Source organism: Paenibacillus marchantiophytorum, assembly GCF_014640555.1.
GTDB classification, from domain to species: domain Bacteria; phylum Bacillota; class Bacilli; order Paenibacillales; family NBRC-103111; genus Paenibacillus_E; species Paenibacillus_E marchantiophytorum.
Genome location: NZ_BMHE01000010.1, coordinates 115344 through 173014, shown reverse-complemented (window position 1 = coordinate 173014; position 57671 = coordinate 115344). Strand labels below are relative to the sequence as shown.

38 protein-coding genes and 2 pseudogenes (2 of these 40 cut by a window edge) are annotated in these 57671 nt (G+C 45.3%); 12 read left to right on the top strand and 28 right to left on the bottom strand.

Going from position 1 to position 57671, the window contains the following annotated elements; genetic code table 11:
• Both IEY34_RS12850 and IEY34_RS12845 read right to left on the bottom strand, forming a co-directional pair.
• On the bottom strand, nt 1-206 hold the 5' end (the start) of the coding sequence (locus IEY34_RS12850) for an ABC transporter permease (RefSeq protein ID WP_189012056.1). Its footprint begins 1441 nt before the window's first position; 206 of the gene's 1647 nt are visible here — the first part of the coding sequence; its start codon is at nt 204-206; the stop codon falls past the left edge of the window.
• 85 nt (nt 207-291) lie between these two features.
• Complete coding sequence (locus IEY34_RS12845; RefSeq protein ID WP_189012054.1) at nt 292-1350, bottom strand: ABC transporter substrate-binding protein; 1059 nt, start codon at nt 1348-1350, stop codon at nt 292-294.
• A 319-nt stretch (nt 1351-1669) separates the two neighbouring features.
• Between IEY34_RS12845 and IEY34_RS37280 the strand changes: the two genes are divergently transcribed.
• The gene (locus IEY34_RS37280; RefSeq protein ID WP_308423012.1) at nt 1670-2380 is read left to right on the top strand and encodes a GntR family transcriptional regulator; all 711 of its coding nucleotides are present in this window, start codon (nt 1670-1672) and stop codon (nt 2378-2380) included.
• A gap of 145 nt (nt 2381-2525) precedes the next feature.
• On the opposite strand, the gene IEY34_RS12835 is transcribed toward IEY34_RS37280, so the two are convergent.
• The 20 genes from IEY34_RS12835 to IEY34_RS12745 form a co-directional block, all read right to left on the bottom strand.
• The gene (locus tag IEY34_RS12835; protein WP_189012050.1) at nt 2526-3947 is read right to left on the bottom strand and encodes a response regulator transcription factor; all 1422 of its coding nucleotides are present in this window, start codon (nt 3945-3947) and stop codon (nt 2526-2528) included.
• Nucleotides 3944-5671, bottom strand: coding sequence for a sensor histidine kinase (locus IEY34_RS12830; protein ID WP_189012048.1), 1728 nt, complete (start codon nt 5669-5671; stop codon nt 3944-3946). The genes IEY34_RS12835 and IEY34_RS12830 overlap by 4 nt, the downstream gene beginning before the upstream one ends.
• Nucleotides 5672-5784: 113 nt before the next feature.
• Nucleotides 5785-8037: a glycoside hydrolase family 95 protein gene (locus IEY34_RS12825; protein WP_189012046.1), complete on the bottom strand. Its 2253-nt coding sequence runs from the start codon at nt 8035-8037 to the stop codon at nt 5785-5787.
• A 21-nt stretch (nt 8038-8058) separates the two neighbouring features.
• On the bottom strand, nt 8059-9606 hold the full coding sequence (locus IEY34_RS12820; RefSeq protein WP_189012044.1) for a type 2 periplasmic-binding domain-containing protein: 1548 nt from the start codon (nt 9604-9606) through the stop codon (nt 8059-8061).
• A 102-nt stretch (nt 9607-9708) separates the two neighbouring features.
• Entirely contained in the window at nt 9709-10569 is an 861-nt protein-coding gene (locus IEY34_RS12815) for a carbohydrate ABC transporter permease (protein WP_189012034.1), read from the bottom strand.
• Nucleotides 10563-11492 carry an ABC transporter permease gene (locus tag IEY34_RS12810; protein ID WP_229757622.1) on the bottom strand — a complete coding sequence of 310 codons (930 nt, stop codon included), beginning with the start codon at nt 11490-11492 and terminating at the stop codon, nt 10563-10565. Before IEY34_RS12810 ends, IEY34_RS12815 begins: the two co-directional genes overlap by 7 nt.
• A 331-nt stretch (nt 11493-11823) precedes the next feature.
• Nucleotides 11824-13593 (bottom strand): S-layer homology domain-containing protein, encoded by a 1770-nt coding sequence (locus IEY34_RS12805; RefSeq protein ID WP_189012030.1) that lies wholly within the window; start codon nt 13591-13593, stop codon nt 11824-11826.
• Between the two features lie 116 nt (nt 13594-13709).
• Nucleotides 13710-17639 carry an Ig-like domain-containing protein gene (locus tag IEY34_RS12800; protein WP_189012028.1) on the bottom strand — a complete coding sequence of 1310 codons (3930 nt, stop codon included), beginning with the start codon at nt 17637-17639 and terminating at the stop codon, nt 13710-13712.
• A gap of 206 nt (nt 17640-17845) precedes the next feature.
• Nucleotides 17846-21895 (bottom strand): Ig-like domain-containing protein, encoded by a 4050-nt coding sequence (locus IEY34_RS12795; protein WP_189012026.1) that lies wholly within the window; start codon nt 21893-21895, stop codon nt 17846-17848.
• A 177-nt stretch (nt 21896-22072) separates the two neighbouring features.
• On the bottom strand, nt 22073-25795 hold the full coding sequence (locus IEY34_RS12790; protein ID WP_189012024.1) for an Ig-like domain-containing protein: 3723 nt from the start codon (nt 25793-25795) through the stop codon (nt 22073-22075).
• A gap of 90 nt (nt 25796-25885) precedes the next feature.
• Entirely contained in the window at nt 25886-26938 is a 1053-nt protein-coding gene (locus IEY34_RS12785; protein ID WP_189012022.1) for a peptidylprolyl isomerase, read from the bottom strand.
• A 506-nt stretch (nt 26939-27444) separates the two neighbouring features.
• A complete protein-coding gene (locus IEY34_RS12780) occupies nt 27445-28605 on the bottom strand; it encodes an alpha-L-fucosidase (protein WP_229757621.1) in 1161 nt (386 codons plus the stop codon).
• A 36-nt stretch (nt 28606-28641) separates the two neighbouring features.
• On the bottom strand, nt 28642-28764 hold the full coding sequence (locus IEY34_RS36750) for an alpha-L-fucosidase (protein ID WP_229757620.1): 123 nt from the start codon (nt 28762-28764) through the stop codon (nt 28642-28644).
• Between the two features lie 129 nt (nt 28765-28893).
• Nucleotides 28894-30360 (bottom strand): sialate O-acetylesterase, encoded by a 1467-nt coding sequence (locus IEY34_RS12775; RefSeq protein WP_189012020.1) that lies wholly within the window; start codon nt 30358-30360, stop codon nt 28894-28896.
• 345 nt (nt 30361-30705) lie between these two features.
• The gene (locus tag IEY34_RS12770; protein WP_189012018.1) at nt 30706-31488 is read right to left on the bottom strand and encodes a glycoside hydrolase family 36 protein; all 783 of its coding nucleotides are present in this window, start codon (nt 31486-31488) and stop codon (nt 30706-30708) included.
• A gap of 422 nt (nt 31489-31910) precedes the next feature.
• Complete coding sequence (locus IEY34_RS12765; protein WP_189012016.1) at nt 31911-34220, bottom strand: FAD-dependent oxidoreductase; 2310 nt, start codon at nt 34218-34220, stop codon at nt 31911-31913.
• Nucleotides 34221-34619: 399 nt separating this feature from the next.
• Nucleotides 34620-35618, bottom strand: coding sequence for an alpha/beta fold hydrolase (locus tag IEY34_RS12760; protein ID WP_229757619.1), 999 nt, complete (start codon nt 35616-35618; stop codon nt 34620-34622).
• Nucleotides 35611-36174, bottom strand: coding sequence for an NADPH-dependent FMN reductase (locus tag IEY34_RS12755; RefSeq protein ID WP_189012014.1), 564 nt, complete (start codon nt 36172-36174; stop codon nt 35611-35613). The genes IEY34_RS12760 and IEY34_RS12755 overlap by 8 nt, the downstream gene beginning before the upstream one ends.
• A 161-nt stretch (nt 36175-36335) precedes the next feature.
• Nucleotides 36336-36560, bottom strand: a complete 225-nt coding sequence (locus IEY34_RS12750) for a DUF896 domain-containing protein (protein WP_189012012.1) — start codon at nt 36558-36560, stop codon at nt 36336-36338.
• Nucleotides 36561-36808: 248 nt separating this feature from the next.
• Entirely contained in the window at nt 36809-37204 is a 396-nt protein-coding gene (locus tag IEY34_RS12745; protein ID WP_189012010.1) for a MarR family winged helix-turn-helix transcriptional regulator, read from the bottom strand.
• Between the two features lie 76 nt (nt 37205-37280).
• Here IEY34_RS12745 and IEY34_RS12740 point away from each other — a divergent pair.
• The 11 genes and pseudogenes from IEY34_RS12740 to IEY34_RS12690 all read left to right on the top strand — a co-directional run bounded on the left by IEY34_RS12740 (nt 37281) and on the right by IEY34_RS12690 (nt 50198).
• Nucleotides 37281-38014 (top strand): annotated as a pseudogene (locus IEY34_RS12740) (SDR family oxidoreductase).
• A 14-nt stretch (nt 38015-38028) separates the two neighbouring features.
• Nucleotides 38029-38574, top strand: a pseudogene (locus IEY34_RS12735) (MFS transporter); the annotation flags it as partial.
• A 401-nt stretch (nt 38575-38975) separates the two neighbouring features.
• Entirely contained in the window at nt 38976-39245 is a 270-nt protein-coding gene (locus IEY34_RS12730; protein ID WP_189012008.1) for an HPr family phosphocarrier protein, read from the top strand.
• Between the two features lie 13 nt (nt 39246-39258).
• Nucleotides 39259-41346, top strand: a complete 2088-nt coding sequence (locus tag IEY34_RS12725) for a BglG family transcription antiterminator (RefSeq protein ID WP_189012006.1) — start codon at nt 39259-39261, stop codon at nt 41344-41346.
• A 44-nt stretch (nt 41347-41390) separates the two neighbouring features.
• Nucleotides 41391-41636 carry a PTS sugar transporter subunit IIB gene (locus tag IEY34_RS12720; protein WP_229757627.1) on the top strand — a complete coding sequence of 82 codons (246 nt, stop codon included), beginning with the start codon at nt 41391-41393 and terminating at the stop codon, nt 41634-41636.
• 35 nt (nt 41637-41671) lie between these two features.
• Complete coding sequence (gene ulaA / locus IEY34_RS12715; protein ID WP_189012002.1) at nt 41672-42949, top strand: PTS ascorbate transporter subunit IIC; 1278 nt, start codon at nt 41672-41674, stop codon at nt 42947-42949.
• A 260-nt stretch (nt 42950-43209) separates the two neighbouring features.
• The gene (locus IEY34_RS12710; protein ID WP_189012128.1) at nt 43210-44901 is read left to right on the top strand and encodes an alkaline phosphatase; all 1692 of its coding nucleotides are present in this window, start codon (nt 43210-43212) and stop codon (nt 44899-44901) included.
• Nucleotides 44902-45123: 222 nt separating this feature from the next.
• Nucleotides 45124-46200: an ABC transporter substrate-binding protein gene (locus IEY34_RS12705; RefSeq protein ID WP_189012000.1), complete on the top strand. Its 1077-nt coding sequence runs from the start codon at nt 45124-45126 to the stop codon at nt 46198-46200.
• Between the two features lie 59 nt (nt 46201-46259).
• Complete coding sequence (locus IEY34_RS12700; RefSeq protein WP_189011998.1) at nt 46260-47939, top strand: ABC transporter permease; 1680 nt, start codon at nt 46260-46262, stop codon at nt 47937-47939.
• Nucleotides 47940-47961: 22 nt separating this feature from the next.
• A complete protein-coding gene (locus tag IEY34_RS12695) occupies nt 47962-49035 on the top strand; it encodes an ABC transporter ATP-binding protein (protein WP_189011996.1) in 1074 nt (357 codons plus the stop codon).
• Nucleotides 49036-49172: 137 nt separating this feature from the next.
• Nucleotides 49173-50198: an ABC transporter substrate-binding protein gene (locus tag IEY34_RS12690; RefSeq protein WP_189011994.1), complete on the top strand. Its 1026-nt coding sequence runs from the start codon at nt 49173-49175 to the stop codon at nt 50196-50198.
• A gap of 956 nt (nt 50199-51154) precedes the next feature.
• Here IEY34_RS12690 and IEY34_RS12685 read toward each other — a convergent pair.
• The 6 genes from IEY34_RS12685 to IEY34_RS12660 all read right to left on the bottom strand — a co-directional run.
• Nucleotides 51155-51517, bottom strand: coding sequence for a hypothetical protein (locus IEY34_RS12685; protein ID WP_189011992.1), 363 nt, complete (start codon nt 51515-51517; stop codon nt 51155-51157).
• A gap of 117 nt (nt 51518-51634) precedes the next feature.
• On the bottom strand, nt 51635-54358 hold the full coding sequence (locus IEY34_RS12680) for a carbohydrate-binding protein (RefSeq protein WP_189011990.1): 2724 nt from the start codon (nt 54356-54358) through the stop codon (nt 51635-51637).
• 407 nt (nt 54359-54765) lie between these two features.
• Complete coding sequence (locus tag IEY34_RS12675; protein WP_189011988.1) at nt 54766-54981, bottom strand: hypothetical protein; 216 nt, start codon at nt 54979-54981, stop codon at nt 54766-54768.
• Nucleotides 54982-55002: 21 nt separating this feature from the next.
• Entirely contained in the window at nt 55003-56394 is a 1392-nt protein-coding gene (locus tag IEY34_RS12670) for an ABC transporter substrate-binding protein (RefSeq protein WP_229757618.1), read from the bottom strand.
• A gap of 34 nt (nt 56395-56428) precedes the next feature.
• Nucleotides 56429-57256, bottom strand: a complete 828-nt coding sequence (locus IEY34_RS12665) for a carbohydrate ABC transporter permease (RefSeq protein ID WP_189011986.1) — start codon at nt 57254-57256, stop codon at nt 56429-56431.
• Nucleotides 57253-57671, bottom strand: the end of a protein-coding gene (locus IEY34_RS12660) for a carbohydrate ABC transporter permease (protein ID WP_308423011.1). The gene runs 478 nt beyond the window's last position; only the last 419 of its 897 coding nucleotides appear in the window; the start codon falls outside the window, past its right edge — the gene reads right to left on this strand; the stop codon is at nt 57253-57255. The genes IEY34_RS12665 and IEY34_RS12660 overlap by 4 nt, the downstream gene beginning before the upstream one ends.

Below are 57671 nucleotides of genomic sequence, written 5' to 3'. Positions count from 1 at the left end.
CTATTCAAGGCGGCATGATACCATCGCGAGTATGTAAAAATCTTCAAATAATCTTCAAACCGAGTGAAGCTTATCACTTTCATAATGGGCCAAACGACAAACAAGCACGTAATCAGAATAATCGCTGCCACACCCAAAGCTAAGACAGGTTCATTTTTTAACCTCTTCATTTCAGCCCAGGTATTCTTGACAGTAGTTGAAATCAATTGTTTCCACACCTTTCGGTTAGATGCATGCACCTCCCTAGCCCATTCACAGCAAGGGAGGTGATCAAACAGTCCTTTAAAGCAGTTATTTACCTGTCATTTCCGTAAATTTCTTCACAACGTCCGCTTTCATCTGAGCGGCCTTGACTCTGTCATAATTCGCAAGTTTGACATCTTCGATCTTGATCATGCCTTCCGGTGGTGCTACATCTTTTCTTACTGAATAGCGATTGGACATTTTCGTATTCATTTCCCCGATCGGCTTAGTTAACAGCCAGTCTTCGAATTTTTTAGCATTTTCCGTATTTGCCCCACCTTTCACAATACCCACGCCGCCAATTTCGAATGCCGTTTGGTCTGGAACGATGACTTTAATGGGATACCCTTTCTGAGCTGACTTGACGATATCATGTGCCCAGGACATAGCCGCTACGAATTCGCCTGTAGCCGTAAGTGTAATGCCATCCCCTGCAGCAGGTGTGTAGTGATGAACATTGGTATTCAACTTTTTCAAATAGTCCCAACCCTTCTCATCTCCCAACCGGAACAACTGGTCAGCAACGAAGATATAACCGCCGCCTGCCGTTGCAGGATTGGACGTAAGGAATAGGCCTTTATAAGCAGGGTCAAGCAAGTCATCCCATGTTGTTGGCTCTTTAACGCCTTTCGGTGCAAGCTCTTTTTGGAATCTGTCTTTGTTCAGAACGATACCAAGTACGCCCATATACCACCCTTGCCAGTAGCCCTTCGGATCATTAAATCGCGACTCAAGATCTTTGGCGTTAGGGGACGTATAGTTTTCGAGCAAACCTTGCTGAGCCAGCGGCTCATAGAACTCAACCGATCCACCCACGAAAATATCCGCTTTAGGATTAGCCTTTTCAGCTTGAATGCGCGTACTAGCCTCTCCAGCGCCGCTTAAACGTAAATATTCAATTTCAATGCCCGTATCTTCTTTAAACTTCTTTTGAATTTGCACGATATCATCTTCATTTAACGCCGCGTAAACAACCAATTTCTTCGACGCTGGGGCTGTCGTTGCTTTGGCAGGCTCGCTGCTTGCCGAACTAGTTGGTGCAGGTGTCGACGAAGTACCTTGCGTATTGGCGCTAGTCCCACACGCTGTTAAAACAGTGGTCAACATAAAAGTAGCCGTCAATAACAAACTTAGTGAACGTGCTTTTGGTTTCTAAAACATATCCATCCTCCTAGATGATCTCTCTTTTTTCTTCCTTCATCGCTGTTCATCATGCTGTCTGACATCTAAAATTATAGGTAAGATAACTCACCTAAGTCAATCGTTCCAATGTTAAATAATTGTGTAGGTAAAATTCTTTTAAACCCTTATGTATATACGTTTACTTGTTTTTAAAATAATAAATATGTGATACACTGTTGTTGTCAGACAGCACCGGAATACGAACATGGTTTTGAAAACAATGATAGAGAGGAATCAGCGAAATTTGGAGAAAAAGTTGCTTTATCTCAGAGTCAAAGAAGAGATTGAAAAAAGTATATCCCAAGGGGAGCTGAAGCCAGGGGAAAAGCTTCCTTCCGAGCCTGAACTCGCGAAGAAATTCGAGGTGAGCCGGCCCACGCTCCGTGAGGCACTCAAAATGCTTCAGCGGGAGAAGGTGCTCATCAGTAAAAATGGCGTTGGAACCTATGTCAACAATCGGTCCGATTTCATTATTAACCCACTGAGCAAACTGCAAAGCGTAGGTCAAATGATCAAAAATGAGGGCTACACGGAAAGTGAATTAGACATCAAAATCTATACGCGCGAGCCAGAGGATGATTGGAAAAAACAGCTTCAAATTGATGAAAAAGTTGTCATTTTGGAGCGTTCGCGAACAGCCGATGGCAACAAAGTCGTCTTTTATTATAATATTTTCCCGCAAAGTCTGGTCGCAGGTCATTTCGAGGGGGAATTTTCTGGGGCCATCTTTGACTTTCTTAAGAGCAAGATGGGCATCCATATTGCCTACGCAATTACAGAAATCTGTGCATTAAGCAGCTCCAAGGAAATGGATCAGAATGCAGTGAAGGTGCTAGGCAATGAGGAGATCATTTTATTAAAACAACTCCATTTCGACGAAAACGATAGGCCGGTCTTCTATTCCCTGGACTATTTGAAAAATAGTGTGTTTAAATTGTTTATCAAGCGTGAGTAGAATGGCTCCAAATCGTATAAGCCTATGCGATCCGAAATTCGGTCTCGCATAGGCTTGTGCTAGCTTATATACGCCATTAGCAACAGTAAGAGTAGATATAAGAGTGAATCTCTTTTTAAGCTATGTAGCATACTGTTTTGCTTCTTCATCTTAATTGACGGTATTGATTTGGCGTCATGTTGACGAACCTCTTAAATATTTTTATGAAATAATTGTCATTCTCGAATCCTACTCGTTCACCAACCTCGGTGATGGACAGCATGGTATCTTTCAAAAGCCGCTTGGCTTGCTCCACCCTGTATAGTTGGATATAGTTGATAATGGTTGTACCTTTTTTCTTCTTGAATAATGCACTTACATAATGAGGATCATACGACACGTACTCCGCCAAGCTTTTAACCGTGATTTCCTCGCTGTAATTAAGATGAATATAATCTATTATTCTATTTACATCTCGATTCGATGTATATGCTACAGATGCTGCCCGCTTTAAAGTCAAACAGTTTTCCAACGTCTCGTCCAACTTTCGTAACAATTCAGCATGGCTTGATGCTTTATAGACGATTTCTTGGTCTACTGAAGCTTCTGGAAATTGTTTCTGATACATGCCTATAATGACTAGTCCCGCTTTTTTTACATGATGGTAGTCGGTCCGTGACCTCGCATAAAGTCCCCATCTATCAGCAAGAACTCTGCGAAATTCACTCCACTTGCCATGATCCAGCAGAAGAAGCAGTGCCTTCTCTTCCTCCCAACGAAGATCAGTAAGCCTACTATCCGGTTCGATATATGGAATCTCTCCTGCATACCATGCCTCGAGCAGAGCTCCTCTCAATTTTCTCCATGCCTGCCCCCACTCCATGGTTGGTACAAGACTGCTGCTAACCAAATTTGGGTAGTTCGTTGCACTTGCTATCTGAATAGGTGCCGGGTGCCAGTAAAACCTGCTCTCCTGAAACTCATCCATAAATCGATGAACCTCAACGTCAGCAGCAGCATCAGGGAATTCAGCTTGTCTGGAAGCGCTCGCCCAAATTTGCACGTAAGGATAAACCCGCTCAAAATCAAGATCTAACGACCTGTCTGTCACTTCTTTACCGTTTACGATATTCATCCAGACCTTCTGATACACAGATTGGACAACTGCTCTATTTTCCTGCTGCTTGATTTTATTGTACTGCTCTTTCTCGTCCAGTTCGACACGTAGTTTCACAAGTTTCTGCTCCAACTCCGGAATACTCATGGACAGCTTTAATATATAGCCCGAAGCACCAAATTCAATCGCTTGGCGCGCGTACTCAAAATCATTCATGCAGGTTAGCATAATAAATTTGGAGTCCACCCCTTCTTCACGCGCTCGTTTTAAAAGTTCCGTCCCGTTCATCTCCGGCATCATGATGTCGGTAATAACAATGTCAGGTCTTTGAGAAAGAAGCATTTGAAGCGCTTCACGCCCGTTGCCACTCTCACCAATTACTTGGTAACCGATAGCTTCCCAGTTCACTTGCTTTAGCAATGTACGTCTTACAAAAGGCTCATCCTCGACCAGAAGTACCGTTCTCATCATAGACCTTCTCCTCGATAAGGGTTGGAAATTAATAGTGGAAATTCAATTCTAACAAGCATCCCTGGTTGAAGCGGAACGAGCTCAAGCTTTCCTTCTTGACGAAACAACAATTCCAAACGTTCCTTCAAGTTAGCCAGACCAATTCCTTTTCGCTTCCTGTCATTACGATTTAAGGATGAATCTGGATTCAAACCATTATCCGCAACCTCCACGACGAGCTTGTTCTCTCTGCAGAAAATAGAAATTTGAATAAGCCCCCCACTGCTCCTGTACATCATGCCATGCAAGATGGCGTTTTCTACTAATGGCTGCAACGTCAATTGAGGAACAAGCACGTAGTCCAACTGCGTTTCCACCTCTAGTTGAATGGCAAACATATCTTCATAACGTATAGATTGAATATAGATATAAGCATGAAGTAATTCCAACTCGTCTTTGAGGAAAATGAGCTCCTTCTCTGAACAGAGGCTTTGTTCTAGGAGTTTCCCCAGTGCCACGCAAACTTCAGTAATTTCTTTTTGATCTTTATCCATTGCCTGAAACTTAATCATATTTAACGTATTTAATAAAAAGTGAGGGTTCATTTGGGCTACGAGCATCTGGAAACGAACGGCTTCTTTCTGACGCTCTTCCACTCTAAGACGCTGAATCAACGATCGAATATCTTTGACCAGGTTGTTAAACGTCCTGACCAATTCAAGCGATTCTCCTACATATTTATGCTCGGGAAGCAGCGTATTAAAGTTTTTACGAACCATCTCACTCATTTTCATCTGAAGAACTTGCAGTGGTCTAGTCATAGCTGAGGAAATTACAAACGTCATCACAATAAAAATGAGAACGAATACGCCGAAAGTGGCAAAGATTGAACGTTTAATTGCGCTAATATCCCCTATATAGGATTCCATGGAGACCATACTAATCATGGTCCATTGCAGGCTAGGGATTGGAGTGGAATTGATAATTTTCATATCCTTCGATCTATGCATAGAGGAATCGGATCGTATAATATTATTATTTATAGTTGGAGGGAGCTGCATGCCCTGGTTTGTTTGAACCACAACAACGCCCGATGAATCCATAATGAAAGCTTCTCCTTGTATCAGTAAGTTTTTAGTAGAACGCTGGAGCCAGGTCTCCACATCAAAGGTTAGCCGAATTCTAGCATACGGGTCACCGGACTGCGTTTGAAGTATGGCGTACAGGGAGAGGGTACCTCCTCTAAAGCCAATTGAATTCATTTTCCATGTGGATAGCGTGCCTTTCTCCTCAAGGTTAGCGAAAACAGACGGCATATCCAAATCCTGCTCCTGTTGGAGATTTGTCAAAGGGAATTTGAAAGATTTCCCCTTCATATCCTGCAAAGTATAACTGACAAACTCATTCTGCGGCACCAGTTTGCTGCTGCTTGCAGCAATCCGCCCCATAATTTTCTCATCTCGTTCTGGGTTCGAATCAGCCAAAGTTAACAACCCCGTCATCTCCTCATCCTTCTCGAACTCCAAATAACGTTGAAGCATGGCAAAGCGTATATCCTCCAAATTACTTTTCAACAGATTAACCTGCGTCTGATTCTGTTTCTGTAGTCGGTTTATAATCGTATTTTCCATTTTGTTGTAATTGTAAATTTGCAGAAATGTAAACGGTGTCACAATGAGCAATAGAAAGGCAAAGAATAGCCGATATTTCAATTTGTTAGGTATCCATTTTTTTAGGCGAAACACTGCGCATCACTCCTTCCTCATCTCATCTATATAGTATCATACAATTTATCCTGATAAAGAAAACTAAGCCTGCCAGTTTTTGTACTGACAAGCTTAGTTTCCACTCTTGAATTTCAAATCAAAACGTTTGTCCTATAGGTATAACAACCTTGCTCATTCAGTTGAAACTCTACCAAGTCATTACCTGATCGCAGCTTTCCGCGCTTACCAGACTCTCCATAGAAGTCAGCGTGAATCAATCTGCCTCCCTGCTCCCACCTTAGATCAACAGTATAACCGCCTTGGGCTCTTAGTCCTCTCACATAACCACTTTCCCAAACATCCGGAAGCGCGGGGAGCAAATCAATACAGCCTTCGAACTCACTTTGAAGGAGCATCTCCGCAATCCCTGCGGTCAGCCCGAAGTTGCCATCAATTTGAAATGGAGGATGAACGTTGAACAAATTATCAAATGTCAACTCTTCCAGCGTCCCTCGTATCAGCTTATACGCACGATTACCATCCTGAAGCCGACTCCACAGATTCACTTTCCATGCCCTGCTCCACCCCGTTCCTTGATCACCTCGGCAATTCAAAACAACCTTGGCACCTTCAGCCAGCTCGGGCGTTCGAGTTGGTGAGATCAGAGAAGCAGGATGTAGTCCGAATAACTGTGAAACATGACGATGCTGATCCTCCGGGTCGTCCCAGTCGTGTTCCCACTCTTGGATTTGCCCATAACGCCCCAGACGAACCGGAGCCACCTTCGGCAAAGCACGTTCCAACTCCGCTCTGAATTCGTCATGGATGCCAAGAATATCGCAAGCTTTCAAACAGTTGCGAAACAAGCTCTCCACAATCCGATGATCCATCTCGCAGCCGTCGCTTACCGTACAGATCTGTCCGTTAACAACAAACTCATTCTCAGGTGAAGTGGAGGGCGAGGAAACCAATTGCCCTTCTTCGTTCTCCGTCAAATAGTCGAGGTAAAACTCTGCGCTTTCCTTCATGATCGGATATGCGGTTTCAACCAAGTACGCACGATCCAGGTTGAAGCAGTATACCTGCCAAACATCTTCGCATAACCAACCTGCACCGCCGATAAAAAGTCCGTTTACAGCGGCAGCATATGGCTGAGTAAAGCCCCAGATGTCAGATTTCTTGGCTGTAAACCAGCCACTGGCATTGAAAAATGCCTTCGCGGATAGCCTGCCGCTTGGCCGCAAGCGGTCAATGAAATCGATCATAGGGGCATGACACTCAGTAAGATTCGTCGATTCGGCATGCCAATAATTCATATTGAAATTAATGTTGTAACAGAACATCGAGCCCCACATCGGGTTGTTGCTATTGTTCCATATCCCTTGCAGGTTTGCGGGCAAGTTGCCAGGACGTGAACTGCTTATCAGTAAGTAACGACCGTATTGAAAAAGAAGCGATTCAAGCCCGACATCGTACTCGCCCTCTCGATACCGTCGCAAACGCTCGTCCGTTGGTAAGTGGTTGTTGTCCAGCCCATCAATCTTTAACTCGACCCTTTTATACAGTTGTTGATAATCTATTACGTGAGCTCCAAGCAGATCATGGAACGATTTCTCTCCAGCTTGATCTAGAAAAGACCGATTAAATGACGTATAATCCTTGCCGCGGAATGACTCCCGACTTGCATCGTAATCCGTTGCAGCGCTGAGCAGCAGCATGACTTCGTCAGCTTCACGAATCAATAAAGCGTCATTAATCGCCTCGATTGTGCCTCCCTTAGTCGCAACACGAATCTGTGCTTCATACGCCAGATTCGTCATGCTCCCGTTCATGGTTATTCGAGATTCTGCCTGATCGTAAGAAATTATCGCTCCTGCCTGCGCACTCACCAAATGTACTTTCATGTTCAAGGCATTCGGCTTGCTGCAGCGAAAACGCATGACCATGACATTATCCGGGCAACTGGAGAAATATTCACGATAAAACTCCTGCTCCTCACACCGATAGCTAACGCGAGCAAGCGCCTCATCAAGATCAAGCTCCCTGAGATAATCGGTTACTTTCCCTTCAGGATGTTCCATCTCTACGAGAACTTCGCCAAAATTTTGGTACATCCCAAAATCACTTTCATCCCCATAAGACGCTGGCTTCAAAAACTCTCTTTCCGCATGCCTATAAGCCGCCACATACTGTTTAAGCTTTAAATATTCCCTAATTTGATTAAGTTCCTGATAAGGGGCGCCTTCTATTCGAGCAGGCCGCCCCGTAAAGAGCGTCTCTTCATTAAACTGAATACGTTCACGTTCAATCCCGCCGAATACCATCCCCCCTAATCTCCCGTTGCCAATGGGAAGAGCATGCTCTTCCCATAACTCAGCGGGCTGTTGATACCAGATTTTGTCCATCTTACTACCTCCATTGATCATTTATTTCAAGATACCTTTTTCCTTCAATTGCTTGTTTGCCTGATCTAAAAGCGACGTATACTTAAATGTTTTTTCCAATGTTTGAATGAATTTGTCATAATCATCTAAACTTGATTTTCCGTATTCGAACTTCAAAAATTCTTCTTCAATATAACGCCGAACGTCAGCTGCCTGGAAACCCTCTGGCAGATCTATGAATCCGTTTAAAATGCTAATACGGGGAAGTTCAACACTTTTCTTTATCACATCTGCAGATGCCGGGAATTTAGTAGCCAAATATTGCTGTTCTGGACGGCCAACGAATTGGTAGATCCATGAATACGATGTCTCTGTTGCTTTATCCGTTAATGTAATTTTATCGCCATCCTGTGTGAAGTGCCGATCTTTAACGCCAAACTGTACTAAATTCGAGCCTTCTCCTTTGGAGGTGTAGCTTAGCAATTTAAAGATCGCGTCCAGCTTCTCAGGGCTTTTGGCAAGCGTTGCTGGCAATGTAACATATTGGGAGGCTGCTCCAGCATCAACAATACCGACTTGTCCACCAAGTGGACTCTTTAAATTTTCAATGAGTACCCATTCCGCATTCGGATTGGCCGCTTTGATTTTAGCAAGCGTATCCACACGCGCAAGAGTAGTCCAATTGTTATATATAATCCCGGCTTTACCCTGGTATGCTTTCGTCGTCGCATCAGCCGGTTTGGCGCTTGTCGCATCAGGATCTACAACATTGGCAGCGATTAGCTTCTGAATATAGGCAAGCGCTTGTTTTGTATTGGGATCATAGAGCGAATTGATCAATTTCCCATCCCTTAAATAAAAGCCCCCTGGCAGAGGAATGTTCGGTCCACCTGCTGTAGCAGAGTTTACTGTGCCGAATAACGTAAATATGCCATTGAATACCGTGCTGGCATCACCCGTAATACCATACGTATCTTTTTTTCCATTCCCATCAGGATCGTTCTCAGTGAACGCTTTCGCTACGTTAAATAACTCATCTGGGGTTGTAGGCTGCTTCAGCCCCAGCTTGTCCAACCAATCCTTGCGAATCCAGTAGGCTTCGACAAAGAGATTTGGTTTCAGTGCAAAGCCGAACTGCTTCCCATTAACCACACTTTTCTTGAAATTCTCCTCACCAAGCACAGACTTAACATCCTTCAGCTTGTCTAAATAAGGAGCCAAATCCAAGAGCAATCCGTTTTTGGCAAATTCCTGATACTGAACCTTCTCTAGGTACATTAGGTCAGGCAGCGAATTCGATGCAGCTCTAACGTTCATTTGAGCCTTATAATCATCGGCATTCATTCCGGAACTTACCTTTAGATTAAGGCCGAGCTTCTCATCCAACGTTTTCTTTAGAAAATCATCTTCGGGAATCTTCACCCCCCAGCCGTTAATTGAGGTTTCAATGGCAACTGGCCCCGTTGACTTGGTGGCAGTATCGCTCACTGCCGGTGTCGGGGAAGTCGCTGGGGACTTGCTCGTGCAACCGGTTAACACACTACTAAACAAAAGGACAGATAGGACAGAAAGCTTAACATTTCTTTTCAAAGTTACCCCTTCTTTCTTGTTCATATTACTTACACTATTAAATTATCAATTTCAGTTTGCAACTGGAAGGAACAAAAATGTGATCTTCATAGAACAAAAAGGTTATCCTTTCAACGAGCCCATGAGCATCCCTTTCATAAAATGCTTCTGAATGAACGGATATACAGCAATAATTGGTGCACTCGATACAACAACGGCAGCCATATTAAGTGTCATTGTCGGCACAACGACTTCTGTATTCGCATTAGCAAGAGAAGAGGCACTAATAATATTTCGAACAATCACTTGAAGCGGATACAGCTTGGCATCGGTTATATACATAATGGCACTGAAGAACAGGTTCCACTGAGTGACCGCATAAAATAAACCGATGGTTAACAGTGAAGGAACGGAAAGTGGAAGAACGATTTGCCAAAGCACGCGATTCTCTTTTGCACCGTCTATTCTAGCGGATTCAAAAATCTCCTCTGGAATAGATTCCATGAAACTCTTCATGAGCAAAATATTAAAAGCCGTCATAGCATTGGGAATCATCATAGCCCATACCGTATTCAGTAAGCCCAAATTTTGAACAACGAAATAGGTGGGGATTATCCCCCCATTGAACAACATGGTAAACACCACATACAGGAGAAAAAAAGATCGAAGCTTCAGTTTCTTCCGGCTAAGCGGATAAGCCATGAGTACAGTAAGAAAGGTAGAAATTAAGGTACCGCCAACCGTGATAATGAGACTGGTACGGAATGATCTCGGTATCGCATCATCGTTGAATAACGTTTTGTATGCCTCAAAATCAATTTTTGTTGGAAATATCATGTAGCCGCCATGCTTAAGCACTTCCGTGTACGGTGTGAGAGATACAGAAATGACATACAAGAGCGGGAACAGAAATACCACGCTCAAGATCAATATTGCTGCATAAATGAATAGATCGATCATCCTGTCCGCATGTCCTCTTACCATATGCTCCCCTCCCATCGTTTGGCGCATTGATTCGCGATAAGAATAAGTACAAAACCAATGACGGACTTGAATAGTCCAACTGCTGTTGCAACACTGAAATTCATCTGTTCAAGACCTACCCGAAACACCCAGGTATCAATAATGTCTGCTACATCATATACTTTAACATTATACATAATATAGATTTGCTCGAAACCTGCATCCATAATCGTACCTAGCTTAAGCAGCAGCATCAAAATAATGATATTGCGAATGGACGGCAAGGTGACATGCCAGACTAAGCGCAGCCGACTTGCGCCATCGATCTTGGCAGCCTCGAAAAGTGTTGGATCAATGGCGGACATGGCCGCCAAATAAATAATAGCCCCCCACCCTAAGTCTTTCCAAATATCTGAAGCAATAAGTACGCTTCTAAACCATTCAGTTGAGCTTAGAAATGGGATTTTCCTGTCTAGCAGAGATTGCAGCCAATCGTTGAACAAACCGGAGCTTTCGGAAAGCAGCGCCATGCAGATACCATAAATAATTACCCATGATAAGAAATGAGGCATATAGCTAATCGTTTGCATCCACCGTTTCAACACGACATTGCGGCACTCATACAATAAAATAGCAAAGAGGATTGCAGGGATCATTCCGAAAATCAATTTGTACATACTTATCAAAAGAGTGTTAGAGAGTAATTGCGTAAAATAGGGCGATTCGTAAAAATAAGCAAAATGCTTATACCATGGGTTTGCCCAAGGGCTGTCAACAATTCCCTTCAAAATTTGATAATCCTTGAATGCAATTGAGGCACCATACATGGGGATGTACTTAAATATAAAGAACCAGGCTAGCCCTGGCAGCAACATGACGTACCACGACTTGGTCTGCCAAATCTCTCGTATCCAACTCTGGAAGCTGTTTAGTTTTCGTGCCATTGTTTCCATTCCTTCCTGATATGTTGAATTTTTTCTCTACCTCCACTATACCCAGTGCAACGGAGGGCAACAATGAACGAAAGGATGCACTTCATAGAACAAATTCATGCTCATAGACTGGATCAAAGTGCCCTAATATGAATCATGCACGCGTTCTCGTCCAGCTCGAGGTCATCTACCCATTCGTACTTTTCGTTGCCAAAAGCACAAAGAAGCCTACCCGCCGCATGCGGGTAAGCTCCTTCAGATTGCAAAATGCATCGCTTCTTTCAATTTCCTTAATGTCGCAAACGACTATTCTAAGATTTTCTGCTTCCGTTCTACTAAGATTCTAATTGATCAATTTCGCATACTGCAGTACTCGCTTGATAATGACAGCCGCTTCCGCGCGAGTCGCTACGTATTGCGGAGCAAACTCGGTTTCCGTTTTGCCTTGAATCAATCCTTTAGCAGCTGCTTCGGCTATCGCTTCTCGCGCATAATCAGAAATCCGGTTTTGATCAGCGAAAGAAACATTCCTTGCAGCTTCGGATTTCTTATCTCCTTGAACGAGAGCGATCGCTTTCATCATCATCACGACCATCTGCTCTCTTGTAATCTGTGCATCGGGATTGAACTTGCCTTCTCCCACACCTTGAACTAAACCGTACTTCGCCGCAGTATTGACTTCCGAAGCATACCACTCGGTGGCAGCAACATCGGCAAATGCGTTCAGACCGGCTTCCGCCGACAACCCCAGTCCTCTTACGAGCAAGGCTGCAAATTGCGCGCGGGTGACTTGCATGTCAGGCGTATACATATAATCCGATGTTCCGGCAATAATCAATTTCGAAGCTAATTGCTCCACATCTTGCTGCGCCCAGTGACCGGCCATATCGTCAAACGTTTTCTTGTTATGAACGATAGCGTACATACTGTTCGAATTTCGGGTGATCTTCACTTCGGTTTTGCCATTTGTTACGGTAAACACAGACGGCACGAATTCCATTTCTCCCGTAACCGGGTCGTAAACAACCGCCGTCGCAGCCGCCGGATCCGCAATTGCTTCATCTACAAACATGAAGCGTGTCACAAAGCTGCTGCCAAAGCTATGAATTTCCTCTTCCTTATCTTTGATCTTCAGAATCACTTTATAGTCGATAATATCACTTAATCTCTCCATGCCTGTACCCGAAATGGATTGGTCGAATTGCGTCTCATGCTGCGATTTGGCCTTATCCAAACGAACGATCAGCGTCGCACCTTCCCTACCAGCCATACTCGCGAACTGCTCTTGGGTTAGAATGGACATTGGAAGATCATAGGTGCCTAAATGGCTTCGTACAGTTAATACCGTATCTTTAAGATTTTTCAAGCTGTTGTACAACGTTGGCAGCGGCAGCTGCAGAGCATTCAAGTCGCTCTCGCCTGGAATCTCAAAGTAAAGAGCCGTGCCGCCGCTCTTTGTTTGAAGATCTGTTAATTTCTGCGCCAAACGTTCGCTGTCGATGACCGCGGTTACGGATGTTTGACCATTCGGAGCAAGTTCAATCCGAAGCTCGGTTTCTTTTGGAATATAGAGGTTCGATTCTTCCTTCATACCGCCTGTGCCTGTGCCTGTGCCTGTGCCAGGACCTGTGGTTCCGTTAATCTGAACGGCAGCTTGCGCATTCACTTGCCAAACAGAGGCCGATAATTGTGAAGTCACTGTCTTCATCTGTTTCAAGGTTACGTTAGCTTGTCCGCTCTGCTTAGCCTTGAAAATCAGTGTACATATAGCTAGATCTCCATTTTCACCCGTTGTATTTCCCATTTTCGTATAGGCAAATGTGACTTGATTCCCCGAATCTTGTAAGATTTTATACCCTTCGAATGAGCCCTTCGATTTAGTTTCATTGAATTCCAGCCGATCGACATCATAGGTTAGGACAGCCTCGTAACCGTATAAATCCGTCACATTTTTACCATAAATCGTAACAACAACATTTCCATCAACATTCACTTGAGAAGCACTCAGCTTGGCCGTAAATGTTGGGACTCCAGCCCCTAAAGCGATGCTTGTTGGAAGCACGGCGATTAAGAGCATCATGACACATAAAAACAACCCTGTTTTGCGAATCACGGGGTACACTCCTTTTTGAGAATCATAAGAATATGGAAAGAGAAAGGATTTCCCCTTTCTCTTTCCTTTCAACCTTTTTGTTATTGCAAGATCAACTTGGCGATACCTACTAGCAACTATTCCAAGATTTTCTGAGCAATGAACGTAAGATCCTCGATATCAATTTTACCATCGTGATTGACATCCGCTGCTTTCACTTGCGCCCAATCGGCACTCGCTGTATTTTTGCCATAATGGGCAGCGACCATGGACAAATCTCCGATGCTTACTTTGCCGTCCAGATTAATGTCGCCCGGAACGGCAGGCGGATTCGTCCGCACTTCAATGCTCTTGACAGCCGCTGTCGCCGCACTCTCGTTGCCGTTGCTTTCGCCGAGCAGGGCGCTCGTGACCGCTACGTTGCCCACAGTCGATTGTTGGATGTTTTTGGCTTTGAAAATCAGTTCAATTAATGGTGTATCGCCGGTGACCGCCCCCGCTGTCCCTGCGCTAGCAAGAATCAAGCGCAGAGCGCCTGGCGTACTCGCTACCGTTTTTACGATATTGACGCTATTCTTTACTGAGTTAGCCGAAACGAATTCGAACAAGTTTGCGTCATAGCTCATTGCAATATCTTGCGCATAAACCGCAGTGGAAACACTGTTAATGCCAAGGGTAACATGCAAGTCCTGTCCAATCTGAACGGTGGTAGGACCCGTCAATGCCATGGCAGGCTGCCCTCCTTGGTTGGCAGGCACGACCGTTACGATACATTGCGCTGTGGCAATGCCGTCCGCGAGTGTAACCGTAATCACGGCCGTTCCGGCAGCAAGCGGCGTTACCTCGCCATTGCCGTTGACCGTCGCCACCTGCGAATTGGAAGATGTCCACACAGGTGTATACGTGGAGTTCGTTACCGTGGCATTCAGCTTTACAGCTGCATGTCCCGCCGTCATCGACAGTGCTGTTTGGTCTATCGTAATGCCCGGAATCGTTGTCGGGTCGACGACTAGCGGGCTCACGATAACGTCGTCATACAAATTGGTGCTTTTGTAAGTCAGCAGACCGACCAAGCCCGAAGTGAAGCTGGTGTCTGTAGCGGAGCATATCGTGATAAAGCCGCTGCCGCTGTCCAACTGCAAGCTTAAGGCACTACCGTTCAGTACAGCTCGTATGCTGTATTCCGAATTCAGATCGTACGAAAATGGTGCGCTTCTCTTCAATACTGTCCAGCCGCCCGGTGTCCTTTTCCAAATATTCCACGTTCCTGACGATGCGCTGTAACCGAATCTGTAGAAATTGTTGTTATCGGTGTAGCGGGCCATAAGAGAGACGGATCCGTCTGAGGCCATGCTGGACGATTTCACTTTGGCCTGCAAGCTAATATCTGACACGGCTTGACCGAAAGTTGCCTGAGATTCACTTGTAAGATTGCTGGCTTGATAACGCGGCGATCCGTCATTGATAATCGACCAGTTCGAAGCCGAGTCTACCACGTTCCAACCTGCCGGGTCTCCGTCGTTAAAATTGTCACTAAACAATGGTAAAACAACTGTAACTGGCGATGTAGCTGTTATACCCAAGTACGTAGCGGTGATGTTGGCCGAGCCAGTGGAAATTCCAGTTACAACACCGGTTGTAGCGTTAACCTGAGCAACATTAGGCTTCGACGAGGCATACGTAACGCCGCTACTCAAGGTCCTTGTCGTGTTGTCGGAGTAATTAGCATAGACATTCGTGTTCAGGGTTGTACCCACTGCAACGACGTAGTTCGCCGGGTTGAAGCTGATGCTACTCGTCGGAGGAGGAGGAGTAACCGTCACGGCAGCTGCAGATGTTATCCCTTGGTATGTAGCTGTGATGTTTGCCGAACCGACAGAAATCCCCGTTATAACACCCGTTTCCGCATGAACCGCTGCCACGTCGGGATTCGACGAATAATAAGTAACTCCTCTCGTCACGGCAGCTGTCGTGTTGTCGAAAAAGGTTGCACCGACAACCGGGTTCACGGTCGAACCAACTGCAACACTGTAGCTGGTCGGGTTGAAGCCGATATTCGTAACAAGGTTCCCGTCTGCAACATTGATATTGTCAAACTGTGCATGGTTCCAACCGCTGCCCAAGCCCGCCATTCCACTTTCACGCCTGCTGTCGGTTACCGAAGCGATTTGATTATTGTCAACATATGCTTTTATAGTGGTTCCTCTAAAGGAAAGCTTTAAATTATGCCATGTATTCGCAGAAAATCCAGTAACTGTTCCTGATCGCAGAACGATATCGCTGCTCCTTTCATAGTTATACGGACTTCCATAGCAAAGCTTCCACTCTCCATTATTGTTAATGCTCAGCCGATAGCCATGATAGTCCTTGAAATTTCCACCCGGTAAAGCTGTGCCCACTCTGCCGGATATATAGACCGCACCAGAATCCTCTATAAGTGTATCGGCGCTATAATCATAGTTCTGCCAATTCAAATCTCCGAATTCGGTAAATGTACTTGGATTATCAAGAGCCCCCCAGCTATTCCATTGAATTTGTGGCTTTAGAATGACCTGGCGCAAGGCCTTTCCAGTTACGCTGCCATATCTGTTGCTGGTCTCAAAAGCTCCTTCGATATCGTACAAATACTTGGGTGTTTTACCTACATCATAGCTTTCAAAATTGTCAGTATAGTTGTTGCCAAACGAACGATTGGCAGGTATTGGATTGACAGCAACACCCTTCATTTGACCCGTCGTTGTTGTCAACGAATAGATTGAATTTGGCTCAAGATTAATAGAATACGATCCTCCGCTTGCTAGAATATCACTTTGCTGTATAAACTGCGCACTGCTGTTTGATTTCCATACATGAACCTCCCCGGTAGAAAGCCCTCCAGAAAGGTTAAAAGTCATGGATTCAGGTGAACCACCTGTTGTAAGTACAATACTATAATCGCTGCTGTTAGGTTTTTTGAAGGTCACATAGGAGGTTTTTCCCGATGTGACACCGCAGCCGCTGTCAAGATATTGCCATCCAGGTTGTGCAAATTGGGTTGTATGCGCTGCTGCCCAAATAGCCGGCTGTGCAATATAATAGCCTGACCACGGAGTATTGGCCTCCATGATACCCGAATGTGCCCAATTTGCATTATTGTATTGCGAGCTAATTGCGTGCCAAACAGATGTCTTTGTAATCTTAGCTTGAATATAGTTGAGATTCATTTCCTTTGCCAGGTCAAATGCACCCTTCCAATCCCCTATTCCGGTCCAGCCTTCGCTTTCCCAAATCGGAAGTCCGCTATTCTGAGCATTGCTTGTGGAAGAACTATTGACATAGTGGTATCCAATCGCTGCAACAGCATTTTTTAATGCCGGATCGTTGATGATTTGATTCGCAAAAGCCCAATTCGTGCCTAATATATCGGGTGCTGCGATCTTGACGTGGGAAAGACCATTGTTATCTAGCGTAGGCCTTAATATATTTACAATATAGTCTCTAGCCTGCTGCGATGTCCCATTAGGATGTTCGTTTTGATTACCGCCTATATAATCCATATCATAGCCCCAAATATTCTTTAACCCCTTTATATAGCTGACAAGATAATCCGCATTGTCCTGAGACCACATATTTCCATTTCCTACCCAGCCCGGCGCCCCCCATTGCAATCCAGAAAGCTTTATATTGGGGTTCCTCTTTTTTGCTTCGTTAATAAGCCAGGTTTCATATCCCCGTGTCATATTCGGGTTGGCATTTTCGGCTCTTGTCCTTGCATGACTGGGCTCAGTTCCGCTGGTTGAGTTGATATCTCCACCAATTTCTACTTTGAGTTCTTGATAAGAGGCTCCAAAATTGGGTTTGAAAAGATAGTCCAAAATATCGCTGCGATATGGCTCCGGATAGTCAATGAGCAGCTTGGTGTTGCCTCCACCGCCGCTGATCACACCCTCACCATCAAAAATTCTTCCCGAACCGGTTCCGTTAATATTGACACTTGTGGCTGCATCAGCCCTAGAGCTGACATTTAACGATATAACAAACATAGTTATACAAAAAATAAACACTAAACTATTAAATTTTCTATTCATATATTTCCTCCTCAGATAAAATTAGCCTTTCGCATTCACCAAGACTTATGACACAAGGGTTTCCTCGTACCATCAATTGCGCTTTCCGCCACTTGCCGTTCCCAGCCCGATTGCGACTCGGACTGGGAACGCGCCAGAGAGAAGTATTTTAACGGCTACCCTCTCTACATGATTTCAGCGGCTGATTCTAGATGACCTAAACAGCGCTATTCCAAGATTTTCTGAGCAATGAACGTAAGATCCTCTATATCAATTTTACCATCGTGATTGACATCCGCTCCTTTCACTTGCGCCCAATCGGCGCTCGCTGTATTTTTACCATAATGGGCAGCGACCATGGACAAATCTCCGATGCTTACTTTGCCATCCAGATTAATGTCGCCCGGAATGGCAGGCGGAGGTATCCGCACTTCAATGCTCTTGACAGCTGTTGCCGCCGCAATCTCGCTGCCATTGCTCTGGCCAAGTTTAGCGTTCGTGACCGTTACATGGCCTGTAGCCGATTGTTGACTATTTTTGGCTTTGAAAATCAGCTCAATCAGCGGCGTGTCTCCGGTGACCGCCCCCGCTGTCCCTGTGCTTGCAAGAATGAAGCGCAGAGCGCCTGGCGTACTCGCAACCATTTTTACGATATTGACGCCACTCTTCACTGAGTTAGCTGAAACGAATTCGAACAAGTTTGCGTCATAGCTCATTGCAATATCTTGCGCGTAAACCGCAGTAGAAACACTGTTAATGCCAAGGGTAACATGCACGTCCTGTCCAATCTGAACGGAGGAAGGACCCGTTAATACCATGGCGGGTTGCCCTCCTTGGTTGGCGGGCACGACCGTTACGATACATTGCGCTGTGGCAGTGCCGTCCGCGAGTGTAACCGTAATCACGGCCGTTCCGGCAGCAAGCGGCGTTACCTCTCCATTGCCGTTGACCGTCGCCACCGTCGGATTAGACGATGTCCACACAGGTGCATATGTGGAGTTCGTTACCGTGGCATTCAGCTTTACAGCTGCATGTCCCGCCGTCAGTGACAGCGCTGTCTGGTCTATCGTAATGCCCGGAATTGTCGGGTTGACGAATAGCGGGCTCACAATAACGTCGTCGAATGAACTGGCGCTCTTGTACACTTGCAGACCGATCTGGCCCGAGGCGATGCTATTGTCTGTAACCGCGAGTAGCGTGATAAAGCCGCTTCCGCTGTCCACCTGTAAGCTTATGTTGTTACCTTTTAGCACGGCTCGTACGTTATATTCCGTATTTGCACTATACGAAAATGCTTCGCTTTGCCCCAATAATGTTAAGGAACCGGGTTGTTTTTTCCAAATAAGCCACTTTTCATACGCATCGTTATAGCTGAATCTGTAGAAATTGTTAAGGTCCTTGTAGCGGGCTATTAGAGAAACCGACCCGCCCGGAGATATATTGGAAGCTTTCACCCTAGCCTGTAAGCTAAAATCCGACCAATCTTGTCCGGCACTTACTATGGTCTCGGAAGAATTGCTGAGCTGATAACGAGGAGTTCCGTCATTGACAATCGACGTGCTCGAAGTCGAACCTGCTACCACATTCCAACCGGCCGCGTCTCCGTCGTTAAAATTGTCGCTAAACAATGGCTGAGCAACCGTAGCAGGCGCTGTAGCTGTTTTCCCCATATACGTAGCGGTGATGTTGGCTGAGCCAGCGGAAATTCCCGTTACAACTCCTGTTGTAGCGTTAACTTGAGCAACAGCAGGCTTCGACGAGACATACGTAACGCCGCTACTCAGAGTGCTCGTCGTGTTGTCCGAGTAATTGCCATAAACAATCGTGTTCACCGTTGTACCCACTGCAACGACGTAGTTCGCCGGGTTAAAGCTGATGCTAACCGGTGTCGGCGGAGGCGTAACCGTCACGGCAGCTGTAGCTGTTTTTCCTTGGTACGTAGCGGTGATGTTGGCCGAACCGACAGAAATTCCCTTTATAACACCCGTTTCTGCATTCACCTCAGCAACACCTGGATTCGACGAGGAATACGCAACGCCTCCTGTCAAGGCAGTCGTCGTGTTGTCGAAGAGGGTTGCATCTACAACCGGATTCACGGTCGAATCTGTTATAACGCTGTAGCTTGTCGGGTTGAAGCCGATATTTTTGACAACAGGGCTTACGATAACGTCGTCAAACGTATTGGTACTCTTGTAAGTAAGAAGACCAATCATGCCTGTAGTTAAGCTATTGTCTACAACTGAACATACCGTAACAAAGCCGCTTCCGCTGTCCAGCTGCAAGCTTAAATTGTTGCCATTCAGCACAGCTCGTATCGTGTATTCCGTATTCAGACTGTACGAGAAAGGCGCGCTTTTCACCAATACTGTGTAAGCGACGGAACTCTTCTTCCAAATATTCCACGTGCCTGTTGATTGGCTGTAACCGAATCTGTAGAAATTATTAAGATCCTTGTAGCGGGCTATTAGAGAGACAGATCCGCCCGCAGCAATGACGGAAGACTTCACTCTGGCCTGCAAGTTCATATTTGACCAATCTTGCCCGGAAGTTATCATGGCGTCGCCGCCAGGGGCGCTGCCCTGATAACGAGGCGTTCCGTCATTCACAATCGTCCAGTTCGCAGCCGGGCCTACTGCCGTAGTCCAACCTGCCGCGTTTCCATCGTTAAAGTCATCACTAAACAACGTCATTGCTGAAGGTGCTGGTGCAGGCACAGAATACGTAATGCCGGCTCCGTTATATGCACCGCGGTTTGGCGCAGCCGACGCGGATACAGGGTTGCCCCAGTAGTCTTTGCCGCCGTTATTCGCCATCAATACGCCGGAATTCAATGCCGGGGAGCCCCCTTTCAGCAAGTAGCCGTCCACTGTATACCGATCCAGCGCCTTTCCGGGATTAGCCAATAACGGATCAGAGGTTAACTTGTGCGGGTCGGATGGTTCGGTTGCAGGATGGTTGCCGTAAAACAGATTGTAGTCAAACTTCGTATTAGTGCCGCCTGAGAATTTATATCCGCCGGAACCGTGATTGACAATGATGTTGTTAGAATACGCGGTATTGTCCGGAAAGCCGCTCCAATCGCCATGGAGAATCATTTTTGTACTTAACCCAGGCCTTGCATAAATCGTATTGTTATAAACTTTTGCATTTTGCACGGGCCCCAGGACGGAAATGACACGCTCCAGATCGTTCTGGCTAATGTTGTACCGGACTATGCCGTTAGTATTGGTTTTGGATCCATCGGTGCAGATCAGAACAAAGCCGCCTTTATTATCATGGCTGTAATTGTATTGGATAATGGTGCCGTCCTGAGCAAAGTCGATATCGAAACCTTGCCCGTCATTCGTATTTTGCGTCGCATAAGCTTCGTTATATTGGATAATGGTATTGTCTGCGTTCCATGCCCAGATTCCTGCGTTGAACAATCCCAAATCGTTCGTATTGGCATGACTGTTGACATTGTATTCGATCAAGGCATTCACCGTGTTGGTGACAAGAATCCCGTCTCCGAACGTTAAATGAACAGCATTATTTCTTACGATTACGTTCGTCCAGGCAGCGAAGACTCCGTTGCCATTCGTGACGCCGGCACGTTTGCGCCATGTCGAATAAGTGACAATACCTGTTCGAGAAACATCCTCAACGCGGTTGCCTTCGATCAGCACATCGTTAAATATCGTCGACACTGAGCTACCTAAAGCACGAACGGCGATGCCTCCCAAATATTTATTTAGCCCGTCGTACCCGCCTCGCACCTCATGCACGTAGTTGTTCAAGATTTTGATAGAGTTCAACGTGCCGAAGTCGGTAGCCTCTACCAGGATACCGGCAATGCCGTTCACCATTGTGTCGCTTTTGTTCGTGACCTCCAGATTTTGAATGACCATGTACTGCTGATTATGCAAGTATACCGCTCCTCCGACAAAACCGTCACCTTGAATCAGAGGTTTGCTTCCCGTACCGTATTGATCGATCGTAATGGGATTGCCTTCAGTCCCCGACCCTTTGGGGTACAGTTGACCTGTCCATACGCCTCCCGCTTTCAATAAAATTCGATCACCCGGCATAAACACCATATTATTGACTTTGCTCAAGCTTTGCCAAGCGGTTGCGTGGCTCAGACCGTCGTTGCTGTCCGAACCGTTGACTGCGTCCACGTAGTAAGCATTACCAGTACCAGCTGCATGTGCCACTTCGAAATTCCCGCCAAAAACAGCAACAAACAGCATGATGAAAATTAAAGCAGGACTACACCATTTCTTTGTGGATATAATCATTAAAAATACCTCCCCAAGTCTTGATTACTCCTTCGTCGCAGTACAAGTTCCCTCTAAAACTGTTTAAAACGCAAATTAATGATAAGATGAGGTCATTTCTAGAATAGCAAGCGCTTTCAATCGAAACAAAAGGCAACAAACAAATGCAATTTTGAGTCGTCTTTGTTGTTTCTTACATCAATATACGATTACGTCGTCATACGTATTGGTGCTTTTGTAAGATAGCAGACCGACCAGGCCCGAGGTGAAGCTGGCATCTGAAGCGGAGCATACCGTGGTAAAGCCGCTTCCGCTGTCCACCTGCAAGCTTAATCCGCTGCCGTTCAGCACTGCTCTTACGGTATATTCCGTATTCAGACTATAGGAAAAGGTTGCGCTAGTCGCTAAAACGGTATAGACGCCGGATTGCTGTTTCCAAATCGTCCACTTTTTTGACGTGTCGCTGTAACCGAATCTGTAGAAATTATTGAGGTCCGTGTAGCGGGCGATGAGAGAAACCGAGCCGTCCGATACCATGCTGGACGATTTCACCTTGGCTTGCAAGCTTATATTGGACCAATTTTGTCCGGTAGTTACCATGGAGCTGCCGGTAGCATTGTTGGCCTGATAACGCGGCGTTCCGTCGCTTATAATCATCCAATTCGCGGCTGAGCCTAATGTTGTATTCCAACCTGCCGCATCCCCATCATTGAAATTGTCACTTAGTAATGTACCCGAACTGAGCGGGCTTACGATTACGTCGTCAAACGTGCTGGTGTTTTTGTAAGTTTGTAAACCGACCCGACCTGAGGCGAAGCTACTGTCAGTAACGGAACACACAGTGATAAATCCGCTTCCGCTGTCCACCTGCAAACTTAAGTCGCTGCCGTTCAGCACAGCTCGTACGGTGTAATCCGTATTCAGATCGTACATAAAAGATTCGCTTTTCGTCAAAATCGTCCAGGTGCCGGATTGCATTTTCCAAATAAGCCACTTCGCCGACGCTTCGTTGTAAGCGAATTTGTAGTAATTGTTGTTGTCCGTATAGCGGGCTACAAGAGAAATGGATCCGTTCGAAGATATCGCGGAAGACTTCACCTTGGCTTGCAAGCTGATATCGGACCAATTTTGTCCGGTAATTGTCAAGGCATCGTTGGAAGAAGAGACGCCCTGATAACGCGATGTTCCGTCATTGACAATCGTCCAATTGGCAGCCGAACCATTTGCCACACTCCAACCTGATGCATCTCCATCGTTAAAGTTGTCGTTTATTAAGGGCAACGTAACGGTAACCGCAGCGGTTGCTGTCTTTCCCTGGTACGTAGCAGTGATGTTCGACGAACCGACAGCAATCCCCGTGACCACACCGGTTGCCGCATTAACGGTAGCAATATTGGAATTCGACGAGGAATACGCAACGCCGCTGGTCAAGACAGCCGTCCTGTTGTCGGAGTCGGTTGCATAAACGACTGGACTCTCCGTCGAACCAACGGCAACGCTGTAACCGGTGTGGTTAAAGCTAATGCTGGACGGAGGAGTGACAGTAACCGTAGTTGTAGCTGTTTGACCCTCGTACGTAGCGGTGATAATCGCCGAGCCGGCGGAAACCCCCACGACAACCCCTGTTGCGGTATCAACCTTAGCAACATTAGGATTCGAGGATGAATACGCAACGCCACTAGTCAAGACAATCTTCGTGTTGTCTGGCAGGGTTGCCTCAACAACCGAGTTTTTCGTCAAACCGGCTGCGACGCTATAGCTTGTCGGGTTGAAGCCGATCCCCGTGACAATAGGGCTGACAATTACGTCGTCATACGTATTGGTGCTTTTGTAAGTTAGCAGACCGACCAGGCCGGAGGTTAAGCCCGCGTCTGTTGTGGAGCATACCGTGACAAAGCCGCTTCCGCTGTCCACCTGCAAGCTTAAGGCGCTGCCGTTCAGCAAGGCCCGAACGTTGTATTCCGTGTTCAGACTATACGAAAAGGTTGCGCTAGTCGCTAGAACGGTATTGACGCCGGATTGCTTTTTCCAAATCGTCCACTTTTTTGACGTGTCGCTGTAACCGAATCTGTAGAAATTGTTAAGGTCCGTGTAGCGGGCTACAAGAGATACCGATCCGCCCGATAACAGGCTGGACGACTTCACTCTGGCCTGCAAGCTCATATTGGACCAGGCTTGTCCGGAAGTTGTCATGGAGTCGCCGGAAGATGAGCTGGCCTGGTAACGCGGCGTTCCGTCATTAACAATCGTCCAATTAGCGGCCGAGCCTAGTACCGCGTTCCAACCAGCCCCGTTTCCATCGTTGAAATTGTCGCTGAACCATGTCAATTTCAGCGGTGTTGGCGTTGGCACGGCATACGTTATGCCGGGTCCGTTGTAGGCGCCGCGGTTCGGCGCAGCCGATGCGGATACGCTGTTGCCCCAGTAGTCTTTGCCGCCGTTATTGGCCATTAATAATCCGGAACTCAATGCCGGAGAGCCTGCTTTCAGCAAATAACCGTCTACGGTATCTCTGTTCAAAGCTTTTCCCGGATTCGCCAGTAGCGGATCAGACGTTAATTTGTGCGGATCGGCGGGCTCGGTTGCCGGATGATTGCCGTAAAACAAATTGTAGTCGAACGTATTATTGGTGTTGGATGTAAGTCTATAACCGCCGGAGCCGTAATTAACAATAATGTTATTATAATAGGCCGTATTGTCTGGAATGCCACCCCAATAGCTGTGATGGAAAATTCTCGTGTTTAATCCGGGTCGTACGTATATCGTATTATTATAAATTTTTGAATTATCCACCGTACCTGTGACGTGAATGACGCGCTCCAAATCGTTTTGGCTGATGTTGTACCTCGCAATGCCATTGGTGCTTGTTCTGCCCCGGCTCCCGTCGGAAGCAAACAGTAAGAATCCGCCTTCGTTATCGTGGCTGTAGTTGTATTGGATAATGGTACCGTCCTGGGCGTAGTCAATATCGAAACCTTGCCCGTCATTCGTATTTTGCGTCGCAAAGGCTTCGTTATATTGAATAATGGTGCCATCGGAGTTCCAAGCCCAAATTCCGGCGTTAGCCAGACCTAAATCATTGGAATTGGCATAACTGTTTACATTGTATTCGATTAAAGCATTCACGGCGGTAGTCACCAGAATTCCGTCTCCGAACGTTAAATGAACCGCGTTATTTCTGACGACAACGTTCGTCCAGGCCGAGTAGGCGCCAGAGCCGGTAGTAGCGCCGGGACGGATGCGCCATAATGAATGCGTAACAATACCCGAGCGGGAAACGTCCTCAACCCGGTTGCCTTCGATCAACACATCGTTGAATCTGGTCGATACCGAGGTGCCCATCGCGCGAACGGCGATACCTCCCAAATATTTATTTTGCCCTTCGTACCCACCGCGCACCTCATGCACGTAGTTATTCAAGATTTTGATGGAGTTCAACGTGCCGAAGTCGGTAGCATCTACCAAAATACCGGCAATGCCGTCAACCATTGTGTCGCTTTTGTTCGTGACCTCCAGATTCTGAATGACCATGTATTCCTGGTTATTCAAATAAACCGCGCCACCGATCAGACCGCCCCCTTGAATAAGCGGTTTGCTTCCAGTACCGTACTGATCGATCGTAATAGGATTGCCGGCACTCCCCGACCCTTTGGGGTACAATTGGCCTGTCCATACGCCTCCCGCTTTCAATAAAATCCGATCGCCCGGCATAAACACCGTGCTGTTGACTTTGCTCAAGCTTTGCCAAGCGGCTGCGCTGCTCAGACCGTTGTTGCTGTCCGAACCGTTGACTGCGTCCACGTAGTAAGCATTACCATTACCTGCTGCACGTGCTACTTCGAAATTCCCGCCAAAAACAGCAACAAACAGCATGATGAAAATCAAAGCAGGACTAAACCATTTCTTTGTGGATCTGATCATTAGAAATACCTCCCCAAGTATTAGTTACTCCTTCATCACAGTACAGCTTCCCCCGGAAATCCTGTTTATTTGTCGCAATATTCAAACTATTTAAAACTCAAATTGATCATAAGATGAGGTCAGTTCTACCTTGGCCGCCTTCGCTTTGTCACTAACCCATTGATTCAATTTTTGTTCGATGATGGCAGATCTTACGGCATCTCGTACTTCTTCCAGCGGTTTATCCCCTCCATGGATTCGTTCCGTCAGTTGAATAATTTGCAAAGAATCGCGTTCCTCCCAAATATCGCTAACATCACCTTCGCTTAAACCCTGTAGAAGTTTTAAAAAGCCTTCGTCATCGATTCCAGGTTCCATAATTTTGCGGGGATTAAACGATCCCTTCTCTACTTCTCCGGAGACATTGTAGGCTTGTGCCACCAGCTCAAACGCTTTGCCTTTACTAATCTCCTCCTTAGCATTCTGTGCTTTCTTGTACGCTTCTTTCCGATCATCGAGAGGGAGCGTAATTTTGTAAAAGCTGTACATGTCGGGCTGATGAAACATGGTAGCAGCGTTTGCTTCATAATAGGCTTGAAACTCCCCGTCGTTTGGACTCCAAGCCGAATCGACAGAGAGCTTTTGCATGATTTGCAGCTTTAAATTCGACATCCAATACGCATAATAAGCAGCTTCTTCGTATTGAACCGGTCCGTAAATAGGCTCTTTGTTTTTGACCGCTTCAGCTCTGCGAGTATTTTCCTTTTGAAACTGAACTGCAAAATCGGAATAATCAATTTTATCAACCAAATCATTTTCTTTGGCCAATAACTGAATAACCTTCGCCACTGTCGCTTCCTTTAATACTGTTTGCTTCAAATACTCCTGTGGAGTCCCTCCTTCTCCGTAGCTTGTGTTCCAGAAGTCTTTGCCATACTGCGCTCCGTATTTCTCCACAAAGGTCTGAATGACGCCGGAACGCAATTTTTGTGCAAACAAACGGAATTCGCCTACTTGGAGAGGAGCGCCGTTCACCGTTGCAATAGGGATAGTTGGATTGCCAGATGCAGGAGGTGTATGGGCTCCGCACCCTGTAACTGGAAAGATTCCACATATACAGAGCAGGAAGAATAATTGCCGAAAATGGGCAGAAAGGGACTTCATCGGATGTATCTCTCCTTCCATTTGCATGATACTGGTTTGATGTGAGTAGCAATGCATTTGGCAACTGCAATTGCCAAATTTCTCAAGCATTCCGAAATTAGTAAGCGCTTTCTAAATTCAAAATAAAAAATAAACCAATTAATAAAATTACTTTCACTGTTTCACTGTGACATTAACCATACCTGAGATCCCTCCCCTCCAAAGCAATAAATTGCTCTTTTATTCTAACTCCACTATACGCAGTACAAAAAAAGGCAACAATGAACAAAAGGGTGCAATTAATAGAATAAATTCATACTCTTATTGGTTGATAAGCTTGGTACCACCTTTTAACTAAGCAGGGTATTTTCTATGAAATTTTGGTGATTTTCTTAAACCTTATGCAAACCAAAAAAATGTAGTTCGGCATCCGTCAACCTATACTAAGTTTTGTGTACAGGCATGAGAAAACCTCCGTCAAAGTAGCTGCTTATTCTTCGACAGAGGTTTCATTTCAGGATAATTGTTTATTCCTCCAGTTCAATGGCAAGAACAGTAACATACTCGGTGGGCTTATGAGCAGGCAGGCTAACCGTCAGTACGCCAAACGGCTGCTCGAACGGCACTTCTCCAACACCGAGCAGCCGCACCGATTTGACTTTATGGGATTCCGTCAGCGTCCGGACTACAGCTCTGTTATCATCCGGCCACCGCATCTGGAAAGCATATAATGTATTTCCACGCTTGGTGAATCGGAAATCGGACGCTGTCCATGCCACTTGATCTTCCTCGAAGTGCTTAATGACCACGCTTGACGGTCCCTCTCCGAATACATGGAACGGTCGCGTGCCGTACACGGCTTCCCCGCTTATTTTGATCCATTTGGCCAATTCCTTCAGAATGTACGTACATTCATCATCCAGCGTACCGTCCGGCTTCTGCGGAATGTTAAGAAGGAGATTGCCGTTCTTGGAAATAATATCAACGAAAATTTCAATGACATGTCGAGGTTTCTTGTATTCTTTCCGAACATTATAAAACCATTCTCCGACGCAAGTATCCGTTTGCCACGGGTCCGGTTTAATACCAGACTCCTGGCTTCGTTCGATATCCAGAACCCCGAGCGAGTAAACATCCCGTCTCCGATCCTTCTGGTTATATACGGCACGATTGACCCCGTTGTTAGACTTCGCACTCGTATTGTATAGATGCGCAACCGCATGAAGACCGGCTTCGTATTTACCTCGCGATACAACTTCCCCCTGGCCATTTTGGGCGAACGGCACTCCCCCATCCGTATAAAGCAGATCTGGCTCGTAAAGATCTATTAATTCCTTAATAGTATCGAACCATCGTTGGTGCCACCAAGGATTTGAACTGTACCAGGGAGCCGCATCCCAAATAGTGGCATTCGGATTGTAGTGTTCCTGATTAGGCAAGTAAAAATCTTCAAACTCCGGGTCATTTCCATCATAGGGAACACCTGCGAACGGCCCTTCCTTGTCGCAGCCTTTGTTAACCGCAAACCAATTGAACGTCGGACCCCTATGTTCGGTAACGCCGAAAGGCAACCCTCTCTTTACTGCGGCAGCCTTCCACAGCTGTACGAGATCCTTGTAGCCGAATTGCGAAGGGTGACCGTAATGCCGTGTGTGATAAAGATTCGTCTCCGATCCTTGAATATACATACCACGGGCATACCAATCCCCGTACATGGGAACGGATTACGGTCCCCAGTGAGACCAAATCCCCAGTTTAGCGTCTCTATACCAGTCCGGACATTCAAAATTATGCAACGATTCGAAAGTCGGTTCGAAAGGTCCTTTTGTAATGTTAGTCTTAAGCATTGTTTTACCCCCTATTTTGAAAGAGATTTAAAGCCATCCGCAGCAAATGACAAGCTGAAGTTCATTACTTTACGTTTTTTTACCATAACCGTGGTGTTTAGCCTCCCCATTCTCAACTTTATGAGTAATTTATTCGTTATAGGCAATCGCTTTCGCTAAAGCCGCCAGCCTCTCGGCAACGGGTCTTTTATCGGTAGGATGAAGATCGTAAATATCCCCCAAATCCGAGCAAACCGCCAACCCCACATTTGAGAGGCTTTCGGATACTAGTCTTTGTGCTTTTCTGACATTCTCAAATCGTTCCCATACATCGTACTGGGGAAGTTGCACAAGGAGAAAGGGAAACTCGTATCCCCATTTTTTTCTCCAATCTTGAATCATCGCTGCGAGTTTTATAGAATAATTTAGATCAGTCTCATTACTTTCCCCTTGATACCAGACTACGCCTTTGACATTGCAATTTGTAAATGGAGCTATCACCCCATAATAGTAATTACAAGGGATAAAGCTTCCTTTGATTTGTTCATCGCTGCCAAAAGCATCTTCACTCATCCAATATTCGATCTTGGTGCCTCCTACAGAGCTTAAAATGATACCCACAGGGACATCGATGAGTTTATACAACTCGTTGCCAAATATATAGGCGATTGCTGAAAAATCTGCTGCAGAGCTATATGATGCTTGACACCATCTTGCGTTTTGAACATCTTCCCTTGACGTATCATTCAACAACATATCGTGCTTGAACAATCTGAGATTCGGTACATCGGCCCCCAAAAGTTCGTTCATGGAATTATCGATTCTCACTGTAGCCAACTCCATATTGGATTGACCCGAGCATAACCAAACCTCGCCAACAAGCACATTCTTCACTTTAATTTCCTCAGAACCGGCCGATATTTTTATATTGAATGGTTTTCCCGCTTCTAAAGGGGGAAATTCTACTTCCCACTTCCCGTTTATTACCGGAGTGCGTTTATTATAGTTGTCTAAGGAAATGTGAACCTCTGATAATTCTTTTGCCTCTCCCCATATTCTAATAGGCATTCTTCTCTGAATAACCATGTTATCTGAAAATATAGCCGGAATCCAAAGTTTGTCTGTATGCTTATCTCTTGCAACAACAGGGGTATGATCAATAAACTCTTCGAAGTTCAATCCGAATCCTTCTTGCTCAACAATCTGCGTCATTTGAACAGATGCTCCGTCCGCAGATAAAACCTCAAATTTCATTTCAGCCGCCCGGATGTTATTCCCTTTTTGTATGTTATATAGTTTGATATATTCTTCTCCTTGACCATCTAAAAGGAATGTCCCTAGTTCCGCCCAATGGGGCTCCTTGTCCGTAAAATCAACTTGTATTACTTCTTTTTTAATGCTACTGATTTCGTAAGTATGGATCCCCGTTCCTTTAACAATAAATGCCCATATTCTCACATTCGCTTTACACCTTATTTGCGGCCTCCAAATCGCAAATGAGTTATCATCGGAAACTGAGTATAGGGTTCGTTTAACCGCACTATCGCCTGTGTAGTTGGTTACAACCCATTTGCCAATAGCCTCGAAGCTTCCCTGTAAATCAATTTTCATGTCCATAACCGTTCCTCCGCGTCATCAATATACTTATGAGTGCCATTGATGTTAAGCCCTCCATTACTTACGCATGTTTATAATTCGGGTATGTTCTGACCAAGCACACTTCGTACCTCTTTATTCAAAAGGGGAGTAACTCGTCCAGAATTGGATAATTTTTCATTAAATTTCCCTTATGAATTTGTTCGATTGTAATATGTGGAAATTTTCCGCTGTGACGCCTTGATCGTTCTGCCGTCCGATTTTTCCACCTGCAATAAGCTAACATATGTCTAAAGAAACATGTGACTCAAATCTACAATATTTCGATTACAAAAAGTTTCGCTTAATGCTGTCGTAACTGGACGCTTATTTTTTCTGAATGAACGCCCAGATTCCTCCAGAGCAAAGAATATGGGTCGCATGGAACAAGAACTCATCATCTGTCAATACCGATTTCAACTTTACCAATCGCCCGTCAGGAGTGATTTGCTTGTGCCTATCGTTGTTTTCAAGCAAAAGACAATCCGGGTCGTTGACCCATAATTTATTGTGCTGCCAGTTCCGCCAGAAGCATTCATTGGCTACTTTCTTAAAATTCCCCCACGATCTTAAAGTGTCATCTGTGGTTCTCATGCCGTGAACTATGCCCAAGGAAGGCCACATCGGAGCGTTGCAGCCGAGCAAGAAGCTGTCGGCTCCTGCTCCGAGGAGCATGGCCTTCATTCCTTCACGATATGCTTCAACGCGGGTTGTATTAAGCTGGTAGTACGTACCGCCATGCAGCGCGCCCCACATGTTAGCATCCAGCTTGAAGTAGCGGCAGCCCCACTCATCCCTCATTGTCTTGAATACATGCGTCAAATAATCCTGAGCTCCCGGATGGGTACCATCCAGCATGTACCACGGAGAGCAGCGCCAGCCACCGAATGAAACAACATCCGACGAGAGCGGGTTCCCCCTCTCGTTCTTAATAAACCAATCTGGATGATTCTTGAATAAGCTCGATTCTTTTTCCGCTATAAAAGGGGCTACCCAAATGGCAGGCTCAAACCCTTTTTGTTTGATAGATTGACACAGTGCTTTCATGTCCTTGAACGCTGCGCCGGGAATAACCAATCTCCCATATAAGCCTGATAGCCATCGTCGCATTGAACATATTTCAATTCCGGATAATGGACGGACATCTCATCAACTGTAGCTATAATATCTTCTTCCCGAACAGCGGGTCCGTAGCAATACCAGGAGCACCATCCCGTCGGCGTTTCCTCTACCGGCAAACGCGGATGATTAGCGGAAATTTCCACGCAACAAGTACAATTTCAAATTTTCCCTTGCCGAATCGGAATTCGCCGTTGAAACGGTGACATGAACTAAATGCCATTAGTACATGATCGGCATCCATTGGCGAGAGAAAAGCCAGATTGTATACGGTTTGGAAGCTTCCGCCTGTGGAATCTTGTAATGATCCCGATCGCTATAATGTGTTATAGATTCCTTATTCTACCTCTACTTTCACTTGTATGATCCCGATCTCTTAATCCCTTTACTGTGCCATTTACTTGATAACCGTATCACGCGTAACATCTTACTTCGTAAATCGCAGCTGAAGGATCCCCATTGGTCGCATCGATCACAACTCGCAGTTTGGAGGTAAGAACACTTTCGTCAAGCTGATGACGAACATGTCGTTGATAATTGCCTTTCACGCTGATTATATCCTGCCACTCGTCACCGACATAGGCCTGTACTCGGTAATCTTTGGCGCATTGCGGATCACGGTAGAAAGGACCATAAGCATGATATTCCCGAATCAAATGGCCTGGGAAAGTAATTTCAACCGTTCTAATGAACTGCGCTTTCTCCCAAGCAAGTTGAACCCATTGAGATAAAGGCAGCGCAGGGTCTGATTTCCATAAGTTCGTATATTGATACGGTCGTGTCACACCACTAATTACGTTTAATGCACTGAACACAGACTGTGCTGGCGATATGAGATAACTCATCGTTACACCACGATCAACCCGACGCATCCGGCCTTTGCCCATTTCAAAAGCAGCTACGTGGCCAGAAATAATGGTGCCAGCTTCATGCCAAGTGATATGAGGACGGGCATCCAACTCCAATCTGACATAGCTTTGAGCTTTTAATCCGTCTTGGGGACCCAGGTTTGCTTTCCACTTCACCCATTGACATCCACCTGGCGGAACAGTGAGTAAGGCAGAGCTAATGAATCCATTTTCAGGTTCCATCCGATAATCCCAGATATGATCGACGTTCACTAGCGCTGCACGTATTTGTTGAGGCTCATCCGAATGATTCGTCAAGCAAACAGATAACGATTCGATTTCCGGGGATGCAATAGCAATCCATTGCCCACGCCGATTTCTTAAAGGCTCTTTGGGGTCTGTTTCGGGTTCGTTCCATTCCAATAGTCTTGGCAGTCGATCTTGTGTTTCTGGACCTGCACCATTCAGCAGCATTTCGCTGCTCGCAGTAATAACGGCTTGACGTGCAATATCTCCTGGGTGTTCGTTGACAACATTCGGTAAAAAACAACCGTCGCGTAACAAGTTCTGCTGTACCTCTTTTATCACTTTTGTCGGCACTTCTTTAATAGAAAGTCCGTTCTTTAAAGCAATTGCAGCGGAAGTACCAGCCGCCTGACCCATTAGTGCCGTTGTCGCCATGACGCGAACCGTACCTAATGCGGCATGTGTAACGCTCACGTTACGACCTGCCATCATTAGATTATCCAAGTCTTTCGCGATTAAAATGCGAAGCGGAATGCCATAAGGTCCACAATAGCTTTTAATTGCATAGTCACTTGTCTCGTTATAGCCTTCAGCGCTGGCTGGTTCACTTGTTGGCGCCAGCAATCCACCTGGTGTGTGCAGATCAAGAAACCAACCGCCATAGGCGATTTCGTCTTCAAACACAGTTCTATTTATCGGATCGTGCTCCGTCATGAAATATTCGCCCATAATACGGCGGCTTTCACGTTTACCTGGTACTTGACCCACCCAGTCGAGAGCATAATTGGCTGCTAGTTCCTTCGTTTTCGGATCCTTATTTTTGATCCAGTCCCAAATCCCCAATGTATGTCGGGTCAGTTCGTGACGAATATCCTCGGAATCATAAATCGTATGCCAAGGCACCCCGATCTCAATCCACCAGTATCCACCTCGGATATCATACGTATGTCTGCCTTGATCATAGAAAAAGCTTGGATCTTCATGTTGTACTGCCCAATCCGGAGCTTCGAATGGTACGGGACGACCCATATTCACCGTTTTAAAATGGATTGAGTTCCCCATCGTATCTCCACTTGCTGTTTCGGGAGCATGCGGTTCACCAAACTCATCGCGACCCTCGGAACCCATACGCCATTCACAGCCAGCCCAATCCGCCACAACACCGTCACCCGTGCAATCTATAAAAATGTCACCTGAAACTTCAATTTCCGTTTCTGCATTAGCGACACGGACAAGTAATGATTTAATTTTTTTGTCACCATCTTTAATAACGGCTTGAACCGAAGTGTTTAAGTGAAATGACAGATTAGGCGTTTTCATGGCCATATCATACATGGTTAAATCCCAAACGCTATTCGTCCATCCGTTCTCGAAAATCTCTTCGTGATTTCGTGCTCTTTCCTCGATAAGCAACTCAGAAAGAATACCTGTTTCTCTAGCGTACGCATGGAAATTAGCTGCTCCATGAGGGGTAACGCGTACTTCGGATGAGCTATTCCCTCCAAAAACAGGCCTATCCTGAATCAAGCATGTTTGCGCACCATGACGAGCAGCAGCAACAGCTGCACAAAAGCCAGCAAGTCCTCCACCAGCCACGACGACTTGATATTTTTCTGATGTCTTCTTCAATGCTTCCTCTCCATTCAAAGATATTTGTTGAAGAAATTATAGCGTCCTGCTTACACACCTACTATAGCCCCTCAGTATTTCGTCAACAATTAACAAAACATTGTATTTAATAGAACAAATTCATACAAAAAAATCCATGATGATTTATCATGGAGGTAGCGTCAAGAACTTTGTGTAAGATAAGGTCTCGCCCCGAAGGATCCTCGGGCTGTAATCAGCAGGTACGTCATGAATACTTGGCGCTTGAGCGCCCTTATATCCCCTAAGAAGAAATCGAGCGGGAACTGACTGAAGAATAAGTAAAAACCAGTCAAAAACACGAGAATACAGTGTTTGACTGGTTTTTATCACTATAGTTCTCCGAAATGAACAGCACTTTTAGCTGGGCGTTTATGCTACTTATAATTCATTCTCTACTGTTTTCAAAAAAGAAAGCACAGCAACATTCATCTGCTCCAACCCCGGCTGTTCAATCGGAAAATGACCAGCACCCTCTAAAACTACATATTCTTTTTTACATTTTATACTGTCAAAAAACGGTTTACTGAAGCTATAAGGAGTCATAGGGTCTAATTGAGGATGAACGAGTAATACCGGACAAACATCAAAATTCTCGGGTTTTATTACCGGTTTCATATTTAAGAACGTTCTTAATAAGCGTAGAGGAATTTTCGTGCCTGCTGCATGAGCATCGTTCATAATGAGTTTGGTCATTTCGACGTTATTCGTAATCAATTTCATCCGAGATACCTTATTAACAGAGATATGCAAGGAATCTAATAAAAAAGGAAATTTGTCCATAAAAAATTTTCCTAACCGACTAATGAGTTTGTTAGGAGCTAACTGATCACGAACTTTCGAATTACTCGTATCAACAAATGTCGTTGCAACTAACCCTTTGACTCGCTTACTCTGTACAGCGGCGTGATAAGCTAACATCCCTCCTATACTGGTACCTAGCAAGATAATAGGTTTGCCGTCCTGTTTCAATTCCTGATCGATCAATTCAACTAGTATGTCAATCCAAAGCTGATAATCTAATGATTTTACCGAATTTGTATAACTTAAACCATAAGGCGGTAGATCCGGCGACACGACTTCATAACCGCATTTTTGCAGCATTCGTGCATAAGGAGCCAACAATCTGCCATTGCCACCAGCACCATGAATGAAAACAATTTTTAATTTTGCATGCGGAACAGGCATACGATCTAGATGAATATGAACATTGTTCCAAGTCATCCATTCTTCTGTTGGTAAAAGGTTTTCATTTATCTGCATTTCTTCAGGAAAAAATTTCTGATATTGTTTCCAGTAGATCACCGATTGATTATATGTTGAAGATTTATTCATGAATTTGCAGTTCATAATAGCCTCCATATTAACCTTACTACTCATTAAGCCGTTCTACCTGGTGAATCCATTGCAAAAATGATTGAACATAACGCTGCAAATATTTGCGAGTCGTATCATCCGTGAGCTTACGAGTATTTGAATCAATCTTATCCGTGATTTGAGAAATATACATTTTTTGAGCCGGCATCACATAGGACTGGGTGGCATCCAACGTTTGCCTGATTTGCTGCTGCGAAAGAATCGTCCCTTTTGCACCAGGTGTTGCGCCTATCACACCTGCAGGCTTATGAATTAAGACGGCTGTTCTGGTAGGTGTCGATGCCCAGTCCAGTGCATTTTTTAGTACTCCTGGTATGCCTGAGTTGTATTCCGGGCTAACAATGAGAATGCCTTCCGTCTTTTGAATCGCCTCGCGATAATGCTTAACTGGATCTGGCCCTTCTTCATGATCCAAATCCGCGTTGTAGAGGGGAAGATTAGCAATCGATATGTATTCATATTCCGCGGAATCTACAAGTTCTGGAATCGAATTCGCAATCATTTGATTAAAAGAGCTCTCCCTCAAACTTCCTACAATAATCCCTATTCTTTTTGACATCAGCCAACCTCCAGAATTCATTCTCATATAATCATACATACTTTCCTTACTATGCGTGGAAAAAAATTAGTTTAGGTGCCACTGCTATTAACCTCGCTGGTTACCAACCGGCAAAACTGTCTTAATTTATATAATCTTAAATTTAAGATATACAACAAAAATTATTGATTATTAGCTGCTTTTTTATCAATAAGCCTTTTAGGCGTAACATCGTTCCCAAATTCATCCATAACAGACACGTTCAGAAGCGTTGTTAATAGTTGCCCGCGTAAAATCTGTAAATACTGCGTCCGAAGCGCTGCTTGTTCCGCTTTCTCAGTATCAGATAGACCTGAACTGCGCTCAATTCTGCTCAATTCATTAATACGATTCAAAATTGGAATCATTCTCATTACCTCCTTAAAGTCGTCTGCCTAATATCTTAAAATCATTTATCTTAATTTAAAGATACATGATTTTAAGATAACTGTCAATAGCTTGTATTCAATCTAAAAGCAATTAAAATAAGTTTAGCGAAGCTAAAAATGAGTGTAACTCAGGACTTGTAAGGTCCTAGAGAGCACTCGTTTCTCATTAATATGTGTCCAATAACTTTATTTCACAGCGGAATTTGTATTCAAGTTCTCAACAATGACTACAGATTTTGATTAATCTTCGTCAAAAGTTGTTGAAGAACTTGCTGATCTTCTTCGTTGAGATTCTGAACGATCTTCTCTTCTACCCGTTGGAAGGATAGTTCGAAGTCATTGATCAAGGCAAGGCCCTTGGGCAGAACATAGATGTTCTTCTGCCGTTCGTTATGAGCGGGAATCTTCCGTTCGATATATCCCTTCTTCTCAAGTCCCTGAAGCATGCTTGTGATGCTTGCTCCGCGCACATGGAAACGTTCGGAGAGATCTTTCTGAATAAGGCCTTGTTCCTGATGTTCATGGATGAAGGCTATTAATTTTCCTTGCTGAGAATTCAAGCCCAGTTCTTTAATGCTCTCATCGGCTTGTTTCTTTAATTTAAGTCCGATAAGCTGCAGCATTTCCAGAAACGAGGTGTCGGGGTTGGTATCTATGCTGGACTCCTCCTGTCTAACGATTAAATTTCTAATTGTAACAATTGCCCAACTTAATTACACACCAATACACAAGAAAGTTGGAGGAATTGGACGTGGCATTGCCGAGCGGTTATCGGAATTAGGGGCCAAGGTGGTCATCAATTATTCGAATAGCGCAGAGGATGCGTTAGCTTTGGTGGATACGATCTTGAGCAATGGAAGCAAAGCGTTGGCGGTTCGCGCCGATCTCAGCAGAATAAATGAGATTGAGGAGATGTTCACCAAGACGATGGCTGAGTTCGGCCAAGTGGATATTCTGATTAACAATGCGGCGGTAATCACGAACAACCCTCTGTCCGAGGTGACTGAGAAGGAGTTCGAGCATCAATTCTCGGTTAACGTCAAAGGGGTCTTCTTTGCTTATCAGCAAGCATGGAAGCATATGGAAAGCAACGGGAGAATTGTGAATATCTCTACAGCAGGGACGAAACTAACCTTCCCTGATATGAGTGTCTATGCGAGCACCAAGGGTGCGGTTGAACACCTTACTCGTCAGTTAGCCAAGGAATTCGGTTCCAAACAAATTACCGTCAATGCAGTAGCACCTGGCCCGATACAAACCGACCAATTCTTCGTTGGCAAGTCAGAAGAAGAAATTGAGTTCATGAAGGGCATGAACTCCCCTTAGCCGCACGGGTACTCCTGTGGATATCGCCAATGCCATTGAATACCTAGTGAGCGATAAAGCCGATTGGATCCGGTCAGACCATCCATGTTAACGGAGGAATGAATTGAATCATCGAAACCTTATGATGACGTCCTTGCTCGTCTGCGGCTTCGTCGGCATGTTCAGTGAAACGGCGCTGAATATCGCCATCAGCCATCTGATGGAGGTCTTCCACATATCGGCCTCTGCCGCGCAATGGCTAACGACAGGCTACCTTCTGACGCTCGGCATCCTTATGCCGATGACCGGATTGTTGCTGCAGTGGTTCACCTCCAGGCAGTTGTTCATCATCTCGCTTGTGAGTTCGATAGCCGGCACTTTGATCGCGGCGATGGCGTTCGGTTTCGAAATGTTATTGGCAGCCCGTGTTCTGCAAGCAATCGGCATGAGCCTGCTTCTTCCGCTCTTATTCAATATGATCCTTGTCGCTTATCCGCCAGAGAAGCGAGGCGCGGCGATGGGCTCCGTCGGCCTCGTCATCATGTTCGCGCCTGCCATCGCCCCGTCCTTATCCGGGCTGCTGATTGAATACTTGTCCTGGCGTTACCTATTTTGGTTTTCCTTGCCGTTACTAGGGATAGGATTGTTAATAGGACTGAGGTACTTAGAAAATGTAACGAAGCGTACGAGTGGCCTTTAATGTCAGCTATTTCAATCCTGACATTAACTTTCTTAGCTTCTGCAACCACAGACTCTAAAGCATTAACTAAGTTTACAATATTAACAATGCTGCTCTTGAATACATCTTTCAATTTAATTGTTACCTGTCATTCCTTCGACGCTAACCTCATTGAAGGATACTTATTCCTTTTTAAGAATACAAAATATATCAAATTAAAAAGACGAAGTATTTTTACCCTTTTGAGTAAATTCTTTACTTCGTCAATGTCGGGGCAGAGGAACCAGGATTTGGTGCAACAATTAATTGTACTACACCCATTGAGATATTTGTTCTGTGTCTATTTGCTTTACAACGCAACATTACATGCTACAATATTGGCAGCACAAATGACGTAAAGAGGAGAACTTATGCATGAATTAATTGTCACACTTAATCATCCGCTTGGCATGCACGCCAGACCTATTGCTGTATGGGTTAGCTTAGCAAAAACATTCGCCAGTGATATATCCGTCACAACCGGAGGACTCACTGCGGACGGCAAAAGCGCACTGCAACTGCTTACACTTGCCGCCAAATATAAAGACGAACTCCACATTCGGACTTCCGGTCCCGACGAAATCGAGGCGCTTGCTACGCTTGTTGCACTTATACGGAACCATTTTCCACAAAACGAATAATCGGAGGCAACCCATGTTATCCGCACGACAACAAAGCATCCTAGCACGGCTGCTTGATGAAGTAGCTAGCGTCACACTGGAAGCGCTTACGATGGCATACAGCATCTCACCGCGGACAGTTCGACACGATCTGCTGCAAATTGAGGATTGGCTGCAAGGTCTCGGTATCGGATTGGAACGGAACCGCGGACAGGACATACGTCTTAGGCTAACTGACGAGCAACGGGCTGGACTGCTTGCACGGCTGAATACACGGCCAGAATATTTGGACTCAGAGCGTCGACAGCGCTGGCTGTTGAAGCAGCTACTCGAGGCCTCATGCCTAAAAACCGACAGCGTCTTGGACGAGCTCCGCATCAGCAAGAGCACACTCCTGTCCGATTTGGCTGAGCTGAGTCCTTGGCTAGCCAAGCGTGAACTTTTACTCATCCGTGAGCGCGGCTGGATCAAGGTGAGGGGCAGCGAACACTACACAAGAGTCGCATATTTGGAGTTGCTACGTGAAGAAATTACGGATGAGAGGCTGCTCCTCGTCGTGCTAGGGGACAGGCAGGAACGGATTGGCACCCAGCCGTGGAATTCGTGGTTTTCTTCGAAAGATGCCCATTTCTTGTTTGACATTGTAAGGGCACTTGAAAAAAGCATGGAGGTGGAATTTTCCGACGCCAGCTATTCAGCATTGATTTTACACTTGTTGATGGCGATGGAAAGGCTCAAGGCAGGCCACTTAATCCGAATGAATGAGGAACTGTTCCATGAACTTGGAGCAACGGAGGAATTCCAAACAGCGCAGACTCTGGTGGTACCAGAGCTGGAGCGATATTTTGCTGTCAGCGTGCCCCCCGAGGAAATCGGATATATCACCCAGCACATTCTCGGCGCACAAAAGGAACGCGAACAAGCAAGTAGCGATTCGCTATATGTAAAGCTTGCTAAGCAGATCGTCATTGAGGTTGAAAGGACGCTCGGGTATCCGCTTCTGTTGGCCGATCGGGTCGTACACGGGCTCTCCATACATTTAAAACCTGCGATGTACAGAGCCAAGTTCGGACTACAGACACAAAATCCACTGTTAGAGCAGTTGGAAGCCGAATTCGGTCCGTTGGTTGACACGATTGAACAGGTCGTCCAAGAAGTCATTCAACCGCATGGAATTGCATTCGACCGAAATGAAGTTGGTTACATCGCACTGCACGTCTCAAGCGGTCTAAACCAAACGCTATTGCCTAGACGCAAGCAGATAGCGATCGTCTGCAGCTCTGGACTCGGCACTTCAGCCATTTTGCAGCGACGGATGGAATCGCTCTTTCCAAGTGTAGAGATCATCGGACGCTTCTCGTACAAAGAGATGAGAACGATCTCTTTTACCGATACGGATGCCATTCTTTCAACAATTGACATTGCTCAGCAGCTCCCTGTTCCACTGCTCAAAGTATCCCCGTTATTGACGTCGATCGATCAGGAGAATATCAGTCTGTTGCTCGGAATCTCCCCCTTAACACGACCGATGGAAGCCGAAACAATGCAGAAGATAAACGAGATTCTTCGTATTACTGAGCGGCATGCCGAAATCAAAAACAAGAGCGAGCTGCTGAAAGAACTGCTTTATATGCTTCAGGGCAGAAGCGACTCCAATGAACAACTGCTGCTAACAGATTTGCTTCCTGTCAACTCTATCCTGTTGCAGCAAGAAGCCGCAAATTGGGAGGAAGCCATCCAGTTCAGCAGCAAGCTGCTTCGCGAACGTGGTCTTACGGGACTTCAGTACGAGGAGAAGCTAACCAAAATGATTCGCGAGGGAAAGCACCATTTTGTCATTGGCGAAGGGATAGCCTTCCCTCACGCTTCTTCGCAGGACGGCGTTTTCGGAACAGGCTTCTCTTTGGTCACGCTGCATTCTCCAATTGCACTAGGACCTGGCGGCCAACCTGTCTGGCTCCTGATTACACTTGCTGCTTCCGATAAATCACGGCATATGATGGCATTATCAACCCTTTTGGACGCACTGAACGATCCCGATTGGATGATGTTCTTGAAGATAACAAAAGATCGGAACGATGTATGGAGTCGGCTGTTCCGAAAGGAGGCGGTCTTGCCATAAAAAAAATTTTGATCGTGTGTTCGAGCGGGTTGGGTACCAGCTTGATGATTCGCATCAATCTACAGTCGTTGTTAAGAGAACTCGGTGTGGATGCGGATATTGAGCATACCGATGTTTCCTCGCTTGGTAGCTGTGATATCCATCTAATCGTCGGTGCTAAGCAAATTATCGATTCCCTGCCAAAGAACGACAACCTCGAGATGCTTGCGTTGGATAATATTGTGGATAAAACACACCTTAGAGAACGGTTTATTGCAAGCTGCTTTTACGACAATTGGCGCGAAAAGTAAGGACAAGAACGAGGACAAGGACGTGGGCTCTCCTCATGAACTGGACACAGCTTATCAATAAAGGAATGCTTGGGGAACCAGCCTTTCTTCTCGGCTTCATCGCTTTGCTTGGTTTGCTTCTGCAGAGGGCCCCGCTGCAGAAAATCATTAATGGCACGATTAAAACAATGCTTGGTTACATTTTATTGCAAATCGGCGCATCTGCTGCTGGCTCGTCCCTGTCGAATTTGTCAGCGATCGTGCAGCGCGGCTTTCAAGTCATCGGTATCATCCCGCATAACGAGACAGTGACCGCCCTGGCTCAGATCAATTACGGTCAGGAAATCGCCATTTTTATGCTGATTGGCATGATCTTACATCTGTGCATTGCCCGGTTTACACCGATCAAGTACGTATTCTTGACAGGTCACCATATGCTGTTCATGGCCTCGATGCTCGCTGGCCTGCTCGGCGTACTACCGATGCCTAAGTGGCAAATGTATGCCTTCGGTAGTCTATTTCTGGCACTCAGCATGTCTTTCGGGCCTGCCGTGCTTCAGCCCTACGTTCGCCGGGTGACTGGAGGCAACGAGTTCGCCATCGGCCATTTTAACAGTGTCGGTTACCTGCTTGCAGGCTTCATCGCCACATTATTCCGCTCCAAAGAACAAAAACCTGCTTCAGAATGGCTTAAACACGTACAACCCTATTTTCAAGATCATATGACCGTAATAAGCGTCTTTACCTGGGTGTTATTCTTAGTGTCTGGATTATTCATTCCTGTCGAAGGAATCGGAGAAATGTTCTCCGGGCGTCACTTGATTGTCGTCTCGACAATTCAAGCCGTGTGGTTTGCCGCAGGAGTGTTTATCATTTTATCAGGTGTGCGCATGATGCTAGCGGAGATTATCCCTGCTTTCCACGGTATTGCCGAAAAGGTCGTACCGGGCGCAATTCCCGCTCTTGATTGCCCAGCGTTGTTCACCTACTCGCCGATTTCTGCCATCGTCGGCTTCCTGCTTAGCTTTGCCGGTGGGTTAATTGGCATGACAGTGCTCGCTAACGTTCAATATACGATTATTATTCCAGGTGTTATACCTCATTTTTTCTCTGGCGGCGCGGCAGGTGTCATTGCCTATAAGATCGGCGGTCGGCGCGGTCTGATCACCGCTTCGCTCTGCCACGGTTTCGCTATTACAGTACTGCCTATATTCCTAATCCCGCTTCTGTCTGGACTCGGTTTCATCCGCGCGACATTCGCCGATTCGGACTTTGCTATCGTCGGTATTCTCGTGCACGAGCTACTACAGCTTATAGCGAGTTTGCTAGAGTAAAGGGCTGGTTGTTCCAGCCCCTCCTCATTAAAAAACGCTCTTTGGTATTCCCTCCTACCATCTTCTTCGTTGTTTTTCTCAGAACTCGCTTGTATTTCCTCCTTTCCATTTTTCTGCCGTTTGAAGTGGCAAAAATTTGATCTTCCAAGTTGTAAGCGCATCCATTTATGATAGGGTAGCAAGATTCAATCCTATTTCATAAGATTCTGGAGGCGTTATTATTGAAAAAAACATTGACATCCATCCTTCTTTCCGGCCTCATGCTAACGATGATGCCTACCCTGCAAGCAGGAGCTACAACAACGACAGATACGAAAGATGCTGCTGCCAAAACGCCCAAATCAAAAAACGTGATTGTTTTAATCGGTGACGGTATGGGTCCTGCTCAAGTTTCGGCTGCAAGAACGTTCTCCAGGCATTTTTTGAACAAACCTCATTTGGAGCTTGATCAGTACTATGTCGGCCAAGCCACTACCTTTGCTGAACGCGGCGAAGATGAAACGGGCGTAGTATCTGGGGAAGTGACCGACTCTTCTTCATCCGGAACTGCGATCGCTACCGGGCATAAGACGTACAATGCAGCAGTCAGCGTCTCGAATGAAGAGGTGTCGAAGCCATTCGCCTCCATTATCGAAGCTGCAGAGCAAGCGGGCAAATCCTCTGGCCTCGTCACAACGGCAAGAATTACACACGCCACACCTGCCGTTTTCGCTTCGCACGTTCGCAGTCGCGATAATGAGAGCGCTATAGCTTCACAATATTTGATGGATCAGAAGATCGAAGTGCTCTTCGGCGGCGGCAAGCAAAATTTTGTCAGCAAGCAGGACAACGGCAAGCGTACAGACAAAACGATTATTCCCGATTTCGAAGCAAAAGGCTACAAGGTCGTATACGACAAGCAAGGTCTGCAAGCCTTGGATGCTGCTGCTGGCAAAGCGCTTGGCCTGTTCGGCAACTCTCACGTCAGTTACGTGCTTGACCGTACAGACAAATCCCCAAGCCTCGCAGATATGACGAAGAAGGCGATCGAGATTTTAACTACAAACGATAAAGGGTTCACGATGATGGTTGAAGGCGGGCGAATCGACCATGCTAGTCATGCGAACGATTTCCCGTCCGTTATACAAGAAATGCTTGATTTTGATGCTGCTGTGAAAGTAGCGATGGATTTTGCCAAAAAGGATGGGAATACGTCCGTCGTCATCACGGCAGATCATGAAACTGGCGGCCTCTCGCTCTCACGAGACACGATTTATGAGCTGAACGTCAACAATTGGAACCGCCCAAAAAAGTCATCTGAAGGAATTGGCCCAAAGCTAAAAGCTGCCAAAACTGCCGAAGAAGTGAAGGCCATTGTGGCTGATAACACCGGCTTTGACGATTTGACAGATGAAGAAGTGAAGTTCATATTGGCTGGTGATGGTTCATCTTTCGTGCAAGAAGGCGCGTATAATGCGGTCATTGCGAAGCGAATGCTAGTCGGTTGGAGTGGTCATGGTCATTCTGCGGTTGACGTAGGCGTATGGGCGTACGGTCCGATTGCCGAGCTTGTAAAAGGACAAGTGGATAATTCGGATATCGCGAAAGCGGTAGCGAAAGTAGCGAATTTGGATTTGGATGCGGCTACGGCTGAGCTGCAAGCAAAATACTTGTATCCGAGGTTCAAAGTGACGCGCGAAGGCAATGTTCTGTATCCAACTCGCGAATTGGCTGCAACTTTCGGTATCGATGTGAAGTGGGACGAAACGACAAGAACGGTAAACCTTAGTAAAGGTGTAAATAAGGCAAGCGTGAATGTGGAAACAAGTGCAGTCAGTTTAAAGGGAGCTCAAAGTGGGTTTAAGGTGAATGTGGACAACAGTACGCTGTACTTGTCGCTAGATGTGTTCAATCAGTTAACCGGCAAAACGATGAAATGGGACCCGCTTTCCGAGCGTATCGTATTAAAATAAATTCCAAACGAGAATGCTTTGGCGGAGCTGAACATTGGAGGCAGGGGATTTGACGTCCCTTGTCTTTTTTGTTGAGCGGAGGGTGCCACATCACTTCTTTCTGCTCGGCATACTTGCAAATGTGTATTTTTCTGCCGCTTTAAACGGCAAAGACTTGAACTTCCTCTTGTAAGCGCCGCCACTTATGATAAAGCTATCCAAATAAAGGGGGAACATCGAAATATGAAAAAAGTATTTTCCGTAGGCATCTCCATCCTGCTATCAGCTGTCGTAGCTGTCGGCTGCAGCAGCGGGTCAGAGTCCAAAATGGTCTCATCCACGTCCTCTCCTGCAGCAACGTCCGCACCGAAGAGCGACACTCCAAAAGGGAAGCTGACTATATATGTCGGCTTCCAGGAAGACCACGCAATTGAAGCGATGAAGCAATTCAAGAAAGACACCGGCATTGATGCGGATATGATCCGTATGTCCGGCGGCGAAATTCTTGCTAAAATCCGCGCCGAGAAAGAAAACCCGCAAGCCGACATCTGGTATGGCGGTCCGGCGGACACTTTCGTGCAAGGGATGGGTGAATCACTTCTTCAGCCTTACAAATCTCCAGTTGCTGAGAAATTTGATGAAAAATACAAAGATCCGGACGGCAATTGGACAGGCATCTACGTTGGCGCACTCGGTTTCGTATCCAACAAGAAGTTCCTGAAGGAGCATAACCTTAGGGCTCCAGAACAGTGGGCAGATCTGCTCAGTCCGGGATTCAAAGGACAAGTCGTCATGGCCAACCCCGGTTCCTCCGGTACGGCATATACGGCGCTGTATACATCTCTTAAGGTGATGGGCAGCGAAGACAAAGGTTTTGATTACCTTAAAAGACTCCACCCGCAAGTGCAACAGTACACAACGAGCGGTTCCGCTCCGGGCCGAATGGTCGGTATGGGAGAGGCTGCTGTCGGCATCCTTTTTGCATCTGACATTATTAAACTTCAAGAAGAAGGCTTTGACTCTCTTCAATTAACGATCCCAAAAGACGGGGCTGGTTATGAAGTAGGAGCCATCGCCATGATCAAAAACTCTAAGAACCAAGAGCTTGCCAAGAAGTTCATCGACTGGTCGCTCAGCCCGAGCGCACAGGAAGTTGGCCAACGCAAAGGCAGCTATCAAAACTTGACGAATCCAGAAGCGAAGCAGCCACCGAAAGGCGTCAACTTTAAAGAACTCAATTTGATCAACTACAACACGGCTGAAGCTGGCAAAGAGCGCAAACGCCTGATAGACAAATGGAACGCGGAAGTAAATAAATAACCGCACCACAGGGAGGTCCACGATCTCCCTCTCATTTTCACGAAAGGGGCCCCCCGTACATGAACGTTTCCAAAACCGCAGGCGAACTGCGGAGGCTGTCGAGAGAGCCGCTTCTTCTGTTGTCGATTATTCTCGTAATGGCCTGTCTCGCTGTCTTTATTGTCTTCCCACTGTATCAAATTGTCAAAACAAGCTATATAACCAGAGATGGTACATTTTCGCTCGATGCGTTTGTGCGAATTTTATCCGGTGGCAATTTGTTCAATGCATTGAAAAACTCGCTCGTGCTTGCTCTAATCGTAGCAACGATTTCCACGGCTATCGCCTACATGTTCGCTTATACGTTTGCTTATGTGAATGTGCCGTTCAAGCGGCTGTTCAATGCCATTGCTATTTTGCCCGTCATTTCTCCGCCGTTCGTAATCTCGCTGTCAGCCATCTTGCTGTTCGGCAAGCAAGGCTTTATCTCCAAACACCTGTTAGGCTTATCCAATGCAAACATATATGGACTGAACGGTCTCATCCTAGTACAAACGCTCACGTATTTTCCAATCGCCTTCCTCGTGCTGGCAGGTCTGCTCCGTTCGATCAGCCCAGCCTTGGAAGAAGCCAGCCAGAATCTTGGCGCCAGCAAGCTAAAGACATTCTTCAGCGTTACGCTCCCGTTGACTGTTCCGGGCATTGCCAACGCCTACCTGCTCGTTTTCGTCCAATCAATGGCCGACTTCGGTAACCCAATGACACTAGGCGGCAACTATACGACAGTAGCAAGGGAAATTTACCTGCAAGCGGTCGGTAGCTACGATATGCAGGCAGGTGCGGCACTCGCGATACTACTCATGGGTATTACGTTCGTCATTTATGCGCTGCAAAAATTCTGGGTCGGCAAAAAAAACTATGTGACCGTCACCGGCAAGCCAACACACGGCCGCCGTATGATCGAAAGCGGCCCCTTCCGCCTCGCATTGTTCATCATCTGTCTCATCTTATCTGTGATTGTTATTGCCTTCTATGTACTGGTGCCTATCGGCTCATTCATCAAGCTTTGGGGCATTAATAACAGCTTTACACTCGATCATTACAAATACGTATTCTCACTCGGTCAGAAATCGATGAAAGACACACTCATGCTGGCTATCATCGCGACTCCAATTGCAGGACTGCTCGGCATGATTATCGCCTTTCTCGTCGTACGCAAGCAGTTCCCCGGCAAGAAAGCGCTCGAAGCTGTCAGTATGCTGTCCATCGCTATTCCAGGTACTGTCATTGGGATCTCTTACATCTTGGCATTCAACAAAGCACCTCTCGCGTTAACAGGGACGGCACTTATTATTATCGTAGCCTTCGTCGTGCGGGCCATTCCGGTCGGCATACGTTCAGGTATTACATCATTGCAGCAAATCGACCCATCTATCGAGGAAGCAGCTACCAATCTGGGCGCGGGTCAGGCGAAAACCTTTATCAGCATTGTGCTGCCGCTTATCCGTCCCGCTTTCTTCAGCGGTCTCGTATACGGCTTTGTCAAGAGCATGACAGCAATGAGTGCCGTTATCTTCTTGATCTCAGCCAAATACAATCTTATCACCGCCTCCATCCTGACACAGGTAGAATCCGGCAGGATCGGTGTCGCCAGTGCGTACTGTACCATTCTCATCGTCATCATGATCAGCGCACTGCTAATTGTTAACCTACTGCTTCGCCTCTTGGGCGGCGGATCAAAAGAACAATCACTTCTGTAATCGACGCAAGGAGGAACAAGTCATGGAAGCTAAATCAGTCATACTGCGTAATGTTACAAAAGCATTTCCTGGTTCCATACAAAAGCAGGTCAACGCCGTATCGGATGTAAACTTAGTTATTGAAGCCGGTCAATTTGCTACACTTCTCGGCCCTTCCGGCTGCGGCAAAACGACAACGCTGCGTATGATCGCCGGCTTTGAAGACATCACTACAGGCGACGTCCTGTTCGGGGACTCACGGGTAAACGATATTCCCCCAAACAAACGCGACTGTACAATGGTTTTCCAATCTTATGCCCTATTCCCGCATCTGAACGTATTGGATAACATCTCCTACGGCTTAAAAATTAAAAAAATGAGTAAAGCTAACATCGAGAAAAAAGTGAATAAAGTGCTCACTGTCATGAACTTGAACGATTACAAAGAACGTATGCCTGCACAAATGTCCGGTGGCCAGCAACAGCGTGTTGCCTTGGCTAGAGCGCTTGTCATGGAGCCAAGCGTGCTCTTGTTCGACGAACCACTCTCGAACCTTGATGCGAAACTGCGCCTTGTCATGCGTGACGAGATTCGTCGTATTCAGAAAGAGCTTGGCATTACAGCCGTTTACGTGACACACGATCAAAGCGAAGCGATGAGCATGAGCGATCAGATCATTGTTATGAATAAAGGCCGGATCGAACAGATCGGCTCGCCGCAGGACATTTATCAGCGTCCGCAAACGAAATTTGTGGCTGACTTTATCGGTACCGCCAACTTCGTGGAAGGCCATGTGCTCGATATACAAGCGGATCGCTTGCAGTTACACACCCCGCTCGGGGAGATAACGGCGATTAAGCACGGCGAATTTACGAAAGGTCAGCGAGTCACGCTCGTCATGCGTCCAGAATCGATCGTCATTACGCAAGATAAGCGGAATGTAGCCAGAGTGACAAAAAGCGTGTTCATGGGTCAAACACAGGAGTACGAAATCGAGCTGGACGATCACAGCTTCCAAGTAACCATAAGCAATCCTATGGGGCTGAGAGGTCATCAAGTAGGCGATCTGGTCTCGCTAGACTTCCCGGAACAGGCGATTCACGTCATTCCAGCTTAAGGTTGCACCTGCATTTCGTTGTTTCTAGCCCGCCTTGCGGGCTTTATTTTATATGAATATATATTGCTTCATTATTAAATCGATGATACCTTGTTTATGGAAATGTAACCGGAATGTTCCGAAACGTAGGAGGCTCCATGCGACATACTTATTATAAAACAACGCTATTGGTCTCAGTCCTCCTGTTATTAATGTCCTGCTCCGTAAATCCGAAAGGAACGCTTACTATCTATGCTGGCCTATACGAGGATCATGCCATCAAAGCGATTGAGGCGTTTCAAAAGGAAACCGGAATCAAAACTTCCTATGTTCGCATGTCAGGCGGAGAAATCCTCGACAAAATCCGCGTTGAAAAAGGGCATCCGACAGCAAGCGTTTGGTTCGGTGGTCCTGCGGATACATTTGTCCAAGCCAAATCGGAAGGGCTGCTCACTTCTTACGTATCGCCTAATACACGTCTTATCGACAAGATGTACAGAGATCCTGACGGCTACTGGACAGGTATTTATGTAGGCTCAATCGCGCTCGTCTCGAACAAAAATTGGCTGCAGGATGTTGGTCTGCCAACACCCCAGTCTTGGAATGACCTGCTCAGTCCAAAATATAAAGGGATGATCATGATGGCTGACCCGCGCTCTTCAGGCACTGCATACGCCGTGCTGGCGACGCTTGTACAGTTGTGGGGCGAGGAAGAAGCATATGAATATATGAAAAAGCTGCATGCTCAAGTCCGTACCTACACGACGTCCGGCAACACACTGGGGCGATACATCGGCATGGGGGAAGCCGGAACCGCAATTATGTTTTCCCATGTCGCCGTCAAAAATTATAAGGAAGGCTTTCGCACTATTATTGTCAGCTATCCGAATGAAGGTACCGGGTACGAAATCGGTGCAGTTGGCATCATAAATGGCGCACCGCATGCAAAGGAAGCCAAGCAATTTGTCGATTGGGCATTGACCAAGCAAGCACAAGAGCTCGGCAAGCAGGTCGGCAACTACCAACTGTTGACGAACCAGGAAGCAGTTTCGCCGGAAGAAGCAGTACCGCTCGCCAAGCTACATACAATCCGTTATCGACTAGATTGGGCAGGAGTTAACCGCGAACGTCTAATCGATCGCTGGGTGCATGAAGTGCTTGGCGTACAGAGGGAAGAACCTTGAAAGTAAGAATCCAATCAAGGCTACTAACAAGCCTCTCGCAACTCTAATGAGCTTTTCGGATAACGATGATCGCCTACAAATACGTTAGCTATTCCGTTGGTACCTCATGACGATCCTAATTCATGGAGGATTTGGATTACAAGACGGCTCTCCAACAACTCATGACGTTTTTTGTAAAGTTGACTCATGCAAGGACCAACCGTGAAAAGTCATCAGTATTTTGTCAACTCCACAAATGGATTTCTGGTTTACCTTGTTATATCAAGGCAAAACCAAGCAAAACAATCGTCACAAACAGTCCAATTTCCCTCCTGCTTTTTTGTTTATGAACCATCAAGGTGATACATGTAACAAAAGCTGCAACAAAGAAAAGAATGAACCAAATCATGATGAAGATCCTTCCTTTTGTTTTCCTTTTGTTTTCCTTTGATTTGTTTCATCCAAGTTAAGAAAAGAAAAAGGGAAGGGAATATGATTGCATAGAGTAACGTGTATTCAAAATAATACCTTTTGTAACTGAGGATTCAAAAGATTCCTGCTTCGAGGCTTGCGTAAAGTAAGCTTAGAGGTCGGGTGGCTTTCGCTTGCCCATAATTTGTTGAAGAAAGCGGCCGTAGACGCAAAAAGCAAAGGAGTTACACTCATGAAAGCCGCTTAACTCCTTTGCACTTTTAAAAAAATCATTTTCTGAATGGCAGCCATGTCCTAAATCATTAGTTCTTACTTTTGGGACGGCCTCTCCTAAACCAGATCTATTCCAACCTATTAAATTCATTAGGAAACACAAAATCCCCCTATTGTCTTTAGGTTACGCAACTTTACTGCCCATCCCTCGGAAAAGGCAGCCGTTTAATATTGGCTGCCTCGTTGTTGTTGGTATTAAATTATCGTTTCTAGCGTGATTATTGAGGTTACAAAATTGTTTTAATTCTATGACATCTAGTTTTATAAATTAATCAGAATCCGACACTAGTAATCGTTATGCTTGAAAGTGGGCCGCCGTAGGAATATCTGACGACGTACGTGTCTTGTGATAATCCATTGATACTAAAGCTAAAACTAGCAGTACGGGGACCGCCGCCAATAATTCGTGAACCTCTGGCAACATGCTGTTCTGTACCGTTCACTACACGGTAGACATCTGCAAATACGGCTCCGGATCCGTTGCTAGTAACATACAAATAGCCAGAAATATTCAGTGCCCCTTGGCCAGTAACAGTATCAGTTCGACTTATAACAGTATTAGCGCTGGCGGTGGTAGAAAATAAGAAGAGCACCATGGCAGTTAGCATTAAAATTGTTAACTTCTTCGCTTTCATTACATCCATCCTTTCATATGAGAGACTACTAATAGCTTCTTGTCATTCAGCGATTACTCTTACTTAATTTTAAAAAGTGTTCGCTTATTTCTTCTTAAGCCGACTATTCGTATATGATTATGAAACCCCACTCTTCCCAGCATAGAAGATCAAATATTCCCGAACATGACTCATCCAATAAGCTTCATCATGGCCACCTTCATTCAAGTGGTATTCTACAGGTACCCCCTTATTTTTGAGCAACCCGGCCATCTTCTCGCTGCCCTCATAGAAATGGTTTGAGTCGGCTTTACCGCAATCGAGATAAACTCGCATTCCCGAAAGGTTTTTATTGAGTACTAGCTCGAATGGATCGCGCTCTTTCTTCGTTTGCTCATTCGGGTACAGCCAATTATATAATTCTGGTTGTCGGCCATCATTTAACAGTAGAGCGGGACTATGGCCACCTGCTTTGCTGAATAGCTCTGGATGTGCAAAAGCCGTGCGAATGCCGATAAAGCCTCCCATCGATAAGCCGCCAGAGTAACGTCCCTCTTTTGTCTTGACCGTGGAATAGTTGGAATCAATATAGGGGATGAGATCTTTAACAATGTAATCCTCATATCTGCCTTCGTACAAAGATTCTACAGGATTACTCGGATCGACAACAGAATACTTATCCGCAGAATTGATCCCAAAGCTATTGTCCATTTCAGGCGCCACGATGATGAGTGGATCAATCAAGCCCTGCGCAATTAAATCGCCGGCGACTTCATTCACTTTAAGACCTGGAATCCATTCAGTCTCGTCGGCCGTATAGCCGTGAAACAGGTAAAGAACAGGGTAAGATTGCTCAGCGCGATATCCTGAGGGCAAATATAGCTTGAACTTCATATCCTTATTCAATGCGGCACTGTGGAATGATAAGCTTTGAAACCCTTTTTCAGGATGTGTGGGCGTGCTGTTATCCTTAACAAAATTAATCCAGTTAAGATTGGGCTCTCCGCTAACAAGGTATACCCTTAGCTTCTGGTTGCCAGATGGCAAAGTGACATTCGTGTTTATAGTTTGCCATGTTTGATAGCCACCCGTCTTGGGTATAGCGATTGTAGCCAAAACAGTTCCAGAAGCATTTTTAAGTTGGAATTGTCCCCCCGTAACTGTGCTGGCTACTCTAAATTCAACCTTATAGTTGCCTGCGGTTTGGACTCTGACATTGTAATCCATCCAGTCGCCGGGATCGATATAGCCCACATTCATTCCACCGCCTGTGTCTGTAGTTGTCTCATTAACTACTCCAAGCATTGTACTGTAGCTTTCAGCCTCAATCTTCCCAGGAATAGTCGCCCCATCCGGTGTTGGTGTCGGTGTCGGTGTTATGGTTGGTACCGGCGTTGTCGTTGGTGTTGGTGTTGTGGTTGGTGTAGATACAGAGGTGAAATTAATCCAATTAAGATTTGGTTCACCAGTGACAAGCTGGACCCTTAGCGTCTGATTACCAGATGGCAAAGTAATGTTTGTGTTTACAGTTTGCCATGTTTGATAGCCACCCGTATTAGGAATGACTATCGTAGCCAACACAGTACCCGAAGTATTTTTTATTTGAAACTTTCCGCCAGCTACAGGGCTAGCTATTCTTAATTCCATCTTATAGTTACCTGCCGTTTGGACATTTACTTTGTAATCCATCCAATCGCCAGGATCGATATAACCCACATTCATTCCACCGCCTGTATCTGTGGTTGCCTCATTAACTACGCCAAACATTGCATTGTAGTTTTCAGCTTCAATCTTTCCAGGAATAGCGGAACCATCTGGTGATGGCGTTGATGTTGTAAGCGATTTCCAGAAGTTAGCATCTTCTAAGCCCATAGCCCACATAGAAATCCCGCCTAGTTTATACTTGTTGTATAAACCGGACTTTTCCTTAATACTTTTCTCGTTTTCATACCAAACTACATGATTGGAACCGTCAGCTGCTTGGTATGTGAAATACGGAGAAGACGTAGCTGCATCCCACTGAGGCACTGCATTTGTACTTGAAATAAGGTTCGGAATATCTTTCCAAGGAATTTGTTTGCCATCTTTTGCGTTATTCGTTTTTAGATTCCAATCATACCCATAAGCGGGTAGTCCCATCAGTACTTTTGCTGCAGATACGGTAGAAACAGAAAATTGTAATGATTGTTCTATCCAATCTTTCCCTGCAACAGGTCCTGGTGAAGACCACGGACCGTTTTGATCATAAGTCATTACTTGCATGTAGTCTACATTTTGACCAAGAGAGACATAATCAAAAGCTCCTGCCCAATCATCGTTCGGATCGTCCACCGTTTTTGCAGGCACAGAAATTAAGGTTTGGTACCCTAACGGACGTAAAGTATTAGCTAAATCACGAACAAAGTTGCTTAATGCATTCCGATCTGTTTTAAGAACGCTTTCAAAATCAAAATTGATGCCTTTGTATCCGTTATTTTTGACCAATGTCACCAAATTAGAGATTGCTTTATTCTTTACTGTCGTATTTGTTAAAACGGAATGAGCTACAGCGGGATCAAAATCATCTGTGCCAAAATTAGATATGCAAGCGTAAGTAGTTATATTCTTAGATTTAGCAAAGGAAAGAGCATTAGTTGCTGTTGTTCCTACAATATCTCCTTGACTATTAAAGTTAAAAGTGTCCATCGACATGTGACTAATGTAACTATAGTTCGTGGAAAGTGAGTTATCCGAAGCCTGGTCAGGTGTGTAGTAACCTAAAATCAGCGGTGAGCTTGCACGGATAGTTAAAAAATTTGAAATAGATATTGTGAATAACATACCAGCAATAATAAGTAAGTTCATAATTTTTTTTCGTTTCATGAAAATCCTCCTTACAATATTAGGTTGTTGTTTCATATACCATACACACTTGTCATAAGTATAAACGTTTTAAATTACCAATTCAGCCAAGCAGCAAGTTAACGCTTCCTTTCCTTCATATTTTATTTCTAAACACTAACGATCCTCCTTTCAAATAGTATAAACGTTTATACTTTATTAAATTGTATTCGTTTTCATCTTTCATGTCAATTACAATTACTCCGCTCTAACAGCTTCAATTTGCACCCTAAACCGATTTTCTGGGTAGAAACTAGAAAGCAACAAAACTTTGAGAAAACACCTATAGAGACCATTCAAAGATGTGAGCGACCGCGTTTAGAGGTAGGTTTTATTGCAAAATGGACATTCTTCCCCCTTATGGGGCGAAGAATGTACTTTTATTGAACTCAATTCATTTGACATAGTTCAAGCCAGCGGACAAGCCCCATAAACGCGACCAACTCTTTTTCTACAAACATCCCGTAGGATTGATGCAAACTCGGAGAAAACACTTGTGGAAAAGCGCTCCCCATCGAGCCTTGCTCTATCTCTCTAAAAGTCATATCGGATAGGCGGATGGCTTTCTCCCATTCATTTCCTTGAAGCAAACGGATTTCCTTCAAAGTAAGTTCACCTCCTTGATTTCACTTTTTAAATTTTGCGTTTTTCTCATTAAGAATAGCGTTCACTTTTTTCTGAATTTCAGGAGCAACCTGTTCTGCCGTTTTCTTACCATTGTCAAGCGGATCCATTTCGTTTTTCACCGCATTCGCAATTTCCGAATAGCTTGTAACTAAGTGATTATAAGCTTCTGTACCATACTTTAATCCACCTTCAACTATATTTTTCATATCTTTTGGATCAATATTAGGCGAGTACAAATTATAATACTTCTCTATTGCTTGTTGGTTAGTAGGTGGTGTTCCCCCGCTTAATTCAATTGTCTTCTCTTGAACATCTTTCCTTAATTGATATTTAATCCATTCTAGTGCTTCCTTCGGATGTTTTGAGTCTTTCATAATCATCAATGGATCCACATATAGTACGTTTCGAATATTACTGCCATTTACAGCCGGAACAGCTGCAACCCCCACTTTGAATTTATACTTATTAATCCCGGTGAGTTTCCACGCACCCCCAACATACATCCCCACCTTCCCCGTAGCAAATGCATCTCCACCTTGGCCAGCAACAGCTTTAGTGAATTCCATAGAGGGTGAAACCTTATCCTTGTAAACCATATCATTATATGTTTGGCTAGCTTTAATTACATCAGATGAATCAAAGTACGATGCAGTGGCATGACCACCGTTTTTCCAAGTATCGTCAGCGTATATTTTAGCTCCGAAATAACTGAGCTTCATATCTCTTTGGGATCCACCGAAGTTCCAATCAACCCCGTATTGCACTTTATTTACATCGTCACTGGAGACACTTAGTTTTTTAGCAACTTCCATCATTTTTTCAAAAGTCCATGACTTGTCTTCATAACTGGATGGAGGATAAGGAACGCCTGATTTATCAAACAAGTCTTTGTTATAGAGCATCAAGGTAACATAACTATAAACAGGAATACCATAAGTCTTTCCGTCCACTTTATAGATGTCCATCAAATTATCGGACATCCCGTAATCAGTCCCCTTAAAACTATCAGCCTTCAGCATATCCGTCATATCGGTGATCAGACCTTTATCCAGTAATTCTGCAAATCCCGCATTCCCCCAATGTGATGTAACATCAGGTGCCATTCCGCCTGCAATCATCGATTGCAGCTTTGTATCAAAATCGTTGCTTGGAGCTTTTGCTATCTTTATTGAGATATTAGGATGCTTTGCTTCGAAATCAGGGATTAACTTCTCAATGTACATTTTTTCGGGGACATCTGGAACCAGTTCAGTAATAACGATCTTTCCATCATTTTTGGAGTTTTGTTCCTTCTTACTTTCACCACTCGTACTCGTGCAACCTGAAAATACAGGCACTGCAACTACCATTAAAATCATTGTGCTGATCCAAACTAACTTACCTCTTTTCATCCTGTAAGCCCTCCTTTTATTATCAAGCAATCTACTATTTTACTCCCGTCATCACAATACTTTCGACAAAATATTTCTGTGCGACAGAAAACAAAAACAAAATGGGAAGCAACGCTAGAATTGCCGCAACCATAACCAGATTCCAAGGAATCAGACGAGTTACAGATGAATACATGGATGTCAATCCAATGGCAAGCGTGAATTTATCGGAAGAGTTTAGATAGAGAATTTGCCCCAATAGATCATTCCAACTATTCATGAATGAAAAGATAGCAACGGTGGCGACTACAGGACCTGAAAGTGGCAATGCAATTTTCCACCATTGTCGGAATTCAGAGCACCCATCTATCTTAGCCGCATCAAACAGTTCATTTGACAGCGAAGTGAAAAATTGCCTCATTAAAAAAATCATATAGGAAGAACCAAATAAATGCGGCATAATTACTGGTAGAAACGAATCTACCCACCCTAAATGCTTAAATAAAATAAACTGAGGAATCATAACAACTGGATAGGGTAACATCATCATCCCCAGTAGGACAGTAAAAAGAGCTTTTTTTCCTTTGGTATTATATCGGGTAAACCCATAGGCAACGAGCGATGATGAAATTACAATACCTGCCACACTGAATAGAGCTACAAACAAACTGTTTTTGTACCAGACCCAATAATCATATTGTTTGAATAATTCGCTGATATTCTCCCATGCATATTGATTTGGAACGAGCTTTGGCGGGAATATAAGAAGTTCCTCTTGCGTTTTAAAAGCCGTAGAAAACATCGTGAATGATGGTATGACCATAACAATCGATAATATGATGAGAGAAATAATTGAAAATCTACTAAATGCCAACCTACTCATATTCCGTCACCTCCTTCGTAATGGACATACTTCTTGGATACTGTCATGATGAAATAAGTCAGAACCATGACTATAAACAATAACAACCAAGCCATTGCCGATGCGTAACCCATCTTGAAAAATTGGAAACCGTTTTGCCATAAGTAGTATACATAAAACTGCGTAGCATAATGAGGACCACCTTGCGTCATTACAAAAGCCTGAGTAAATACTTGAAACGATTCTATGATACCCATAATAAGTTGAAACAAAATGACGGGTGATATCATTGGGAGAGTGATTTTCATCAACGACTGCCAGCGGGTTACGCCGTCAATACGTCCTGCTTCATGCATAAGTGGAGGAACTCCTTGCAAACCAGCGAGAAAGATGACCATTCCTCCACCAGCGCCCCAAAGTGTCATAATGATCATGG

Bases quoted from the DNA above. Each gene is read 5' to 3' on its own strand.
- IEY34_RS12845 (WP_189012054.1), bottom strand. From the start codon at position 1,350: ATGTTGACCACTGTTTTAACAGCGTGTGGGACTAGCGCCAATACGCAA.
- IEY34_RS12835 (WP_189012050.1), bottom strand. From the start codon at position 3,947: ATGATGAGAACGGTACTTCTGGTCGAGGATGAGCCTTTTGTAAGACGT.
- IEY34_RS12825 (WP_189012046.1), bottom strand. From the start codon at position 8,037: ATGGACAAAATCTGGTATCAACAGCCCGCTGAGTTATGGGAAGAGCAT.
- IEY34_RS12815 (WP_189012034.1), bottom strand. From the start codon at position 10,569: ATGGTAAGAGGACATGCGGACAGGATGATCGATCTATTCATTTATGCA.
- IEY34_RS12810 (WP_229757622.1), bottom strand. From the start codon at position 11,492: ATGGCACGAAAACTAAACAGCTTCCAGAGTTGGATACGAGAGATTTGG.
- IEY34_RS12800 (WP_189012028.1), bottom strand. From the start codon at position 17,639: ATGAATAGAAAATTTAATAGTTTAGTGTTTATTTTTTGTATAACTATG.
- IEY34_RS12795 (WP_189012026.1), bottom strand. From the start codon at position 21,895: ATGATTATATCCACAAAGAAATGGTGTAGTCCTGCTTTAATTTTCATC.
- IEY34_RS12790 (WP_189012024.1), bottom strand. From the start codon at position 25,795: ATGATCAGATCCACAAAGAAATGGTTTAGTCCTGCTTTGATTTTCATC.
- IEY34_RS12785 (WP_189012022.1), bottom strand. From the start codon at position 26,938: ATGAAGTCCCTTTCTGCCCATTTTCGGCAATTATTCTTCCTGCTCTGT.
- IEY34_RS12780 (WP_229757621.1), bottom strand. From the start codon at position 28,605: ATGTATATTCAAGGATCGGAGACGAATCTTTATCACACACGGCATTAC.
- IEY34_RS36750 (WP_229757620.1), bottom strand. From the start codon at position 28,764: ATGCTTAAGACTAACATTACAAAAGGACCTTTCGAACCGACTTTCGAA.
- IEY34_RS12775 (WP_189012020.1), bottom strand. From the start codon at position 30,360: ATGGACATGAAAATTGATTTACAGGGAAGCTTCGAGGCTATTGGCAAA.
- IEY34_RS12770 (WP_189012018.1), bottom strand. From the start codon at position 31,488: ATGCGACGATGGCTATCAGGCTTATATGGGAGATTGGTTATTCCCGGC.
- IEY34_RS12760 (WP_229757619.1), bottom strand. From the start codon at position 35,618: ATGAGTAGTAAGGTTAATATGGAGGCTATTATGAACTGCAAATTCATG.
- IEY34_RS12755 (WP_189012014.1), bottom strand. From the start codon at position 36,174: ATGTCAAAAAGAATAGGGATTATTGTAGGAAGTTTGAGGGAGAGCTCT.
- IEY34_RS12750 (WP_189012012.1), bottom strand. From the start codon at position 36,560: ATGATTCCAATTTTGAATCGTATTAATGAATTGAGCAGAATTGAGCGC.
- IEY34_RS12745 (WP_189012010.1), bottom strand. From the start codon at position 37,204: ATGCTGCAGCTTATCGGACTTAAATTAAAGAAACAAGCCGATGAGAGC.
- IEY34_RS12730 (WP_189012008.1), top strand. From the start codon at position 38,976: ATGCATGAATTAATTGTCACACTTAATCATCCGCTTGGCATGCACGCC.
- IEY34_RS12725 (WP_189012006.1), top strand. From the start codon at position 39,259: ATGTTATCCGCACGACAACAAAGCATCCTAGCACGGCTGCTTGATGAA.
- IEY34_RS12720 (WP_229757627.1), top strand. From the start codon at position 41,391: ATGATTCGCATCAATCTACAGTCGTTGTTAAGAGAACTCGGTGTGGAT.
- ulaA (WP_189012002.1), top strand. From the start codon at position 41,672: ATGAACTGGACACAGCTTATCAATAAAGGAATGCTTGGGGAACCAGCC.
- IEY34_RS12710 (WP_189012128.1), top strand. From the start codon at position 43,210: ATGCTAACGATGATGCCTACCCTGCAAGCAGGAGCTACAACAACGACA.
- IEY34_RS12705 (WP_189012000.1), top strand. From the start codon at position 45,124: ATGAAAAAAGTATTTTCCGTAGGCATCTCCATCCTGCTATCAGCTGTC.
- IEY34_RS12700 (WP_189011998.1), top strand. From the start codon at position 46,260: ATGAACGTTTCCAAAACCGCAGGCGAACTGCGGAGGCTGTCGAGAGAG.
- IEY34_RS12695 (WP_189011996.1), top strand. From the start codon at position 47,962: ATGGAAGCTAAATCAGTCATACTGCGTAATGTTACAAAAGCATTTCCT.
- IEY34_RS12690 (WP_189011994.1), top strand. From the start codon at position 49,173: ATGCGACATACTTATTATAAAACAACGCTATTGGTCTCAGTCCTCCTG.
- IEY34_RS12685 (WP_189011992.1), bottom strand. From the start codon at position 51,517: ATGAAAGCGAAGAAGTTAACAATTTTAATGCTAACTGCCATGGTGCTC.
- IEY34_RS12680 (WP_189011990.1), bottom strand. From the start codon at position 54,358: ATGAAACGAAAAAAAATTATGAACTTACTTATTATTGCTGGTATGTTA.
- IEY34_RS12670 (WP_229757618.1), bottom strand. From the start codon at position 56,394: ATGAAAAGAGGTAAGTTAGTTTGGATCAGCACAATGATTTTAATGGTA.
- IEY34_RS12665 (WP_189011986.1), bottom strand. From the start codon at position 57,256: ATGAGTAGGTTGGCATTTAGTAGATTTTCAATTATTTCTCTCATCATA.